The sequence below is a fragment of the Capnocytophaga genosp. AHN8471 genome (genome assembly GCF_016806945.1).
In the GTDB taxonomy this organism is placed as follows: domain Bacteria; phylum Bacteroidota; class Bacteroidia; order Flavobacteriales; family Flavobacteriaceae; genus Capnocytophaga; species Capnocytophaga periodontitidis.
Genome location: NZ_JAESPJ010000017.1, coordinates 1 through 41,077 on the forward strand (window position 1 = coordinate 1; position 41,077 = coordinate 41,077).

The window sequence follows — 41,077 nt, forward strand, 5'->3', positions numbered from 1 at the left end:
GAATCTTCCATTACTCCTATACCTAGAAAAGTAGCTTTTAGCTTCTGAGCAGTAACCACTCCCTCGTACTTCATCAGTTCCTCATAATGAGTAATGATACGTGAGCGAATCTCTTCCAGCTTTCGGTTGAGTTGGGTAGCTTCTTCTGTTTTACCTGTTACCCTTCCGTACTTCAAATCCCATTTCTGTGGAAGGATTTCAAGTTTGGTACTAAACTGAGCTACCTGATTGTCAATGGTAATACGTCCCATAATAGCAACCTTACCATTCTTCTTTGGGGCATTCTTTTTAAGGTAGAACAATACCTTAAAAGTTGAGCGTTTTACTTTTTTCATACTCTAATTTTTTAATTTGCGAAAGTACTTTTTATCAAGTTACTGTACAATATGAAAAAAGGTGTAAAACACTGAAATATAACCTACTAATAAAAATTATTTTTCAAGGTATTAGGTAACGATTTAGAAACCTAATTTTGAAAAAGCCTGTCCAAATCATCTAAGACTCTGTCTTCTCTTATCTTCCTATCAAAAAAATAATCCTCTTTGTATGAGCTAATTATATTATTTTTTGTAGTTTTGCATTTTAAATTAGATTTTTAGAAAAAAGTCTTTTTCATTTTTCATTTTTCACTCTCAAATACGATACCAGTCCTAACAACAGCACTATCCCCACAGCATAATACACAAAAGCAGGGGTGATAATTTTATCGCCTGTGGCATAACTGTGCATACCTGTAAGGTAGAAATTCACGCCAAAATAAGTCATTAGAATACTGCTAAAGGCAACAATGCTCATAAAGTTGAACGCCCATCGTCCACGCCAATGGGGTATCAAGCGCAGGTGTATTACCAAGGCGTAAACCATAATGCTAATCAATGCCCAAGTTTCCTTGGGATCCCACCCCCAATAACGTCCCCAGCTTTCATTTGCCCACATACCACCCAAAAAGTTGCCTATAGTGAGCATCACGAGTCCCACTGTAAGAGCTAATTCGTTTACGATAGTGAGTTCTTGTTGTATAAGATTGATTTTAAGAGCATTCTTTGGGGTAGTAACTATCATCAGTAGGAGGTTGAGAACCCCTAAGAGCATTCCTAAGGCAAAAGGTCCATAACTACCTACAATCACGGCAACGTGTAGCATCAGCCAATAGCTATTGAGTACGGGTTGGAGGGTACCAATAGCAGGATCCATCCAATTCCAGTGGGCGATCATCAGTATCATAGCGGTTACAAAAGCGGTAGCTGCAACCGTGAGGGGGGAACGTCGAGAAAAGAAAAGTCCTACCCCAATAGCCGACCATCCTACATATATCATACTCTCATAAGCATCGCTAAAAGGTGCGTGCCCCGAGAGATACCAACGTACAACAAGTCCCACAGTATGCAGGATAAAACAGAGCCACAGTAAGGCTATACCTATTTGGGTAAGTCTTCTAAAAATTTGTTTTGGTATAAAAATATGCCATAGTAATACTATAAATAACACTGTACCAAGATACAAATACGCTTGAAAGAGTTGTTCAAAAATGTTGATGCGATTGTACCATAATTCGGTTTGTATTTTGGCAGGTGAGGGCAATACCTCAGCCGAGTAAAATTCTTGTTGTAGTTTGATATTGTTGAGCACCTTATCAGCTTTGCTATAATCGCCTGTTTCAGTGGCTTGTTGTAGCAAAATAAGGTAAGCTGGCAGTGCATTTTTTACAAATTGCTTGTACAGTGGGTCGGTGATTTGGAGGGTATCGTTTACGTAATCTAAGTGCGAAATCCACTTATGATTAGGGTCATTAGGCACAGGGAAGACCTTAAAAATATCACCTTGTAACGCTCTGTTAAGCAACCCTATACGTTGGTCTACTTCCTTAAAATCTTTTTGAAATTGGTTAGGAGTATTTGTGTTGTAAATATCTTTCAATAAAGGGGCAAGCTTGTAGTGTCCATTTGCATCAAAAAAATCTTTAGGCTTCACCCATTTGGTTCCTTCAGGGACTCCCAAAAAACGATGCAAACTGTCATTAGCTTTCTTTACATAGATAATGTCCGACTCATACCACGCTTGCGGACTGAGGAGCATAGAAAGCAATACTTGATCGGAAGTGAGCCCTTTATAAGTATCGTGTTTGCTAAGTTTTCGTAAGAGTTCTGAAGAGAAGGTATTCACAGGCTTAAAGCGCCCATCATCTTGAATGAGCATTGCACCAAATTTTTCAGCGTGCGCTTTGTTGGGTACTACCATAGGAGTTTGGGCAGTAGCCAAAGAGCCAAAACATAATGCCAAAACGATTGCAACCCTTTTGGCTTGGAGGTCTTTAAGTTGCTGATTGAGTTTCCTAAATCGGGATTTGCCTACAAACATAAACGCCAACATACTACCGAAGAGCAGTATATAACCTATGTAAGTGATGAGGGTACCCCAAAAGTCGTGGTTTACCGATAGTATAGTACCTTGTTCATCGGGGTGAAAAGAAGATTGGAACAAACGATAACCTTGATAATTGAGAATATGGTTCATCTCAATATCATAAGGAAAAGTCTTCCCTCCCCCCCTCACGGTTACTTTACTTTTAAAGGAAGCATAACTATTCTCGGTACCAGGGTATTTTTCGACTATAAAATCGTTGAGGGTAAGACTAAAAGGCAACTTCTCTTCACGTGCTCCATAGCTTAGATGAAACTGCAAGCCGTTCAAAGTGATTGTGGTAGGAGGGTGCTGTACGCCACGTTTGCCCATTACTGTTACTTCTTTGCGCTGATTACCTGAAACAACTTCCAATACTAAGACATTCATCTCCTTGCCTATGCGTTTAAACGATTTATAGGTAATGCTAAAAGGTTTGCCTTTAAAATCGGACGACCACTGATAATGATTAGAGGTATGTGAAGAAAAAAGTACCTCTTTTTGTTTCTTTTTGCGCAAGGGAGCTCCTTGATAAGTGCCATCTACCATTACAGTGATATAAGTGCGATCGGAGAGGTAAGTATTTGTAGTTTCTCCTTCGCGTAGAGAAATCATACCTTCATCACCAAAGTAGCGCGTAACCCCAGCCCCTACGATGATAAACACCCACGAGAGATGCAACACCAGCACTGCCCAATTCTCTTTTTTAAGCAATCGATAGCGAGAGATATTCCCTATAAAATTTACCACAAAAAGTACCATTATCGCCTCAAACCACCAAGTATTGTACACCCAAATGCGGGCGGTATCGGTATCGTAGTCGTTTTCTACAAAAGTTCCTACTGCCATAGCTATAGCAAAAGCAATGAAGAGAATTGCCATCAGCTTGGTAGAATAAATGAAAGATATGAGTTTCTGTATTGTCATAAATCAGGGGGCAAAAGTATAGATAAATTAGTAATTTAGCAATTTTTTCAAATAAAAACTACCCTATAATTCTTTGCTGTTTCATAAGTATTTACTAATTTTGCAAATTGAAAATGATAAAAAGACAATCGTTACATACGCGCATCTTCGCCTTTCTGCTACTTTTATGTATGCTGAAAGTTGCTTTTCCAGTGGGCGAATTCTTTCATAATCACCACACTAAGGAAGAGTTATGCGCTATAGCCACAGGCGATGAGTGCCATCACCAAGCACACTTCTCTGCTACCGACACTCATTTTGATTGTATCTTTTTACAACTTCACCAATTCTTCGCTCCTTCTTTTTTTACCTATCAGTTGTGGGAGCAAACCATTTCAACCGTATTCTTCTTTACTGAAAAAGGCATCTCTCAAACTGCCTTTAGCATTCCTTCACGGGCTCCCCCTGCTAATTTATCAATGAGTCAATTTGCCAATTAGCAAATTGACAAATCGGCAAATTTGCTAATTTTCAAATTAAATTCTTATGCAAAAGATATTATCTCTTCTGCTACTCTTGTGTGCGCTTTCTTCTTTTGGACAAAGCCGATTACAACTGCAAGTAGAAGATACAAAACAATTACCTTTAGTAGGGGCAGTAGTGCACTTTATGGGGAAACATTACCTCACCGATAGTAATGGCAAAGTAACTATTGAGAAACTACCGAGAGGAACTTACCCCCTCAAAATTACCTATCTCGGCTTTCACGACTATGAGACAGTTCTTTCATTAGGTGTCGTACAGTTTTATAAGATAGTAATGAAGGAAACGGTCAGTCAGTTAGAAGGCGTAACTGTAGTAGGGGGTCCTATTAAACAGCAAATGACTTGTAATTTACCTGGTATCGTTCGCACACTTGAAAGAGAGGGCTTCGTAAATCATTCAGGAGACGAACTATCTAAAATTCTTACCCAAATAGCAGGTGTCTCAATGATACAAACGGGGGCTACTATTGCCAAACCAGTAATTCACGGCTTGCACAGCAATCGTATCTTGATACTCAATAACGAGGTGCGCCAAGAAGGACAACAATGGGGGGCAGACCACGCTCCTGAAATAGACCCTATGGTAGCCGACCAGATAACTGTGGTAAAAGGGGCAGATGCTGTGCGCTATGGCTCCGATGCATTAGGTGGCGTAATCCTCATAGCTCCTAAAAAACTGCCCTATGGAGATGGACTCCACGGCCGATTGCTCCCCTCTTTCGCTTCCAATGGTAGAAAAACAGCCCTTATAGCAAGTGTAGAAGGTTCAGTACCCAAATTACATTCGTGGGCATGGCGCATACAAGGTACCCTAAAACGCTCTGGAGACCTTAGTACGGCCAACTATTTGCTGAACAATACGGCTGCTCGTGAGGCTGACTTTTCGGTAGCTACAGGCGTACAAAAAAAACAAGGTACTGCCGAGCTGTTTTATAGCCGTTATGAGAATGAAAGTAGTGTGTTCTACGGGTCACATATTGGTAATTTAGACGACTTATTGGGTAGGTTTGAAATCGGCAGACCTCTCACTACCTATCCGTTTTCGTACACTATCAACGCGCCTAAACAAAAGGTTGTACATCACTTGTTAAAAGCTAAGGCGTTTTACTATTTGCCTTTTGGTGGCAAACTCACTGCGCAATACGCTTTCCAGAAAGATATACGCCAAGAGTTCAGCCTCCGCCGAATGGATAGAACGCGCATCCCTGCCCTCAATATGGAGCTCACTACTCACACCTTCGATATTGATTGGGAGCACAGCTATGAGCGTTGGCAAACAATGATAGGTGGTAGTTTCGGCAAGCAGGATAACTACAACCAACCGGGCACAGGGGTAGTACCTGTGATCCCTAACTTTGCCTCGCTTAGCTATGGTGCTTTTGGTATACAACGTTATGATTACCAAAAGTGGCTTGCTGAGGTAGGACTTAGGTACGACTACAAATACCTCAATGCCGATGGCTATGATATGTACTCACAACGTTATGGAGGTGAACATCAGTTTCACAATATCACTTATAGTGCAGGGATGTTATACCGTTGTCATAGATGGATAGACCTTAGCACCAATGTAGGAGTAGCGTGGCGTGCCCCTCACGTAAACGAGCTGTATAGCAGCGGGCTACACCACGGAGCGGGTACTTATGACTTGGGTGATGAGACGTTGCAGTCCGAAACGGGTATCAAGTGGCTTACCAGCTTTGCTTACAAGCACCCCAAGTTATCGCTCAATGTAGATATGTACCTGCAATGGATAAAAAACTATATCTACGATTACCCTACAGGCGAAGTACGCACTCTATTTTCGGGTGTATACCCTATCTTTCAGTACACTCAAGCGGATGCTTTCTTTAGAGGGGTAGACCTTGAGGCAAGATTGCCTCTGATAAAATGGCATCGCCTAAGCGACCACGAACTAAGTTATGAGCTAAAAAGTTCTGTAGTCTTTGCCAACGAGATGCAAACCAAGCGTTACTTTCCTTTTATACCTGCTCCGCGTGTGAGTCAGCAGTTAAAATGGAACGTAGACCGCAATGGACGGTTGCTAAGAAACTTTACTGTGGGTATAGGGCATATCTTTGTAACCAAACAAACCCGCTTTGAGCCTTCTCAGGAGTTAGTTTCCACCACCCCCGATGCCTATCACCTTTTTGAAGCTAATATAGGCACTACCTTAAAAATTGGCGACCAACAGACCTTAGGAATAAGAGTCTCCGCCGAAAACCTTTTAAACACCGAATACAAAGAATACACCAATCGTTTTAGATATTATGCTCACGATTTGGGTAGAAATGTATTCGTAAGATTAAATTATAATTTCTAATAAAAACATCAAAAATGAAAAGAATATCATATTTATCAAAAGCTATCAGCTTAATAGTTTTAGTAGCTTTTACATTCAGTAGTTGTAGTAAAGACAACACCCAACCTAAAGCTGCTACTGATGAAACCAAAGACAGAGGTCACGATATGCCCGACAAAGTGCAGTTTATCATCACCGACATAGGCACTAAGGAAGTACAAGAGCGCACCGCAAACAAATCACCTAAAGGAGTTGTATACGACATCAGTAGCCCTATACAATGGCAAGTAGGACACGAATACCGTTTCGAAATTGTATATTACAACAACAATGTGCGTATGAACCACGAGTTTGTAACCGCCGAAATGGCACCTATCCACCAACATTTCTTTCAGTTATTTCAAGGGAATTACCCCGAAAATAAAGACGGAAGAGATGCGATGGTAACCGCTATGAACAAAGCTGTAAGTTATGAATATCAAGATACCGACCCCGAAAATGCCTCTTATGGCACACAAGGAGTAAAATTGCGCTTCCGTACTTGGGATAAAAAACACCCTGAACTACGTGACCCTATCGGTCTAAAAGGTATCTTTCACATCAAAGACGAGGCTACTGCGGGCGATTATAAGTTGCGTATCAAGTTAGCACACTTCCTTATTGCTAATAAACTCAACCCTCAAACCCAAGAAGAACGCCCTTACAACGTTGTGGAGTATTCTAGTGCCTTTCAATTAGACTCCGATATGACACTCCCTATACAAATTAAACAATAACCTTTTTAACATTAAAAAACGATGAAAAATATATACGACCTTTTTAAAATCTCATTGCTCTCAATATTTGTTACTTTTCTTTCTGTCTCTTGCAGTAAAGACGATAATAAAGTAACTCCTTCTACTACTCAATCTTCTACTACTACCGTTACCACAACTTCCACAACCACAGCTACTACCGAAGAGTTTGTAGCTAAGTGGAGCCGACTTGAAGTGCGTTTTACCAAAGGGCATTCTCACGGCTATTTCCACGGCAACCCCGACTACCCCGTGAAATACCTCAAAACAGTACAACGTTTCTATTTTGAGAACAAAAATGGTGTTATTACCCCAGCAAGCGATAATCCTACCGCCATCCGTTGGGAAGGAAGTAATGATCTAGCTGGAGTATCACTCTCTGGAATAGAACTTATTTTCTATGATAAAGAGGGTAAACGTATAAACTCACTGTTGACTACTGGTCAGGCTCCCAATCACTATCAATTCTTCTTTATCGCCGATAATTTCACAGCAGTAGCTAGCAATACTACCGTCCCTACTCAAGCAGAAGCCTTACATTACAAATACCGCGATACCAATCCTGAAGAATTGTACATCAAAGGCGGTAATTATGATAAAAATCCAAACGCCCCTAAAGGAGTACTCCGTAGAGAGCAAATAGGATTGAAAGGATTCTTTGAAATCAAAAGAGCTTATGTAAATTTCGATTTGAAAATCGTATTAGGCTATTTCACTACCAAACCCGCTGAATTAACTTATAGTACCCTTCCTGCTAACAAAGTTATGGAGGTGAAAATCCCTATACACATTTACCACGATATCATAGCAGAAGATAAACAAATAGAAGATGCAGTGCGCGAATTTGGCGTGAGTAAAGCTGAAATCGAAAAAGACCAAAACGACATTATAGCTTCTGATCTTTCTCCTGAAAGTAGTGGTACTTTCTTGTAAAAACAAAAAAAATAAACAACAATACTTTGCCAAAGTTCATAACACAACAAACTTTGAACTTTGGCAAAGTTTTTTATATGATTTCCTTCCTAAATTTTGCTGGTTCAAATAATTGTCGTACCTTAGCCGAAAATTTCTAATTTATTATTAACAACTTAAAATACGAAATAACAATGGGAAAAGGATTTTTTAAAGTACCTAAGGCTGTTAATGAGCCTGTAAAGAGCTATGCTCCCGGAAGTCCCGAGCGTGAAGCGGTGCTCAAAGCTTACAAAGAATTGTGGAACACCCCAGTAGATGCTCCCCTCTACATCGGTAGTGAAGAAGTGCGCACTGGCAACACTGGTGAAATGCACCCTCCTCACGACCACAAACACTGCTTAGGCATTTACCACAATGCCAATAAAGCTGAAGTAGAAAAAGCTATTTCAGTAGCCCTCGAAGCCCGCAAAAAATGGGCTGCTCTCGCGTGGGAAGAACGCGCCGCTATCTTTTTAAAAGCAGCTGACCTTATCGCTGGTCCTTACCGCGCCAAAATGAACGCTGCTACTATGATTGCACAATCAAAAACTGTACACCAAGCCGAAATCGACTCCGCTTGCGAACTTATCGACTTCTTGCGCTTCAATGTCGAATTTATGGCTAATATCTATAACGACCAACCCAACTCTTCTGAAGGAGTTTGGAATCGTGTTGAATACCGCCCACTTGAAGGATTTGTATATGCCGTTACTCCTTTCAACTTTACTGCTATTTCTGGCAATTTGCCCGCCAGTGCTGCCTTAATGGGTAATGTGGTAATTTGGAAACCAAGTACTTCGCAAATCTTCTCCGCTAATATGATAGTCGAAGTCTTCAAAAAAGCAGGCTTACCCGATGGCGTTATCAATGTACTACACGGCAATGCCGCTATGATTACCGACACACTACTTGCAAGCCCTCACTTCGCAGGCATTCACTTCACTGGCTCTACCAATGTATTCCAAGATATTTGGAAAAAAATAGGCAACAATATCCATAATTACCGAACTTATCCTAAAATCGTAGGTGAAACAGGTGGTAAAGACTTTATCCTCGCTCACCCAAGTGCTTGTCCTAAACAAGTGGCTACAGCTATTACTCGCGGTGCTTTTGAGTATCAGGGGCAAAAATGTAGTGCCGCCTCTCGTGTCTACTTGCCTAAATCAAAAGCTGATGAAACCTTAGCCTTCGTAAAAGAAGATGTATTGTCTTTCAAAATGGGTTCTCCCGAAAACTTCGAAAATTTCATCACTGCCGTTATTCACGAACATTCTTTCGATAAATTAGCTAAATATATCGACCAAGCTAAAAAAGATAAAGATGCCGAGATATTCGTCGGCGGTGGCTACGACAAGAGCAAAGGCTATTTCATTGAACCTACCGTGATTGTCACTACCAATCCTCATTATACCACTATGGAAACCGAACTTTTCGGACCTGTAGTAACCGTGTATGTATATGATGACTCTAAATGGGAAGAAACCTTGAAACTCGTTGACGAAACTTCAGCTTATGCGCTCACAGGAGCAATATTTGCTACTTGTCGTTATGCCATAGACGAAGCTGTGAAAGCCCTTGAAAACGCCGCTGGTAACTTCTATGTAAACGATAAACCTACAGGAGCTGTCGTTGGGCAACAACCTTTTGGAGGCGCACGTGCCTCAGGTACTAACGATAAGGCTGGATCAGCCCAAAATCTGTTGCGTTGGGTATCACCACGCCTCATCAAAGAAACATTTGTACCACCCGTAGACTACCGTTATCCGTTCTTAGGATAATAAATAAAATTTTAACTTTGCCAAAGTTCTCTGCCCGTGTGGTTCGCATCTTTGGCAAAGTTTCTCTTAAATTTATATAAAAAACAGTTCCCTTACAAACACTTGTATTTGTTCGGGGGCTTAATTAATCATTAAACACTAAACATTAATCATTAAACATTAAATGGAATGGCTTTGGAATTTGATGACTAACCACGAAAGTGTCGCCTACACCGTAATAGTGTATAGCGTAGTCATCGCAGTAGGAGTTGCCTTAGGTAAAATAAAAATATTCGGCATCTCATTCGGGATCGCTTGGGTACTTTTTGCAGGTATCGCTATGGCCGAATTAGGCTTTACTATCAATTCTCACATACAACACTTCATAAAAGAATTTGGACTTATTCTATTTGTATATACCATCGGATTACAAGTAGGACCTGGATTCTTCGCTTCCTTCCAAAAAGAAGGTATCAAACTCAATTTATTAGCTGTACTCTCCATTGTAACGTGTATGTTTACAGTAATTGCTATTCACTACCTCACCCAAACTGATATGGGCACCTTGGTAGGAATAATGTCAGGCGCTGTAACCAACACTCCAGGACTCGGTGCTGCACAAGCTACATTAGAAGATGTATTCAAAGGCGACCCCACTACAATACCTTCCCTCTCTACTGCCTATGCAGTAGCTTACCCATTTGGAGTATTGGGAATCATATTAGTGATGTTAGGACTCAAAGCTTTTCTAAAAGTAAATGTAGAAGCCGAAAAACGCCTCAATGCTGTGCGCCATTCTAAAGATCAAGTAATTATCAATAGATTTGCTATTAAAGTTACAAACCCTGCGCTCTATGGCAAAAAATTAAAAGTCATCAGAGAAACTCTTGATTTTGATTTTACTGTTTCTCGTATGTGTCGAAAAGGCGAAATACTAATGGCTGATGCAACTACTGTTATTCAAGAAGGCGACATCGTACTGATAGTAGTCAATAAAAAAGAAAACGAGAAGTTTCTTACTCTAATGGGCGAAAGTGTTCCTATTCTCGACTATTTCCCCGACGAAAAAGAAATGCGTTACACCTCTCGTCGCATCAATGTTACCCAGCGTGCTATTTTCACTAAAACCTTAGCCGAACTCGATGTGCGCAAGCGTTTTGGAGTAACGATTACTCGTGTATTCCGTGCAGGTATTGAGTTTGTACCTTCTGCTCATACCAAGTTGCAGTTTGGCGACACCATTACTGTAATAGGCGACGAAACTCATATACAACTCGTGAGCAAAGAGTTTGGTAACTCCAAACGCCGATTGCAAACCCCTCATATCGCCGAACTCTTTATGGGAATTACCCTCGGAGTACTTTTAGGCTGTATTCCTTTCTCTATCCCAGGAATTCCTGTACCTGTAAAATTAGGATTAGCAGGTGGCCCCCTTATCGTAGCAATACTTATCAGTAGGTATGGAGGTAAATTTTCAGTAACACACTATGTATCTCAAAGTGCCAACCTAATGGTGCGCGAAATAGGTATTGTACTTTTCCTCGCCAGTGTAGGCTTGGATGCAGGAGCTACTTTTGTAGAAACGATCTTGCATGGTCAAGGTTTATATTGGATGGGATTAGGCGCACTTATCACTCTTATACCCCTCATTATCACATCTTTGGCAGCACGTATCAAAGGAAAATTGGACTATTTAGAAATTTGTGGTTTGCTATCAGGTGCCTCTACCGATCCCCCTGCTTTGGCTTTTGCCAATGATATGAATAATTCCGAAGTACCAGCCCTCACGTATGCAAGTGTTTATCCACTTACTACCTTCTTGCGAATAATGGTAGCACAATTATTGATTGTATTTTTTGTGTGATGTTTCAAAAAAAGTTGTACTTTTGCCCTCTGAAAAAATAAAATATTATGTTTGAAGATATGATGGGAATGATGGGAAAACTCAAAGAAACCCAGCAAAAAATAGAAGAGGCTAAAGCACGTTTAAATCACGTATTAGTTGATGAAATCGCCGCTGATGGCAGTGTGAAAGTAACTATTACTGCCAATCGAGAAATTAAAAGCATTCAAATAAACGAGGCTTTATTAGAAGACAAAGAAGCCTTGGAGGATTATTTGATTATCACACTCAACAAGGCTATTGCCAAAGCTACAGAAATCAATGAATTAGAATTAGCTAATGTAGCCAAGCAAGGACTTCCGTTTAACTTTTAAAAACACTAAATCTATGGGTAAAATAATAGCTATTGCAAACCAAAAAGGAGGCGTCGGAAAAACTACTACCTCCGTGAACTTAGCTGCCTCATTAGGCGTATTAGAAAAAAAAGTATTACTCATTGATGCCGACCCACAGGCAAATGCTACTTCTGGCTTAGGTATTGATGTAGATTCTATTGAACACGGCACCTACGAGCTCTTAGAGCACACTATGGAAGCTAAAGATATGATTGTTCACACTAGCTCTCCCAATCTCGACCTTATCGCTGCCCATATCAACTTGGTCGCTATCGAGATTGAGTTAGTTGATAAAGAACAACGTGAGTTTATGCTCAAAAAAGCCTTAGAATCTATCAAAGATGAGTATGATTATATTTTAATTGACTGTGCTCCTTCCTTAGGGCTCATCACTCTAAATGCTCTTACAGCTGCCAACTCAGTGATCGTGCCTATCCAATGCGAGTACTTCGCTCTGGAAGGATTAGGCAAACTCCTCAATACTATTAAAAGCGTACAAAAAACCTTCAATCCCGATTTAGATATCGAAGGCTTATTGCTCACTATGTACGATGCACGCTTGCGACTCTCTAACCAAGTAGTAGAAGAGGTCCAAAAACACTTTAGCGATATGGTATTCAAAACCATTATACAGCGCAATGTACGCCTCAGTGAAGCTCCAAGTTTCGGCGAAACCATTATCAACTACGATGCTACCAGTAAAGGGGCTACCAATCATATCAACTTAGCTCAAGAGATTATCGATAAAAATAAAACTGCATAATGACGAAACCTGCTAAAAAACCTGCCTTGGGGAGAGGTATTTCAGCCATTTTTGGCAATAGCCCCGAAGTGGCTATCAATTCTATAAAAGATAAAAACGCCGATAAAATCGTAGGAAATATCATAGAACTCGAACTCGACCTGATAGAAACAAACCCCTTTCAACCTCGTACTTCTTTTAACGAAGAAGAACTACAAGGGCTCGCTTCCTCTATTGAAGAATTGGGGGTCGTCCAACCTATCACCGTACGCAAACTCGACGGCGAAAACAAATATCAGCTCATATCCGGCGAACGCCGTTTCAGAGCTTCCAAATTAGCTGGACTCAAAACAATCCCAGCCTATATCCGCATCGCCGACGACAACGAGTCGCTTACAATGGCTTTGGTTGAAAATATCCAACGCCAGGATTTAGACCCCATAGAAATTGCACTTTCTTACCAACAACTCATCGAGCAAGTAAACCTCACTCAAGACCAAATGAGCAAACGCGTAGGTAAAAAACGCTCCACAATCACTAACTATCTGCGTTTGCTGAAGCTCGCTCCTATCATTCAAACAGGCATACGCGACGGCTTTATATCTATGGGACACGGACGTGCAATTATCGCTATAGAAGACCCCGAACAACAAGCTGAAGTGTACCAACGAATCATTTCCGATAACCTATCAGTACGTGATACCGAAGAGTTAGTGCGCCGCTTGCAAAACCCCGAAACACCTAATGTGGTAAGTATTCAAATCCCTAAAAGCAATAGTAAAACTGAAGTACCTACTTATATCAAAGAAAATATGAGTTGCTTTAATCATTTTTTTGGCACCAAAGTTGCCGTAAAAATGAACAAAGATGGAAAAGGTAGCCTTACCATCCCTTTTACTTCAGAAGAAGATTTCAAACGTATTCAAAGCTTATTACACAAAAAAGATGAGTAAAACATTTGTTTTCATAATGGCACTCCTTTCCGGAGTGGGTATTTCGTACGCACAAAACAATACAGAGGAAGTGGTAGAAGTACCCTCCGATTCTATACAAGTAGCCGTTATGCAAGACAATATGAAAAAAGTTCCTTGGAATACCGACCCTCTTTCTCCTGCAAAAGCAGCTTTCTATTCAGCTGTCGTACCAGGCTTAGGGCAGATATACAACAAAAGCTACTGGAAAGTACCTTTGGTGTATATCGCTATCGGAACCCCTATATACTTCTATATACAAAACTCTAAGGAATACGATCGTTATCTCTCCGCCTACAAACGTCGTCAACAAGGATTTACCGATGATGAGTTTTATGGCAATCGCCCTGATGGACAGCCGCGCCTCAGCACCGACGGCTTGCGCCGAGGCATACAGTTCTATCGCCGTAATAAAGAACTTTCTATTCTTATAGGAGTAGGCTTATACGCCCTAAACATCATCGAGGCAAATGTCGATGCCCATCTCAAACAATTCAATGTAGATGAACGCCTTACCTTAGAACCTTTCATCCAACACAATTTCTTTACTGAACCTCAATTTGGTTTAACGCTTACCTATAAAACTAAGAAATAATAATGAACACACAAAACCTATTAGAAACCTTGCGCCACATCGTTGGCGCAAAATACGTTATTACCGACCCCTCAAAAACTGAACGTTACCGCACTGGATATCGTTTTGGTACTGGCAACGCAATTGCCGTTGTGCGTCCCGCTACTTTGTGGGAACAGTGGCAAGTACTCGAAGCCTGTGTTGAAGCCGATGTGATTGTAATTTCTCAAGCTGCCAATACAGGAATTACAGGTGGGTCTAACCCTTTTGGCAACGATTACGACCGCGATGTGGTAATCATCAACACAATGCGTAACGACAACATTCAGCTTATCAACGAAGGGAAACAAGCTGTATGCCTCACTGGGGCTACACTCAACCATTTAGAACAAGAACTAAAAGTATACGATCGCGAACCTCATTCTGTAATTGGCTCTTCTTGTATTGGAGCTTCAGTAATTGGAGGTGTGTGCAATAACTCTGGTGGATCTTTAGTACAACGTGGCCCTGCTTATACCGAAATGGCTCTTTTTGCCCAACGCAATGCCGATGGTAAATTAGAGCTCATCAACCACTTAGGCATTGATTTAGGAAGCTCTCCTAAAGAAATTCTCACTAATCTCCAAGAAGGCAAATACCAGCAAAAGGACATCCATTCCACTGACAAAAAAGGACACGACCACGACTATTGTAACCACGTACGCGAAATCAATGCTAATACCCCTGCCCGCTTCAATGCCGACCCCGCTCGCTTATTCGAAGCCTCAGGTAGTGCAGGTCGTTTAGGCGTTTTTGCTGTCCGTGTAGATACTTTCCCTGCCGAGAAAAAAACTGCCGTATTCTATATAGGTACTAACAATACAGCTGTACTCACCAAACTGCGCCGCGATATGCTTGGTACTTTCGAAGAAATTCCTATCTCTGGCGAGTATATCCACCGTACGGCCTTTGATATCGCTGCTAAATATGGTAAAGATACTTTTTGGTATATCAAAAATGTCGGTACTGAATACCTCCCTAAACTCTTCTCTCTCAAAGCGTGGGGTGACCGCGTAGCCAAAAAACTACCTTTTATGCCCAACCATTTCAGTGAAAAATTCTTACAATTCACCTCTAAATTAATGCCTCAACACCTTCCTAAGATATTGTGGGATTACCGCAACCAATATGAACACCACCTCATTCTAAAAATGGGAGGCAAAGGGGTAGACGAAGCACGCGCTTATTTGCAAAAAGAATTTGCCGATAGCACTAAAGGGGCGTTTATAGAGTGTGATGCCAAACTCGCTCAAGCGGCAATGCTCTTGCGCTTTGCAGTAGCTTCAGCTGCCATTCGTTATCGTTCCGTACACGAAGATGAGGTAGAAGATATCGTCGCTTTAGACATCGCTTTGCGCCGCAACGACGAGGATTGGTTTGAAAAACTCCCCCCTGAACTCGATGCTAAAATTCTTCACAAATTGTATTACGGACACTTTATGTGCCACGTATTCCATCAGGATTATGTAATTAAAAAAGGTTACAATTGTGAAGAAATAGAAGAAGAGATGCTCAAAATATTAGATACACGCGGCGCTCAATACCCCGCCGAGCATAACGTCGGACACTTGTATCACGCTAACGACGACCTGAAAAAATTCTACAATTCCCTTGACCCTACCAATAGCTTTAACCCTGGTATTGGTAAAACTTCTAAGAAAAAAGATTGGAAATAAGTAAACACACTATCTTATTAAAAGCTGTTTGATACTTTCGGACAGCTTTTTTTATGAAATTACCTCTTTTATGATCTGTTGATTTACAAATATTTAGAAGCTATTAGACGATTTTATACCTTTTTTAGACAACAAAAGGAATCGTTTATGCACGTTATTTATACTTTTGTGTCATCAAACGATACAAAAACAAACAACCATTGTATGAAAAGAAATCTATTTTTATCAGTTCTACTATTATTAGTGAGTTGGAGTTATGCACAACAACGCACCATTCGTGGAACTGTCAGCGATGCTACTACTAAGGAGCCTTTGATGAGTGCTTCAGTAGTAGTGAAAGGAACTACCAAAGGTGTCAGCACCGATATGGATGGTAAATACTCCATAGATGTAGCGGTGGGACAGACCTTAGAAGTCTCTTTTATGGGGTATGTAACCCAGAATGTAAAAGTAACTGCCAATACCCCTGTGCCTTTGCACATTGCTTTGGCTGATGAACAAAAAAAGCTCGAGGAAGTTGTAGTTGTGGGGTATGGAGTTACTAAAAAACGCGACTTAGCAGGTGCTATCACCTCTATTAAAACAGACGATGTGAAAGCTGGGGTAGTAGCCGATATGTCGCAGATGCTCAAAGGGCGTGCATCAGGTGTACAAGTACGTCAGAATTCATTAGAACCTGGTGGTAATGTATCTATCCGTGTACGTGGTGCTTCTTCTGTGAGTGCCGATAATGAACCCTTATATGTAATCGACGGATTTCAAACCGACAATATGTCGCAAATTAGTATAGACGACATCGAGTCTATAGAAATCTTAAAAGATGCTTCTACCACTGCTATTTATGGCGCTCGTGGTGCCAATGGGGTCATCCTTATCACTACTAAAAAAGGTAAAGAAGGTTCTTTCAATGTAGAGTATTCTAACCAAACGGCTTTTAAAAATATGTATAACCCTTGGGATTTACTCGATGCTGGTGAAACCATTGCTCTTACTCGCCGCCTATATAATGAAACTGGGTTAGCTAAATATAATAAATGGACTGCTGCTCAAGCTACTTACCGCGGTAAAGGTACCGATTGGCTCAAAGAAACTACTCACGATGCTTTTACTGTATTACATCAACTTTCAGTATCAGGAGGTACCGACCGCCTTTCTGCTTTTATGTCGGCTAATTACCTCACTGAACCTGGTATATTGCTCAATACTGATTATAGCCGTTACGGCGGACGTGTGAATTTACAGTACAAAATTAGCCAAAAAGTAAGAGCTGGAGCTAATATGAACTTTTCCCAGTCTAAAAAGAAATTCTTAGATATGGGTACTATCTCTTCCGATAAAAATATAATGTACCGTATTTTTAACTTAGAGCCTTGGAAAAACAAAGAAGGTTTTGATGTCTTTGGAATTAAAGCTCGTCGTCCAGCAGTGTTCGAAGAAATGAATGGAGCTCAACTCTATCGCCATTTCAATACGATGTATGCTACCGCTTATGCCGATATTGACCTATTGCCTTCTCTTACTATCAACGGTCGTTACACCTATGCTTACGACCATCTAAAAACCGAAAAATACTATGACCGCTCTACCTCTATCGGTCAAGCTTATAAAGGTCAAGCCTTCCTTAGTCACGAAGAAAACGTAAAACACCAAATTGAAGGTGTTGCTACTTATCACCCTAAAATGGAAGGTAAACACGATATAAAAGTAACCGCAGGTACTTCTTACATTTATCAAAGAGGCAAAGGTGATGAAGTTCAAGCCTATGGTTTCGCTTCTGATGTCTTCTCCTTCAAAAACATCGGCGCTGCTCAACACTTAGATTGGATAGGATCCGGAGAATCTTCTATTAAAAAAGGTTCTGTTTTTGGTCGTGCTGAGTACATTTTTAACAACCGTTATATCCTAAATGCTTCTGTTCGTGCCGATGGTTCTTCAGTGTTTGGAGCCGACTATCGTTGGGGAATTTTCCCCGCAGGCTCTTTAGCTTGGCACTTAGGCGAAGAAAAATTTATGGCTTGGACAAAACCCGTGATTTCTCGTATCAAATTGCGCACCAGTTACGGCCTTAGCGGTAATGATGGTATCCGATTTGGACTCTCTCAATACCAATATTCTGTACGCGATGTGTACATAGGAGGTACTGAAGGCACTAAAGGTATGTATCCTTCCAACCCCTATAATCCAAAACTCCGTTGGGAAACTACCGCACAATGGAATGCAGGTATTGATTTGAATATTGCAAGTGTTGAACTCAGTTTTGACTACTATATAAAGCGTACTCACGATTTGTTAAACCCCGACCCTATTCACCCTTCTGGTGGCTTCCCTAACTATGTAAACGATGGCCGCCGTTTCGAGTATACCGCTATGATGGTAAACGATGGTGAAGTAGAAAATCGCGGATATGAAATAGCTATCAAATCTACTAATATTAATAAAAAAGGATTTACGTGGAATACCGCTTTCAATTTTGCTCACAACCGCAGCGAAGTGTTAAAACTCAATGATGGCAAACCTCGTTTCCAATACATACGCCCTCACGGTTCTTATGAAGAAAAAGAATATATGATGCTCAAAGAAGGTGAACCGCTCAGTGCTATCTATGGTTATGTGTTCGACGGTATTATCCAGCAAGGAGAACAATATGCCCCTCAAATCAAATCTGTGCCTGGTGATCCTAAGTTTAAAGACCTTAATGGCGATGGTAAAATAGACGAAAACGACCGTACTGTACTAGGAACTGGTATCCCTAAAACTATCATTGGGCTCAACAATAGCTTTACTTATAAAGATTTTGACTTCTCTTTCTTCTTTGAAGCTTCTTTAGGTGCTAAAATGCTCAACCTTACACGCATCTACCTCGAAGATAACAATCGTTTAGCCGCCTCATCCGATCGCTGGACTCGCGCTCACGCTTCCAATAGCGTTCCTCGTAACGGCTATCAAAAAAATGACGGTTTGCTTTATGGCTCCTATGTAAACTCTCGCTTCGTAGAAGATGCCGATTTTGTAAAACTCCGCAATATCGAATTAGGGTATACTTTCAATGGTAACAAATGGAATATGAAAACCCTCAAAACAATGCGTATGTTCGTAGGTGGTCAAAATCTGCTCACCTTTACTAAATATCAAGGTTTTGACCCCGATATCAGTACCAATGGTAGCAGTGCCATCGCACAAGGGTTAGATTTGAACTCTTATCCTGCTTATCGCACTATCAACTTTGGAGTGAAATTAACATTTTAACACTAAAAGAAAATGAAAACGAATTACAAACTATATATCTTAGTAGCTACCTTAGGCTTATCATTTACAGCTTGTGAACTAAAAGAGGATCTCTCCTCTGTTTACAACGTAAATAATGCCTACACTACTGAAGAAAACGCTCAAGAAGGGGTAAATGGTATCTATAGATATTTAAACTCTGCCACTCACCCAAGTACCTTCTACATCAACGACCTTTCTACCGATGATGGATTCAAAGAAGGTAACGACTTCGAAATTTTAAATAATAATGGGCTTGCAGGTAACATCCAATTATTAACAAGCTATAATGGCAATTGGCAAATGATAGGTTGTGCCAATACTGCTATTGATAATATAGCAATGATACCCGAAACCCGTTTTAAAACCGCCGATAAGAAAGTAGAACTTTTAGCCGAAGCTCACTTTATGCGCGCTTTCGCCTACTATCAGCTCACTAACACTTTCTACCGTGTTCCTCTAATTACCAATGGTTACTATGCTGCTACCGCTAATCCTACTTTAGCTACTGTAGAAGAACTCGATAACCAAATTGAACAAGACTTGCTTATCGCAACTAATAATTTACCTCTAGAGTGGAGTGTAAACGGAAGTGATGCTGGTCGACCTACCAAAGGGGCTGCTTATGGTTACTTAATGCGTCTCTATATGCGTAAAGCAGGCCGCCTACGCGAAGAAGGTAGTGATGCTACTGCTGCTTGGCAAGCCGCTTTAGTTTATGCTAACCAAGTAATCGCTACTGGTAAATACACCTTGCTCGCGCACCCCTTCGATCCTTTCGACCCACGTACACGTGCTTCTCTTTACAACAGCGAAATTATCTTTGCAGTGCGTAGTAGTGAATCAGTACCCTCAGGAGCTTCCGATTTAGCACTCTATTTCACTTCTTGGGATTACAACAAAGGTTGGGACATCTTCAATGTGCCTTTAGAACTCTATTGGCAGTTTGATAGTAGCGACGAACGACTAACCCAATTTATCAAAGGCGAATTTTTAAATGTTAATGATGCCAATCAAAAATATGTCGCTCCTACTTTAACTCAAATGGGCACCCTCAACAACGAGGCTTCAAGCCCTCGTATTACAGAGCTCGCCAATGTGTATACCGATAAGTATTTCTACGAAAAAGCAGGTACTTACAATTATAATACACCCAATAATCTACCTCTATTGCGCTATGCCGATGTACTGCTCTCTAAAGCCGAAATACTCAATGAACTCAATGGCCCTAATCAAGAATCTGTAGATTTGATAAACCAAATACGCCAAAGAGCTTTTCAAGGTAGTTCTCACAATTACATCTTGGCTAATTTCCCTACAAAAGAAGAAATGCGTAGCAAATTGTGCGACGAACGCCTCTTTGAATTTAATATGGAAGGCTTGCGCCGTATCGACCTTATCCGTATGGGCTTGTGGAAAGATCGCTTAGATAAGTATATGGACACTATCAAACAAAAATTAGAAATTAAACAAACTAATCTCAATGCGAGAAGAGACCCTAATGTAGTAAAAAAACCTTACGACTTAAGCCCTCAATGGAAAGTATATCCTAAGTTCAACAGTCCTCTAAAAGTGTACGATATGCGTCGTTATTACCCTATACCAAGCGTATATAGCAATAAATTTCCCGACTTGCAAAATAACCGCTCCTTTAGAGAACAATAATTTTAAACATAACAAAATATGAAAACCTATACTAAACCTATACTAATAGTTGCAGCGATACTCAGCACCATCAGCTGTAGTAAAAGCGATGTTGATGGGCGTTTTAGTGAGAACCCTAAAAGTGAGATAGGCACACCTCAAACAGGCTCCGCTGATACTGCCAAACAAATCAAATGGAATTTCGACAACATCAACGATTGGATCAATGCCAGTCAAGGTGAAAACGCCAATGTTTCACAAACCTCTCTCGAAAGCAATACACAAGCTGAAGACGGTAAAGTAGTGAAAATCTATACCGAAGCCAATACGCAACAACGCAAAAAGCTCAAAACCAAAAAACAATACGGTGCTGGGCTCTATACTTGGCGTACCTATATTTCCGACTTGGGAGCCACTGAACGCGTGAGCATAGGTTCTTGGTTGTGGAATAGCGACAAACACGAACTCGATTTTGAAGTGGGTTCTGGTACCGCTAAAGAACGTGAAACCCTTAAAACTTCCGATGACGAAGTGATTGCCTACATTACCAGTCAAGATAATCCTTTTGTACAACAAAAAATAAAAATCAAAAAGAATGCTTGGCATACCTTTAAAATCGACTTGCAATTAATTGGCGATAAATATTTTGCAACTTGGATTATCGATGAGGTAAAATGTGCCGCTCAACAGCTTAACTACGGTCAAGAACACCCTTTCCACATCTTCTGTAGTACCGAAAATCTTAAATTTATAGGTGATAACTGGCCTTACCAAGAAAACTATGGCTTGTGGGATTATGTAACTTATACCCCTTATTCTTACTCTATAGCCCCTGTAGAACCTTCTACACAAACAAATCCAATAGACGAAACCCCTGAACCCGATAAAGGAGAAGTAAAACGCTGGGATTTCAATACTTTCCCTAATGATTGGGGCAAATGGACAAATGTAGGAGCTGATGGACCTGCCTTTAGCAAATTAGATAACGGCAAATTAATCCTTACCACCAATTCCTATTGCAATGTGTCAAAAGCATATTACAAACCTCAAGTAGGATATGGTAAATACACTTGCTCTATCCGTTTGCCTGAAGTAAACGAGTCGGCTAAAATACAAATGGGAATGATTCTCTATTTCTATACCGATACCCCAAAAACTATAGAACGCTTGTTCCAAATGGTAGCTCGTTATGGAAAAGATGAAGACCGCACTCGCCTCGGTGCTAAACAAGGTGAAATGCTCTTGTTTATCGCTTCTGCCGAACCTGGTTTGTCAAGCTACAAACAAGTCTTACAACCTAATAAAGATTATAAATTCACCATCGAATTGAAAAAAGCAGGTAATAAATATGTTGCGGTATATTATTTAGATGATAAACCAATACAAACACTTAAAACTAACTTTGGTGAAGATGACTTTAAGTTTGAATTAGGTATCAGTGCCGAATCTAATAGAGGCGATTGGCTACCTGGTAATAAACTGGAAGATCCTACTAAAAAATATAACGCTACTTTCAACTTTATTGAATATACCGCCTATTAGTAGTGAATCAATGTTTATCTCTATAAATGGCAAATTGATTTTTTCCAAAAAGGGGCTATCCTCTCTCATAGCCCCTTTTTCTTAAAAAAGAAAACTAATAAAATTATATGAAACAACTAAACCTATTTTTAACTTTTGCTTTTTTGAGCCTTTGTGCGAGTTGCAGCAAACAATCAAATGATATTCCTGAAGTAACCATTGATAAAACCAAAGTAATGCTATGGGATTTTAAATCTCTCAATGGTTGGTTATTAGGCAATCAGGATGAGGATTACCCGCAAGGAAAGGACAAAGAAACTTATGCTAAAGCAGTAAGTGATTCTTACGCCAAAGATGGATGGGCTATGAAAATATGGACAAAAGCTTATACTGAACAACGCAAAAAACAAAAAACAGTACACCGTTACGGGGCTGGTATCTACACTTGGCGCACCTACATTCCACCAATGGAAACTGGTGCGTGGGCAAGTATAGGCTCTTTCTTGTATAACAGTGAAGGACACGAAATAGATTTTGAAGTAGGCTCAGGTGATGCTAAACGCAGAAAGAAATTAGGCGCAAAAGAAGGTCAGGTCGTAGTGTTTATGACCAGCCAAAATAATCCTTGGGCTCAAAATGCTGAAGTACTTATAGATAGTGACCAATGGCATACTTTCCAAATAAAATTAACTATCAACCCTCAAAATAACCATTACATTGCTACGTGGCTCATCGATGGAGTACAACACCTCCAGAAAGAACTCAACTACGGACAACAATATCCTTTCCGCATCTTTTGCAGTGTAGAAAATATAGATTTTATAGGCGACCATATCCCTACTAAAGACCATTATGCTTTATGGGATTATGTGATGTATGAACCTTTTACTAATGCTATTGAACCTGTAAATCCTGATAATGAATAACGCTTTCCCTCATTAAAACAATTGAAAAAAACTTAAATATAAACCTAAATAAATATGAAAAAATCGATTATTATTTTGTTTATAACCATAGGAGTAGTTTTAATCTCTTGTAAAAAAGATGATAACATCGCTACTTATCAAGGCTCCCTAACTGATTTTTCGGTGGCTTTGAGTGGAACAAATCTCCTTCGTGCCGAAGTAACTGCTACTTTTAGCAGTGAAACGTCTTTCCGCATTTTCTATTGGGAAGTGAGCAACCCCTCACAAGTGCAACACACCAATACTTATCAAGGAAAAGGAACTGAACACAAAACTCTGCTATTCCTAAAACCCGAAACCGAATACGCTTGCAAAATTAGCTATGGCAACGGATTAGAAACTGAAGCAAAACACTTTAAAACTAAAAGTGTACAATCATTTTTGCCAAATGCTACTCTGCAAGAAGATAAACTAAAAGACCCCATCAAAGGATATCTGTTAGCAAACGACCGTAAATCAAATAATATTTACCTAATGGATATGAACGGAACTGTAGTGTGGTATGAACCCGTACCCGATACTCCTGCAGTAGTGAACTACAACCCTCGTACACAACAATTCTACTTGCTCACCGATGCTCCTTCCGAAGGACTCTTTGTGTTCAACGCTAAAAAGCTAAAAATAATAGACCTTTTTGGCAATATTGTGTTACAAAAAGAATTCGCTTCTATCCCCGAACTGAAAAACCGCGAAGTACACCACGAATGCCGCCCTCTACCCGATGGCAATATAGGTTTAGTAACCTATATTCACCAAACAGTAGACCTCAGTAGCAAAGGTGGCTCTCAAACAGATACCGTTACAGGCGACGGCTTTGTGATTATGAATACCCAAGGAGAAATCGTAAAAAAATGGAGCTGTTTTGACCACCTAAATCCGCTTGATCATCCTAATATCACAACTAAAAAAGTGAAAGAAGACTGGATTCACGCCAATTCTATCGACCAAGATAGCGAAGGCAATTACTATATGACCACCAATCGCGATAGCGAGCTCTGGAAAATCAATGGTAAAACAGGCGAATTGATGTATCGTGTGGGTGAAAACGGAACTATTAAACCTACCGAAAACCTCTTGTCTCACGGTATCCATTGTGCTGTGGTACAAGCTCCTAACGAAGTGTTAGTGATTGACAACGCACGCGAAAACAAAACTACAGGGTCAAGAGCACTTATATATAAAGTAAACGAACATAGTAAAACTGTAAGTGTACCTTTAGAAGTCGCCTTGCCTAAAGGACAATTTTCAACCACTCGCAGCAATGTTCAATTCATAGATAACCAGCACGTACTTTTTGCCTTGAGTACTCAAAAACAAGTGCTCATTACCAACAGAAATACCACTCCTGAAATATATCGCACACTATTGTTGCCACAAACTTTTTATCGCGTAACCTATATACCAACAATCCAATATTAAACAATTTTCCAATGAAAAAACTTTTATTCAGCACGCTTGCCTTGTGTTTGATGGCTTGCTGTAAAGAAACAAAACCTGTAGTGAATTACGAGGTAATTCCACTACCACAATCCATTGAATACACTGAGCAAGAGCCTTTTCAATTAGATGCCAAAACGGTTATTACTTATCCGCAAGGCAACGCTTTACAGGAAAAGAACGCTTCCTTTTTAGCTTCTTATATCCAAGAACTTTCAGGAATGCCTATAAAAACACAAGCTGGAGTAACCAATGGCAAACGCATTGTATTGAAAACCGATTTGCAAAATGCAAACCAAGAGGCTTATCAGCTCACTGTAACAAGCGACCAAATAACTATTGATGGGGCAAGCCCTGCCGGTGTGTTCTACGGTATTCAAACTTTGCGCAAATCTATTGATGTAACTCACCCTAAAGCCTTAGTTTTTCCAACCGTAGTTATAAACGATGCCCCTCGCTTTGCTTATCGCGGTATGCACTTTGATGTGAGCCGTCATTTCTTTACTGTAGATTTCATCAAGCAGTATATTGATATACTTGCACTCCATAACCTCAATAAGTTCCATTGGCATCTCACCGATGACCAAGGTTGGCGTATAGAAATCAAAAAATACCCTCGCCTTACTGAGGTAGGTTCAATGCGTAAAGAAACACTTATTGGGCATTTGCTCAAAGATAAACCCCATCAATTCGACGGCAAACCCTATGGCGGATACTACACTCAAGAGCAAATAAAGGAAATTGTAAAATACGCTCAAGACCGCTATATCACCATTATCCCCGAAATTGATATACCTGGGCATACCCTCGCTGTACTCACCGCTTATCCTGAGTTAGGTTGTACTGGTAAAGATTATGCTGTAGGCACCAAATGGGGTGTGTTTGACGATGTGCTTTGTGCTGGCAACGAGGCTTCATACAAGTTCTTAGAAGACGTTTTTGATGAACTTACCGAACTTTTCCCTTCTAAATACATTCATATAGGAGGTGATGAGTGTCCCAAAACACGTTGGAAAGAATGTCCTAAATGTCAGGCTAAAATCAAAGCTTTGGGTTTAAAAGGCGATGGAGAACACACTGCCGAGCAACAATTGCAAGGTTATGTAGTATCGCGCATAGAGCAATTCCTAAAAAAGAAAGGCAGAGAAGTAATTGGCTGGGACGAGATTTTAGAGGGTAACAACATCTCACAAGATGCGATTGTAATGTCGTGGCGAGGCACCGAAGGGGGTATCGCAGCAGCACAACGCCACAACCGTGCTATTATGACCCCTCACTACAGTTTGTATTTCGATTATAATCAAGGAGAAGACCCTACCAAAGAACCGCTTTCCATAGGTGAATACCTCCCCGTAAAAAAGGTATATGACTACGAGCCTATCGACCCTAAACTCACTCCTGAACAAGGTAAATACATCTTAGGAGCACAAGCCAATCTATGGACAGAGTACATCGCGAGCCCTGCACACGCTCAATATATGCTTTTACCTCGATTAGCTGCCTTAGCCGAAGTGCAATGGACAGCCCCCGAGAAAAAGAATTTTCCTAATTTTCTAAAACGTTTGGGTAACCTGCTAAACTATTATCAGTTAAAAGGTTATCACTACGCCAAACACATAATGGGAGTTACCCCTGTAATCCAACCAGCTGCCAATAAAGACGGCATTCAAGTAGAGCTCCTCACCGTAGGTGATGGCAAAGTATACTACACTACCGATGGCTCTACCCCCAATGCGAGCAAAACACTCTACACCCAACCTATTAAGTTGAGCAATGAATTACTACTCAAAGCTGTTGCCGTACATAAGGATACTATAAGCGGAGTATTTAGCTATCAATCCTTATTCAACAAGGCTACTTACAAAAAAATACAATTACTCACCGGAACCAACCCTAAATATACTTTTGGAGGAGCTACTGCCTTAGTAGATGCCCAAATAGGTGAAGATTCTTATATCGATGGACATTGGGTAGGCTTCCCCGGTCGTGTAGGAGTAGAAGCAGTGATTGATTTGGGTAAAGAAGAAGAAATCAGCAATTTAAAAGCAGGTAGTTTAGCCGATACCCCTAACTGGATATTCCCCGCCTCAGAAGTTGCTATTTATAGTTCCCCCGATGGCAAAAACTTCCAGCTCATTGCTCAGCAACCTTTGAAAATCGCCGAAAAAACCGACCCTATCAAGCGAGTACCTATCAGTTTGAATTTTGCTAAAACTAAAACCCGTTATGTAAAAGTAGTGCTTAAAGGTACTATAATCCCCGAATGGCACGAAGGTAAAGGCACCCCTGCCCTACTCTTCGTAGATGAAATCCAACTAAATTAATTTTGAAAGATACATTTTTCATACGTAATATTGCTTTTATTTAAAAATTGTGTAATTACACAATGAGGGCTGCCAGATAAATCCGGCAGCCCCTTTTTTATCACCTGAAACCTGACACCTGATGCCTGACACCTGATACCTCTTTTACTTTGGCAAAGTTGCTCTCTCCCCGCAACACTTACTAACCATTGACTTTTAACCATTTACGATTTTACTACCAAAAATAAATGTTAAAATATTTGTATAGTATAAAAATTCGCCGTAACTATGCACCAAAATTAGACATATTAAAAGCATTAGCTTTTGTTCTGTTATCAGAAATCTGGTAAATTTCTATTACAACACAGAAGAAAGTAAATGCTCAGCCTATATAGGTGTGAGCTGACTTATCTGTGTTGTATGGCATACCAGAGCCTCTGATAGCAGATAGTGAAACTCACACTTTTTTATTATGTCTAAAAACGTTAGCTTTATTCTGCTATCAGGAATCTGGTAAATTCTTCAAATAGCACAACACAGAATGAGTTAGCCTAGTAGCAAAGGGAGCACAAAAGTGCTTTCCTTTGCTGTGTGCAACTTCTTCTAAAGAGTAAAGAATTCTTCGTTTTATCATAAAAAGTAGAAACTAATAATTTAAAATGTATTTACCAATATGAAACACTTATTATTTTTATGTTCTGTATTTTTTAGTTTTATAGCTCACTCTCAAGATCTTATCACTACTAAAAAAGGAGAAGATATCCAAACTAAAGTCTTGGAGATTAATACAACTGAAGTGAAATACAAAAAGGCAGAGAACTTAGAAGGGCCTATTTACACAATTCTTAAATCAGAGGTTTTAATGATACGTTATGCCAATGGTTCAAAAGATATTTTTACTGAACGTTTTCATACAATCAAGAAAGAAACGATGAAGCCTAAACAAGAAGAAATGATAATAGAAGTTGAACAAGACTCCATAAAAAAAACTATTACCCAAAACGGCAGAGAATTTTATCTAAATGGTCAATTAATCAATGGAGGGGAAATGAAAAGTTATCTATACAAAGATTCTGAAGCAAAGAAACAATGGAAAGGAGCTCAGGGCTTCCAAACTGGACAAATTATTTGTTCTATTTCTTCAGGTATTTGCCTTACTACAAGTGCTATTATGTTATTAGCAAATAGTTTAGCCAAAAATAGTGATACCAAACAAAACGAAATGAATTACAAAGTTTCCTTATATCCTTTAGTACCCGCATTAATTTTTATGATTCCTGCAGGTATATTCAATGGGCAAAAAAAGAAATTAAGATTAAGAGCTATTGAAACTTATAACCGAAATCAAGAAAAAAAGTTTGGAGTTTCCCCTATTATAGGTACTGATAAAGTAGGTTTAGTTGTACAATTTTAAATATATTTTACCAATATGAAACAGCTATCATTTTTATGTTTTACATTGTTTAGCTTTATAGCTTACTCTCAAGATCTTATCACTACTAAAAAAGGAGAAGATATCCAAACTAAAGTCTTGGAGATTAATACAACTGAAGTGAAATACAAAAAGGCAGACAACTTAGAAGGACCTATCTATACAATTCTAAAATCAGACATTTTAATAATACGTTATGCTAATGGGACAAAAGATATCTTTAATGAAGAAAAAGAAATTGTAAGTCCAAAAACAGAAAATAGTAAAGGTAATTATATGAGCTACAGACGTAATAGGTATTTTTTAGTAGGAGAAGATATCAGCAAAGATAAGATGATCTCTTTATTACAAGAAGATAAAGAGGCTTACTCCTATTATCAAAGAACAAATAGGTTAAAAATAGGCTCAGATATATGCGCAGTAGCAAGTATCATTTTTGGCACTACAAGTATTATTATTTCTCTCAATAATATTTCAAAAATAAGAGAAGGTAAAGGAACTCAATCAAATGGTCTTACAGCAAGAGCTACATTAATAGCAGGAGTAGCTTGCTTAATCCCTGCCATCATATTAAGTTCTGCTTCTAATAGAAACAAAAGAAGAGCTTTTGAAACTTACAACCGAAATCAAGAAAGAAAAGTAACCTTAGCACCTATTATTGGGAGAAATAGTATGGGGGTTACCATAAAATTTTAAAACAATATTACTCAATTAAATATGATAAAAAAAATAGTATTTTTAGTACTTTCCCTATTGATAGGAGCAAGCTCTTATGCACAACAAAAGAAAAAAACAGTTGCTAAAAGCTATACAACAGAACAAGCTGTGAGATATGCAGAAGATTACTTTGAATTTTACGAAGCTAATACTCTTTATAGAAACCCAATAGCAAGAAAATTGTCTAACAATGTGTTTCATATAAAAGTAGAAATCTGTACTTGCTACCCTAAAAGTTTCTGTTATGATGAAGAGGGGAATGAACGTGATTGTTGGCAAGCAAAAATATATACACTCACCATAGCTAATGGTGGAAAGTATAAAATGGAAGAAAAGTTTAACTATTAACCTAAAGCAGCACAATGAAAGACATATCACTTATTACATTTATCTTGTTGATTTTAATTAGTTGTCAACAGGATAGAAAAACACCAGAAATAGATGCAATTCCTAAAACAGATTGGCAGGAAATGAATCTAAAAGGAAATGTAGAATACATCCGAGAGATACCTTATGAAGTGATAAATGGAAGAAAACAAGCATTTTCTTATTATTTTTTAACGATAGATTCTGATGAGTATAGAAACCAAGAATTTTTTTTCAATGAAAAAGGAATGATCATAAAAAAAAGTGAATATGACACTGATAATAGAACTATTATTTTCTATTGGACCCCTGTTTTTGATGAAAAAGGCAGAATAAAAGAGCAAGATTGGAAAGGTATTAATGATTTGACAAAAATTACTTTTGTATATGATGAAAAAGGGTATAAAGTAGAAGAAAATAGGTATAATGGTAACTATTTAACTACTAAAATAATTTTTGAATATAGCAAAAAAGGCATTTTGGAAGAAGAAAAACTGTATGATAACAATAATCAACTAAGACAAAGAGTCCTTTATGAATATAATTCAGAGAAACAACACTTAATCAAGGAAAAACATGTGTCACTTGGAGGTAATTTTCTTAACATAAACAACCTTAAATTTGACAACATTACTGAGTACACTTACGATTCTAATGGAAATATTATTGAAAAATACGGCAGAAATGACAAAAACAATTACGACCTATATGATTATCGTTATGACTATAAGTATGATGATAAAGGTAATTGGATTCAATGTATAGAAACTCAAAAAGACGGAAGTAAAATCATTCGTGAAAGAGAAATTCGTTATCGAAAATAAATTAATTATTAATTCATGGAAATAGTAATACTGATAATAATATTTTTAGCTATAGGAGCTGTTCTGTATGGCTTCTTTCAATCTGCTTTTGATACTTCTGAAAGCACTGTTTTACAGACAACTTTAGAAAAAAAATCTCCACAGAAAAGTTTAGAAGAAACAGTAAATCAAATGCAGAGTGAAGAACTTTTAAGACAATCATTATTTTTGATTGCTCAGAATAATTATACAGAAGCATTACCTATTTTAGAACAAGCAGCTAACTTAGGAAATGCAGAGGCAATGTGTACTTTAGGTAAGCTATATGCTGAAGGAAAAGGTGTTGATAATAATATTCAAAAATCGTATGAATATTACAGTCTAGCTGCTCAAAAAGAACATCCTCAAGCGCAATACCAATTAGGAATGTGTTTCTTAGCGGGAAAAGGAGTATCTTCCGATGTACAACAGGCACAACAATGGATAGAAAAAGCGGCTCAAAATGACTATCCTGAAGCTTTAGAAATATTGAAAAGAATGGGGATTGAAGTAACTCCTATTCAAAAAACTGAAACAACTACAAGCAAAGAAACAATTAAACATACGAAGAAGAGAGGAGTACTTAGCAATGTGTTTGTGTCTACTTTCCTATTAGGAATTACCCTTTGGATAGTTTTTTTTGTGTTTGGGTTAATTGTTTTCAAAAGTCAATTTTCAGAACAAAATATTAAATTACAATCTTCCTATTTTGCGTTCATTATTAGCATTTTTGGAATGATATTAGGATTTATTTGTATATTGATAGCTTATTTTAAACCTAAAATATCTTCCCTAACATATATTATTATACTATTTATATCAACATGGATACCTACTCTCCTAATATATTTTGTAATGAATTATTTTTCAGAAAGAGGTCGTACTGAGGAATTTTGGGGAATAACCTTTACTTATGTAATAGCACTAATTGTTATTGGCATCTTTATCAAGTTATCTAAAAGTAAAAAGCCTATCATAAATTTTTAAGATATGAAAAGGATATTATTAATTTTAAACATTTTCTATATAGAAAATTACTAAAAAATGGAAAAGCAAAAACACTTACAGAACGAACTATTGAATACTATTAGCGAACTGTTAGATGATAGCAATATAAATTCTGTACTCATATTAGTACGCAGAACAGCTCGCTTTTTAATAGGTAATAATTTAGAAACGGGAGAAAATAAACGTTTAAATATCAATGAGTTTATCTTTGAAAATAATTTGTATCATTCCTTTTTCTCAGGAATTATGGGGTATTTTACCTTATTAGACCAATTAGGCTGTATTTTCTATGAAAAGCAACCTATCCGCAATGTGTTAAAGAAATATAGTGGTATCCCTAAAAAAGAACAAGAAGCTTTAGTTGGTCTTAGAAATTGCTTGGCTCATAACTATGGATTAGCCAACAAGTTTCACAATTTTTCACTAGTAGACAATATTGAGAACGAAAAAAGAGTAGTTGAGTTGCCAAAAGTAAAGAAAACGCAAGGAGATTATTCAAGTAAAGAAGAGTATTACACAAACGTGTATATTCACAACTTTACCTCTTTAGCAGAGGATATCTTTCGTAAAATGAAGGAAGATTTTTCTAATAATAAACTACGTCCCTTTATCACTAATATCAGTGAATTAAGAGCAAGATTTACAATCAAATATTAAACCCTATGAAAAACATTCTTCTTATCATTACCCTATTCACCTCCTTATCTCTCTTTTCACAAGTAAGAAAAGAAGTAGAAAATGGTATTTGGGTAACCTTTCCTAAAAATCCGCAGTATAGTGTAGCACAAGGGGCACGACAATATATTGTCCAAACAGACAACGCGGTATGTATGGTGCAGAGTGTAGACCTACCTCAACGCACCCAATATTTAACGGCTGAAAGAAACTTTTCAGAGGCAGAGAAAAAAGAAGTAGCAGATAGTTTTCCCAACAACTATACTCAAGGGGTAATGGCTTCCTCGGGCAATACCGCACAGATAAGCCCTATCAAAAAAGGAGCTCACTATGGTAGAAAAATAAGCTATTCAGCGATCAATCCTGCTACGGGTGAGGTTACCCAGCGCAGTAGTATAGTGCTTTTTGTCCGTGCTAAAGTAGTGTCGGTAGAATGTATTACAATGAACAACAGCTCCAAAGCTACTACCGAGATGAATAGCTTTTTAAACTCTATTACTGTGAGATAGTATTTTACAAAACATTTAAAACTTTGCCAAAAGTCATAGCCTTTATTGCTACAACTCTTGGCAAAGTCTTTCTTACTTCTTATCTTTTATCTCTTACCTACCCCCTGCTCTCCCACTCTACTTTTCGCGATACGTACATCACGATTGCCAAAATGGTGAACAAGCCAATACTGCCCACTAATAAAGCATAGTTTTCAAGCTGAATAATCACATAAATAAAGCCGTAGAGTGCTGCCAACGAAAGTCCTATAAAAATAGGAAACTTCTTGTTTTTCAGTATAGAAACGGAGTACAAACTGATAAGTCCTATCGTCATTAGCGATGATATAAAGTAAGCAAACGAGAAACTACTGTGTTCAGTAATAGAAATAAGTAAGGTATAGAACAAGATAAGGGATAAACCTATCATTGAGTATTGAAAGATATGAATCTTTATCTTGCTGATACTTTGTATCAAGAAGAATATCAAGAAAGTAAGAAAGATAACCAAATAACCGTATTTAGTAGCGCGTTCATTCTGTTGATATTGGTCTACAGGAATGATAAAATCTACATCATAAGTGTATTGCGCAATGCTTGGCAAACTTCCAAACGATTGTTGTGCAAACGGACGATTGATGTGCAACACCTTCCACGAAGCGTTAAACCCATTGGTATTTATCTGTTTGGTATAAGGCAAAAAGCTACCGGTAAAGCTGGGGTCAGCCCAATTGGAGGTAAGTGTGCCCTCGGTCGTCTTCCCGATAGGTACAATAGCTATCTTCTTGCTACCATCGTACTGCACCGTAAAACTAAACGACGGGTTAGCCAAAAACTCCTGATAGTTGATAAAACCTGTTTCAAGTGAGGACACCTCATTAGCTTTACTCTCATAGTCAGAGTAATAATTTTCATTATCACTTTGCTCATAGATAGGTTCAAAAGCGTAAGTCTTCCCCCCTAATTGAATGCTTACCCCGTTTTTGATACTTGCAAGATTAGTAGTGCGGATGAGAATTGTAGCCTTATCCCAACTGATATCCTCATTAGCAATTCCTTTAGTTGTAAAGTTAGGAGCTACATAACTACCTGTAAAATCCATAGTTGCATTAAACACCACCGACTCATAGTTATTGCGCTTCTTCACTTCAGTTTTTACATTCGAAGTATTTTTCAATTCCTCGGGGAAGAAATAAGCATATTGAGTTTCAAAAACGTTTTTGTTCTTGTCGCTATACACCTTATAAGGAATTTTGAGAATAGGTCCATAGAAAAAGACCTCGCGCCCCCACTTGCTATCAATCTCATTGATAACCTCCTGCTGACGTTCTTTGCGTTCTCTCACTAAGTTTTGCACTAATAAGAGCGGAATGAGCAATACCAAAGTAAGTGCCCCAATAAGCATCAAACGAAAAGTGTTTGATTGCCATACATTAGATGTTGTTGATGGTTTTTCTGGATACATAATATTTAAATTTACAATTAATAATTAACAATTAATAATCAACACTAAAGCGCTTTGTAATTCAAAGTGCGTGTATAAAAAAGAAAGGAGATAATATTCCTTCTTTACGGATTGTCCTCCTTCGGGGTTTCGGGGGCAAATTGGCAAATTTACTAATCTGCTAATTTCCCAATAATCTTCTCGAGTGCATTTAAATGTTCTTGGAAAGCCTCTCGACCCTTTTCTGTTACTTTATAAGCTGTATTAGTTTTGCGCCCTATAAACGATTTTTCAATAGTGATATACTCTTCAGCTTCTAAGGCACGGGTATGGCTTGCCAGATTGCCGTCAGTTACCCCTAAGAGTTCTTTTAGGGTATTAAAGTCGGCACTGTCATTGACCATCAACACCGACATTATTGCTAAGCGAATACGGTGGTCAAAAGCCTTATTGATATGTGCTAAAAAAGTTTTCAATTCAGATGTCAGATATCAAGTGTTAGGGATTAAAACTATTACTTTTTAGGTTTGATATAGAAATTTTTGTCGCTCAAAATATTAGTAATCATATATTTCCCTTTATTATTTTTCTTCAATTGATAATCTACGCAAGTTTTCTTCTTTTCCCAATCGGAGAGCAAAAAACATACTCTATATCTATCATTACCTAAAGAGGTAATTTTCAAACTGCGATTAAGAGTTTTTGCTTCATAGTCTTGTGCTTGTATAAAAGGGTCATATTCTGGTGAATTATCTTCGCGAGAGGGAGAAAATACTTTATTGAACAATTCCTTAGATACATATTTTAAAAATTGCTCTTCTTTCCATGAATTATCATCATATATTACTTTGTAAAACTCCTTCAAAGTAGCGATAGCCTTTTGGGTATCCGTATCATTGGTTTGTGCTTTTAGGCAGAGCCCTCCTATGAGGAATAATAGGGTTGTAATAAAAAATTTTGTCTTCATAGTATATTTATTATCCATCCCATCCTATATGGGTAATTTCTTTTCCTTCAAAATCTATTTCTAACAAATGATCAGGGGTAAAAATATCTCCTGCCGATATATGTGCCGAAATCTCTTTACCACCTACCCATATACTGCCACTGTAGACTTCCAAAGTGTTGTACCAATTGTCATCAGCCTGAGGTGTATATTCAGCGCAATGCTCATTGTAATAGCTAATGAGTGTCGCTTTAGCATCCGAAAGCCATTCTAAGTATTCCTTTATTTTGTTAAAACAGCTTTCTATAGGAGTATCTTTGTTTATAAAGAATGAAAAATCCTTTCCTTCTACTTCTTTGTTAAAAATCACTACTTTTTTCGCTGAAAGGATATACTCAATATCCAAACTAAATTCCTCTACTTTCTTGAAATCACCAATTTGAAAAGGTTGCTGTTTTTGCTTTGCTCTCAGTTTGCGAATATCCTTGATACAAAAAGTATTTTTATGCGTTTTGGCTTTATCTTCCAAAACTAATAGTTTGCTTTTCTCCTTATAATTAGTCGTATCTGCAATGCGTGAGAAAGTCTCATAAGCTGAGAGGTGGTATTCTAATAAGGTGTAAGTATCGGTAAGGATACGTTCTTCCTCTTTAGTGCGCTGGGTTTTAGCTTGCAAATCGTACAACAAATCGTACAATGCGATAGCTCCCTCGTGAGAACCTCCTGCTTTGCGAAAAGCATTAGAAGCATCGATATAGCGTTTTAAGATTTCGGTCATCATTTATTATTTTCGTTCATATTTGAAGTGCATAATGCCTCCATAGAGAATATGGCATACGCCAAAACCTAATGTCCAGAACAAGAGTCCGTAACCAGGGAAATATACAGCTAATAAGCCTAAAATAATTTCGGTAATACCGAGATAATGCACATCACCAAAGGTGTATTTACTCACGTTCACACACGCCAAACCGTAGAAAATAAGTGTCATAGGAGCTAACAGTCCGTAGTACTCATTTTTGATAAGCAACACACTGAGCAAGCCTCCTGTGAGTAGTGGAATCATAAAGTTATACAATGCTCTTTTAGCAGTAGGTGTTACTAAAGTTTCGCCATTGCGTTTGGCTTTACGCACTGAAAATAAGTAAGCTGTAAGAATAGAAGCTACAAGCACCGCTAAAGCAATAGCTATAATAGCTTTAAAAGTTTTGCTTTCGATATACACATACGGATAATAGTTATAATGGTGCTGCAATAATACATACACTCCTGCTGCTCCCATAAGAGCATACACACCTGCCAATACCCCCGAAAGTCCGCTAAGCGAAAGAAAAAGGGTAGATTTACGCATCATTTGGCGTATTTCACGTAGATCCTCTAAATATTTATTATTTTCTTCCATAGTGAAGCACTTTGTGCCGCAAAGTAACTACTAATAGTTGTAACTGCCAAATATTTTTGAAACAATTTGTAAAAATATTTTTCTAAACACTGAATTTGAATAGGTTACAAAATTAAAAACTTTGCCAAAGGTTGTAGTAATGTGTTACAACCTTTGGCAAAGTAAAAATATTGATATGTACAATTAGAATTGTACGATGATAAACTCACTTCGGCGGTTAGCTTGGTGTTCCTCTTCGGTACAAGGAACGCCATTAGAGCAACCATTTACCAATTGCGTTTCACCATACCCTTTACCTGTAATTCTGTTTTTATTAATACCGTGACTTACAATCCATTTGATAGTAGATTTAGCACGGCGCTCAGAAAGTGCTAAATTATATTTATCAGAACCACGGCTATCTGTATGCAAGCGTACATCTACTTTCATTGTAGGGTGTTCTTTCATTATAGCTACTATTTTAGCCAATTGTTCTGCAGCATCTTTGCGAATATTAGCCTTGTCATAATCAAAATAGATGTTTTCTATCTTCAGTACTTTAGCTAAATCAGTACCTACCTCTATTTTAGGGGTTGCTGGAGGAATCGGGGTGAGCAATACCTCTGCAGTTACTTTTTGGGTGCTATTGAGAGCTACTGATTGTTGTCCGGATTGGTATTGTTCTTTTTCTGATTTGAGTAGCAATTGCAAATCACCACAATCGGCAGTGTAGAGAAGGGTGAAGTGTCCTTCTTCATCGGCGGTAGTTTCTTCTAACAAAGTGTTGTTAGCTCCCCATAGCGTTACTTTTGTCATTGGTATAGTTTGCTTAGTATCAGCATCTTTTACCACCCCTGACAAGCTGTATTGACAAGTAAAACGCAAAGGTGTATGCTCATAAAAGCTATAAATATCATCGCTTCCTTTTCCTTCAGGGCGGTTAGAAGTGAGATAACCTATCTTAGTTTTACTATTGATAACATAACAAAAATCATCTTCAGCACTATTGGCGGGACGCCCTATGTTTACAGGTTTAGTAATAGGGTTACCTTCTTCATCTAATTTCACTGCATAGATATCCAAACCACCCAAACCTGGAAAACCATCAGATGAATAGTAAAGGATATTATCGTCTGACACGAAAGGAAAAGACTCGCGTCCTGAAGTATTGATACGATCACCTAAGTTTTCAGGTTTTCCATAACCACTTTTGAGGATTTTAGCACGATAGATATCTGAAGAGCCTAAAGTACCTTTCATATCCGATGAAAAGTAAATGTACTTGCCATCAGGACTGAGAGCAGGGTGTGCCACGCTGTGGATATTACTATTGAAAGGCAATTCTTGTACATCACCCCATTTGCCGTGTTTATCTTTAGTTGCTTTAAAGATTTTGAGGAGCACGGTTTGGTCTCCATTAGTTTTCACTTCGTTGTTGATGAAGTTGTTACGAGTGAAATACATTGTGTTGCCATCTTTGGTAAAGGCAGCTGTTGATTCATTGAATTTGGTGTTGATACCGTTCAATTTAGCTTTTTTAGTAGCTTTCAAGCTATCGGTATTGGCTTCGTAAAGGCTATAGAAATTATCCCCTGTCCAATCGGAACGGCGCTTGAGGAATCCGCTTTTAGAAGTAGCATATACGATGTTATCACCATAGAACGCTGTGCCATATTCCGATTTTTTAGTATTGATTTCTAACAAATTGAGCTCCATACGCCCTGAATTGCGTTTTACTTCGGCTTGATAATCTCTATTTTTGAGAAAAAGGGCAGCACGCGTATCTTGTTTGCCAGCCAATTCAACAAACTTATCCATTATCTTATCAGATTTATCGTAATCGCCCACAGTTTTGAGAGTTTGGGCATAACGATAGTAATATTCAGGTTTGATATTGAAAGGCTTGTTAGTTTTAGCATCTTTGCCTTCAAAAAGCTTGGCATACCACTTATTAGCTTGTTGATAATCGGCGTTGTAGTAATAAGCATTACCGAGATTTTCTAAAAGTTCTTGAGGTTGAGTACCTCTTTTGGCAATACTCTCATAAGCGTTGATAGCCTCTACATAATCTAAGTTTTTATAATGTTGAGCTGCTTTTTTGAGAGCATCTTTTTCATTTTGGGCATAGCCCATTTGTAGAGCTATTAGTGTAATAGCTAAAAGAAATTTTTTCATAAGTTTAATTTTCTTTTTTATTTTATGCTTAAATTTTTCTTTTGATGTTAGAAGAATCGAGGAGATACGATTTTTTTGTAGGTTTTTACCAATTCATAACGCAAGAAGATTTCGTGTGAACCTGAGTTGTATTTGCGCAATTCGGTAGTTTCAAAATCATATCCATACCCTGCAAACCAACGGTCGTTGATTTGAAAACCTGCCATTACACTCACCGCTGCCGACCAGCGATAAGCCCCTCCTATCACAAATTTTTCGTTGAACATAAAGTTTGCTGAGAAGTCTAACTGCAAAGGAGCTCCAAAGGATACTTTCGATAGTACAGCGGGTTTGAATTTTGTATTCTCAGTAAGATCAAATACATAACCTCCTATCAAATATAGGTGTTGTGAATTTTTTAACACTGATACTGAACTGTTATTATAATGAGTTGTTTCGAGCATATTAGGCACTGAAAAACCTATGTAGTATTTATCGGTATACCAATAAACTCCAGCTCCTATGTTAGGTGAAAATACGCTCTCTGTGCCCTCAAGACTGGGATCAGAATTATCTTGTTTGCGCAGTTCGTTATAATCTATTTGAAATATACTTGCTGATCCATTGATACCAAAAGCTAACTTAGAATTTTCAAAGTTTAGGGTATACGATACATCTATTGCCAAATCGGTTTGGGTTTGAGGCCCTATACTTTCGCGGAAGATACTCCCGCCCAAGCCTATATTGCGCAAGCGTTCCATTGGTTGGTGATAACTGATGCTCCCATTGGTAGGTGCTCCACTGATACCTACCCATTGAGTACGAAACATTCCAAAGAGGCTCCCCACTTCACGCGACCCTGTATAAGCAGGGTTAAAGAGCATCGTATTATACATATACTGAGTATATTGAGATTCTTGTTGGGCAAAAATCTCGGTACAGAATAACATTGTTAGTGCTGAAAAAACTGCTTTTTTAATCATTTTATTAAACTTTCTATACTTATTTTATCTTGTTAAATTTGGAGTAAAATCGGGCAAAGGTACATATTTTTTCGCAATAACACAGCTTCTCGTGAAAAATATTTTCACTTAGTGTTTATTTTTTCAAATATAACCAACCTATTTTTCTTTGTTTTTGATGGTTTTCATCGGTATATTCTATAAAGTAAAAATAAGTACCTATGGGTAATTCTAAAGATTTTTTAACAGTCACTTCCCCTTGTGTAAAACCTTTAAACGATTGGTTTTTATTATCATAGCCGGTTACTTCAAATACTTTAAGTCCGTTTTTATTATAAATTCGGACTATATTCTCAGGGTATTTTTCAATGCCTCCTATATAGAAATAATCATTTTTGTTATCCCCATTGAGAGAGATACCATTATAAGGAGTTAGTAAAGTGGCAGGGTTATCATCTTGAGGTTGAGGAGGTATAGGAGGTGTAGGAGTAGTAGGAGTAAGCACATCAGGCACAATTACTTCAACTGTTGTAGCGTCGCAAATGGTGAGATTTTCTATACACAACTCATAATTAAGTGTATAAGTTCCTGCAGGTGTATGAGTAGGCACAAGTACATCACCTGTGGCTGTATCTATGTAAGGTTCTTTATCGGTAGGTTCTTCGGCTTCGATATTGATATCGTCGTCGGGTAGTTCGATAGGGTTATCGTTGATCATATCGTTATCCAATATATTTCCAACGATTGTATTCCCCGTATAAGTGAATGTATCGGGTGTTACCACCAAGGTAGGAGGCGGTGTGGAGGGAGGAATTACGGACACCCTCACCGTAGCACTATCACAATTAGAACGATGATGTACATCGCAAATGCGATATTCCAAAGTATATGTACCAATGGGTGTAGCTTGAGGAATAAGTACATTTCCTGCTAAACTAACTGACAAAATATAAAAATTATTACTGTCTTTGCTACCGCCAATGGCTTGGAAATTAACCAAAGAAGCATCAACCATTTGATCGCCTATACTATCGTTGTGGTATATACTTTCGGTAATGGTAGTCGTTCCTATAGTAACAGTATATGTATCATGGCGAGCTACAACGGGAAGAATCGGGATTTCAGTTATCACCACTGTAATGGTAGCCGTAGCACAATTATGTATGTCGTTCATATCACAAATGCGATATTGTAAAGTATAAGTACCCGTAGGAGTACCTTGAGGAATAAGGATATTTCCCGCTAAATTAACCGACAGAATGTAGAAGTTATTACGGTCTTTGTTACCTCCAATCGCTTGAAAATTAACCAAAGAAGTGTTAGCCGTTTGCTCACCTATACTATCGTTGTGGTATATACTTTCGGTAATGGTAGTCGTTCCAACTGTAACGGTATACGTATCATCACGCGCAATCACGAGAGGTTTGCTAACAATTACCGTAACAGTAGCCAACCCACTGCAATTATAAGGAGCTACTTTGGCACAAAGACTGTAGGTTAGCGTATAAATACCTGCAGAAGTATTTGCGGGTAGGACAACTTCACCCGTAGAAGTAGCAATGTATGGCGCATTTGCCGATGCAGTAGTAGTGCTGATAGTAACACTCGCTGTGGTTATCGATTGAGTGTT

Annotated in this window: 34 protein-coding genes; 24 read left to right on the plus strand and 10 right to left on the minus strand. The window is 38.5% G+C overall.

The features are described 5' to 3' along the window. Positions 1–335, minus strand: a 335-nt coding sequence (locus tag JMN12_RS07825; protein WP_238423852.1) for an Arm DNA-binding domain-containing protein, incomplete at its 3' end; no start/stop codon positions are given. 277 nt (positions 336–612) lie between these two features. Then, positions 613–3,282 (minus strand): cytochrome c biogenesis protein CcsA, encoded by a 2,670-nt coding sequence (gene ccsA / locus JMN12_RS07830; RefSeq protein WP_410494241.1) that lies wholly within the window; start codon positions 3,280–3,282, stop codon positions 613–615. A 215-nt stretch (positions 3,283–3,497) separates the two neighbouring features. On the opposite strand from ccsA, the gene JMN12_RS07835 reads away from it, so the two are divergent. The 24 genes from JMN12_RS07835 to JMN12_RS07950 all read left to right on the plus strand — a co-directional run bounded on the left by JMN12_RS07835 (position 3,498) and on the right by JMN12_RS07950 (position 32,581). Then, complete coding sequence (locus JMN12_RS07835) at positions 3,498–3,806, plus strand: hypothetical protein (protein WP_203138485.1); 309 nt, start codon at positions 3,498–3,500, stop codon at positions 3,804–3,806. 46 nt (positions 3,807–3,852) lie between these two features. Further along, positions 3,853–6,174: a TonB-dependent receptor gene (locus JMN12_RS07840; RefSeq protein WP_203138436.1), complete on the plus strand. Its 2,322-nt coding sequence runs from the start codon at positions 3,853–3,855 to the stop codon at positions 6,172–6,174. A 14-nt stretch (positions 6,175–6,188) separates the two neighbouring features. Further along, positions 6,189–6,929, plus strand: a complete 741-nt coding sequence (locus JMN12_RS07845) for a hypothetical protein (protein WP_203138438.1) — start codon at positions 6,189–6,191, stop codon at positions 6,927–6,929. 21 nt (positions 6,930–6,950) lie between these two features. Next, complete coding sequence (locus JMN12_RS07850; RefSeq protein ID WP_198466972.1) at positions 6,951–7,880, plus strand: hypothetical protein; 930 nt, start codon at positions 6,951–6,953, stop codon at positions 7,878–7,880. A 173-nt stretch (positions 7,881–8,053) separates the two neighbouring features. Beyond that, positions 8,054–9,679 carry an L-glutamate gamma-semialdehyde dehydrogenase gene (pruA, locus tag JMN12_RS07855; protein WP_088595287.1) on the plus strand — a complete coding sequence of 542 codons (1,626 nt, stop codon included), beginning with the start codon at positions 8,054–8,056 and terminating at the stop codon, positions 9,677–9,679. A 163-nt stretch (positions 9,680–9,842) separates the two neighbouring features. Further along, the gene (locus JMN12_RS07860; RefSeq protein ID WP_198466970.1) at positions 9,843–11,522 is read left to right on the plus strand and encodes a putative transporter; all 1,680 of its coding nucleotides are present in this window, start codon (positions 9,843–9,845) and stop codon (positions 11,520–11,522) included. Between the two features lie 47 nt (positions 11,523–11,569). Further along, on the plus strand, positions 11,570–11,875 hold the full coding sequence (locus JMN12_RS07865) for a YbaB/EbfC family nucleoid-associated protein (protein WP_009411986.1): 306 nt from the start codon (positions 11,570–11,572) through the stop codon (positions 11,873–11,875). A 13-nt stretch (positions 11,876–11,888) separates the two neighbouring features. Then, positions 11,889–12,659, plus strand: coding sequence for a ParA family protein (locus JMN12_RS07870; protein WP_009411987.1), 771 nt, complete (start codon positions 11,889–11,891; stop codon positions 12,657–12,659). Beyond that, positions 12,659–13,591: a ParB/RepB/Spo0J family partition protein gene (locus JMN12_RS07875; protein WP_198466968.1), complete on the plus strand. Its 933-nt coding sequence runs from the start codon at positions 12,659–12,661 to the stop codon at positions 13,589–13,591. Before JMN12_RS07870 ends, JMN12_RS07875 begins: the two co-directional genes overlap by 1 nt. Continuing rightward, positions 13,584–14,204, plus strand: a complete 621-nt coding sequence (locus tag JMN12_RS07880; RefSeq protein WP_009411989.1) for a DUF5683 domain-containing protein — start codon at positions 13,584–13,586, stop codon at positions 14,202–14,204. Before JMN12_RS07875 ends, JMN12_RS07880 begins: the two co-directional genes overlap by 8 nt. Before the next feature lie 2 nt (positions 14,205–14,206). Then, entirely contained in the window at positions 14,207–15,898 is a 1,692-nt protein-coding gene (dld, locus tag JMN12_RS07885; RefSeq protein WP_203084874.1) for a D-lactate dehydrogenase, read from the plus strand. 204 nt (positions 15,899–16,102) lie between these two features. Next, positions 16,103–19,144 (plus strand): SusC/RagA family TonB-linked outer membrane protein, encoded by a 3,042-nt coding sequence (locus JMN12_RS07890; RefSeq protein ID WP_203138440.1) that lies wholly within the window; start codon positions 16,103–16,105, stop codon positions 19,142–19,144. 12 nt (positions 19,145–19,156) lie between these two features. Next, positions 19,157–20,827: a RagB/SusD family nutrient uptake outer membrane protein gene (locus JMN12_RS07895; RefSeq protein ID WP_203138450.1), complete on the plus strand. Its 1,671-nt coding sequence runs from the start codon at positions 19,157–19,159 to the stop codon at positions 20,825–20,827. An 18-nt stretch (positions 20,828–20,845) separates the two neighbouring features. Then, positions 20,846–22,348, plus strand: coding sequence for a toxin-antitoxin system protein (locus JMN12_RS07900; RefSeq protein ID WP_088593974.1), 1,503 nt, complete (start codon positions 20,846–20,848; stop codon positions 22,346–22,348). Between the two features lie 107 nt (positions 22,349–22,455). Further along, the gene (locus JMN12_RS07905; RefSeq protein WP_009411994.1) at positions 22,456–23,253 is read left to right on the plus strand and encodes a hypothetical protein; all 798 of its coding nucleotides are present in this window, start codon (positions 22,456–22,458) and stop codon (positions 23,251–23,253) included. Between the two features lie 54 nt (positions 23,254–23,307). Further along, positions 23,308–24,711 (plus strand): aryl-sulfate sulfotransferase, encoded by a 1,404-nt coding sequence (locus JMN12_RS07910; protein WP_203138462.1) that lies wholly within the window; start codon positions 23,308–23,310, stop codon positions 24,709–24,711. 11 nt (positions 24,712–24,722) lie between these two features. After that, positions 24,723–27,053, plus strand: coding sequence for a family 20 glycosylhydrolase (locus JMN12_RS07915; protein ID WP_203138464.1), 2,331 nt, complete (start codon positions 24,723–24,725; stop codon positions 27,051–27,053). A 652-nt stretch (positions 27,054–27,705) separates the two neighbouring features. After that, the gene (locus tag JMN12_RS07920; protein ID WP_203138465.1) at positions 27,706–28,446 is read left to right on the plus strand and encodes a hypothetical protein; all 741 of its coding nucleotides are present in this window, start codon (positions 27,706–27,708) and stop codon (positions 28,444–28,446) included. Positions 28,447–28,461: 15 nt separating this feature from the next. Continuing rightward, positions 28,462–29,160: a hypothetical protein gene (locus JMN12_RS07925; protein ID WP_203138466.1), complete on the plus strand. Its 699-nt coding sequence runs from the start codon at positions 28,462–28,464 to the stop codon at positions 29,158–29,160. A 21-nt stretch (positions 29,161–29,181) separates the two neighbouring features. After that, a complete protein-coding gene (locus tag JMN12_RS07930; RefSeq protein WP_238423853.1) occupies positions 29,182–29,529 on the plus strand; it encodes a hypothetical protein in 348 nt (115 codons plus the stop codon). A 14-nt stretch (positions 29,530–29,543) separates the two neighbouring features. Continuing rightward, a complete protein-coding gene (locus JMN12_RS07935) occupies positions 29,544–30,371 on the plus strand; it encodes a hypothetical protein (RefSeq protein WP_203138468.1) in 828 nt (275 codons plus the stop codon). Between the two features lie 15 nt (positions 30,372–30,386). After that, positions 30,387–31,376 (plus strand): tetratricopeptide repeat protein, encoded by a 990-nt coding sequence (locus JMN12_RS07940; RefSeq protein ID WP_203138473.1) that lies wholly within the window; start codon positions 30,387–30,389, stop codon positions 31,374–31,376. A 57-nt stretch (positions 31,377–31,433) separates the two neighbouring features. Continuing rightward, complete coding sequence (locus JMN12_RS07945) at positions 31,434–32,054, plus strand: hypothetical protein (protein WP_203138475.1); 621 nt, start codon at positions 31,434–31,436, stop codon at positions 32,052–32,054. Positions 32,055–32,059: 5 nt separating this feature from the next. Further along, positions 32,060–32,581 carry a hypothetical protein gene (locus JMN12_RS07950; protein WP_203138477.1) on the plus strand — a complete coding sequence of 174 codons (522 nt, stop codon included), beginning with the start codon at positions 32,060–32,062 and terminating at the stop codon, positions 32,579–32,581. A 97-nt stretch (positions 32,582–32,678) separates the two neighbouring features. On the opposite strand, the gene creD is transcribed toward JMN12_RS07950, so the two are convergent. The 8 genes from creD to JMN12_RS07990 all read right to left on the minus strand — a co-directional run. Beyond that, positions 32,679–34,025 (minus strand): cell envelope integrity protein CreD, encoded by a 1,347-nt coding sequence (gene creD, locus JMN12_RS07955; RefSeq protein ID WP_034554979.1) that lies wholly within the window; start codon positions 34,023–34,025, stop codon positions 32,679–32,681. A gap of 152 nt (positions 34,026–34,177) precedes the next feature. After that, on the minus strand, positions 34,178–34,480 hold the full coding sequence (locus JMN12_RS07960; RefSeq protein WP_009412004.1) for a winged helix-turn-helix domain-containing protein: 303 nt from the start codon (positions 34,478–34,480) through the stop codon (positions 34,178–34,180). Positions 34,481–34,518: 38 nt separating this feature from the next. Beyond that, on the minus strand, positions 34,519–34,971 hold the full coding sequence (locus JMN12_RS07965; protein ID WP_198475627.1) for a hypothetical protein: 453 nt from the start codon (positions 34,969–34,971) through the stop codon (positions 34,519–34,521). Positions 34,972–34,981: 10 nt separating this feature from the next. Beyond that, entirely contained in the window at positions 34,982–35,728 is a 747-nt protein-coding gene (locus JMN12_RS07970; protein ID WP_203138479.1) for a hypothetical protein, read from the minus strand. Positions 35,729–35,734: 6 nt separating this feature from the next. Further along, the gene (locus JMN12_RS07975) at positions 35,735–36,352 is read right to left on the minus strand and encodes a hypothetical protein (RefSeq protein ID WP_203138481.1); all 618 of its coding nucleotides are present in this window, start codon (positions 36,350–36,352) and stop codon (positions 35,735–35,737) included. A gap of 183 nt (positions 36,353–36,535) precedes the next feature. Further along, the gene (locus tag JMN12_RS07980) at positions 36,536–38,506 is read right to left on the minus strand and encodes an OmpA family protein (protein ID WP_203138483.1); all 1,971 of its coding nucleotides are present in this window, start codon (positions 38,504–38,506) and stop codon (positions 36,536–36,538) included. A gap of 47 nt (positions 38,507–38,553) precedes the next feature. Continuing rightward, positions 38,554–39,468, minus strand: coding sequence for a type IX secretion system membrane protein PorP/SprF (locus JMN12_RS07985; RefSeq protein WP_198466954.1), 915 nt, complete (start codon positions 39,466–39,468; stop codon positions 38,554–38,556). A 115-nt stretch (positions 39,469–39,583) separates the two neighbouring features. Beyond that, a partial coding sequence (locus tag JMN12_RS07990; RefSeq protein WP_203138484.1) for a gliding motility-associated C-terminal domain-containing protein occupies positions 39,584–41,077 on the minus strand: 1,494 nt, incomplete at its 5' end.

Excerpts from the sequence above, each read along its gene's own strand:
- ccsA (WP_410494241.1), bottom strand. The coding sequence starts at position 3,282 with ATGGCAATTCTCTTCATTGCTTTTGCTATAGCTATGGCAGTAGGAACT.
- JMN12_RS07835 (WP_203138485.1), top strand. The coding sequence starts at position 3,498 with ATGCTGAAAGTTGCTTTTCCAGTGGGCGAATTCTTTCATAATCACCAC.
- JMN12_RS07840 (WP_203138436.1), top strand. The coding sequence starts at position 3,853 with ATGCAAAAGATATTATCTCTTCTGCTACTCTTGTGTGCGCTTTCTTCT.
- JMN12_RS07845 (WP_203138438.1), top strand. The coding sequence starts at position 6,189 with ATGAAAAGAATATCATATTTATCAAAAGCTATCAGCTTAATAGTTTTA.
- JMN12_RS07850 (WP_198466972.1), top strand. The coding sequence starts at position 6,951 with ATGAAAAATATATACGACCTTTTTAAAATCTCATTGCTCTCAATATTT.
- pruA (WP_088595287.1), top strand. The coding sequence starts at position 8,054 with ATGGGAAAAGGATTTTTTAAAGTACCTAAGGCTGTTAATGAGCCTGTA.
- JMN12_RS07860 (WP_198466970.1), top strand. The coding sequence starts at position 9,843 with ATGGAATGGCTTTGGAATTTGATGACTAACCACGAAAGTGTCGCCTAC.
- JMN12_RS07865 (WP_009411986.1), top strand. The coding sequence starts at position 11,570 with ATGTTTGAAGATATGATGGGAATGATGGGAAAACTCAAAGAAACCCAG.
- JMN12_RS07870 (WP_009411987.1), top strand. The coding sequence starts at position 11,889 with ATGGGTAAAATAATAGCTATTGCAAACCAAAAAGGAGGCGTCGGAAAA.
- JMN12_RS07875 (WP_198466968.1), top strand. The coding sequence starts at position 12,659 with ATGACGAAACCTGCTAAAAAACCTGCCTTGGGGAGAGGTATTTCAGCC.
- JMN12_RS07880 (WP_009411989.1), top strand. The coding sequence starts at position 13,584 with ATGAGTAAAACATTTGTTTTCATAATGGCACTCCTTTCCGGAGTGGGT.
- dld (WP_203084874.1), top strand. The coding sequence starts at position 14,207 with ATGAACACACAAAACCTATTAGAAACCTTGCGCCACATCGTTGGCGCA.
- JMN12_RS07890 (WP_203138440.1), top strand. The coding sequence starts at position 16,103 with ATGAAAAGAAATCTATTTTTATCAGTTCTACTATTATTAGTGAGTTGG.
- JMN12_RS07895 (WP_203138450.1), top strand. The coding sequence starts at position 19,157 with ATGAAAACGAATTACAAACTATATATCTTAGTAGCTACCTTAGGCTTA.
- JMN12_RS07900 (WP_088593974.1), top strand. The coding sequence starts at position 20,846 with ATGAAAACCTATACTAAACCTATACTAATAGTTGCAGCGATACTCAGC.
- JMN12_RS07905 (WP_009411994.1), top strand. The coding sequence starts at position 22,456 with ATGAAACAACTAAACCTATTTTTAACTTTTGCTTTTTTGAGCCTTTGT.
- JMN12_RS07910 (WP_203138462.1), top strand. The coding sequence starts at position 23,308 with ATGAAAAAATCGATTATTATTTTGTTTATAACCATAGGAGTAGTTTTA.
- JMN12_RS07915 (WP_203138464.1), top strand. The coding sequence starts at position 24,723 with ATGAAAAAACTTTTATTCAGCACGCTTGCCTTGTGTTTGATGGCTTGC.
- JMN12_RS07920 (WP_203138465.1), top strand. The coding sequence starts at position 27,706 with ATGAAACACTTATTATTTTTATGTTCTGTATTTTTTAGTTTTATAGCT.
- JMN12_RS07925 (WP_203138466.1), top strand. The coding sequence starts at position 28,462 with ATGAAACAGCTATCATTTTTATGTTTTACATTGTTTAGCTTTATAGCT.
- JMN12_RS07930 (WP_238423853.1), top strand. The coding sequence starts at position 29,182 with ATGATAAAAAAAATAGTATTTTTAGTACTTTCCCTATTGATAGGAGCA.
- JMN12_RS07935 (WP_203138468.1), top strand. The coding sequence starts at position 29,544 with ATGAAAGACATATCACTTATTACATTTATCTTGTTGATTTTAATTAGT.
- JMN12_RS07940 (WP_203138473.1), top strand. The coding sequence starts at position 30,387 with ATGGAAATAGTAATACTGATAATAATATTTTTAGCTATAGGAGCTGTT.
- JMN12_RS07945 (WP_203138475.1), top strand. The coding sequence starts at position 31,434 with ATGGAAAAGCAAAAACACTTACAGAACGAACTATTGAATACTATTAGC.
- JMN12_RS07950 (WP_203138477.1), top strand. The coding sequence starts at position 32,060 with ATGAAAAACATTCTTCTTATCATTACCCTATTCACCTCCTTATCTCTC.
- creD (WP_034554979.1), bottom strand. The coding sequence starts at position 34,025 with ATGTATCCAGAAAAACCATCAACAACATCTAATGTATGGCAATCAAAC.
- JMN12_RS07965 (WP_198475627.1), bottom strand. The coding sequence starts at position 34,971 with ATGAAGACAAAATTTTTTATTACAACCCTATTATTCCTCATAGGAGGG.
- JMN12_RS07970 (WP_203138479.1), bottom strand. The coding sequence starts at position 35,728 with ATGACCGAAATCTTAAAACGCTATATCGATGCTTCTAATGCTTTTCGC.
- JMN12_RS07975 (WP_203138481.1), bottom strand. The coding sequence starts at position 36,352 with ATGGAAGAAAATAATAAATATTTAGAGGATCTACGTGAAATACGCCAA.
- JMN12_RS07980 (WP_203138483.1), bottom strand. The coding sequence starts at position 38,506 with ATGAAAAAATTTCTTTTAGCTATTACACTAATAGCTCTACAAATGGGC.
- JMN12_RS07985 (WP_198466954.1), bottom strand. The coding sequence starts at position 39,468 with ATGATTAAAAAAGCAGTTTTTTCAGCACTAACAATGTTATTCTGTACC.